Consider the following 55622-nt stretch of genomic DNA (forward strand, 5'->3'; position numbering starts at 1 on the left):
TGTGGATGAGCCGATATGGAGGCGATCGAGCCGTTCGCGAATGCTATGCAGCTCCGCCTCGGTTCCAATGCTGATGCCGTATGCCAACATACGCGCTACGGAAAGAGCGTCATCGTGTTGGTTGTCTGTGGTGTCTTCGATGGGGCGGCTGTACGTAAAGTGCTCGCCATCCTCTGCTTTGGCGATCTTGCAGAGCACCGGCTCAACCCAATCGTTTTGGTAAATGGCCGCAACGCCCTTAGGCAAGCGTGCCAGCTCGACGATCTGTTGGTCGTTGAGGTTGGCAGCGCGACCGGCGAGCTCGCGGTCCGAAAGATCGGGCAGGCGATGGATGATCTTGGTATTTGTGTTGCGAATGGCTGCCATATCGAGAAGGCCGGGCGCCTGGTCGGCGATGATGAAGCCTTCGCCGTATGTGCGCATCTCGGCGATGGCATTTGAGATCATCTCGACGCTCTTGCCTGTCAGGTCGCCGCTCTCCGAGCCTTGGTTGCTCGACGATCGCTTAAGCAGGTTGTGCGCCTCTTCAAGCACGGTCAGATGGCGAAGCGGCTGGTTCATGCCCTTTTTCTCGGCCATGCGATGTTCTTGAAGTTTGAGTACAAGAAGACCCATGAGTAGGGATTTTGTTTCGGCGGAGCCAATGCGCGATAGATCGATGACTGTGTTGGCGTCAAAAAGCACGCTAGCATCGACTTCGTTCGACGAAAGCATCATGCCGTTGAGCCCGTTGGTGAGCGAGTTGAGACGCGTGAGCAGCGACCCCTTGTAGGCGCCTTTATTTTCGGCATCGTACTCGCTGGAGTCGAGAATCTCGCGGACGTTGCGGGCAACATCTGCAAAGCAGGGAAAGAGATCGGCTCCATACGGGTTATCAGAAGCGGCAAGATCCCATCCGCAGTCTTCGTATGACCTGGCGACAGCGTCTTTAAGGACGGCGGGCATGGCGGCGTACATGGGCCAGCAAACATTAAAGATCTCAACGAGTCGGTCGAGGTGCTCCAGCACATGGATGCCGGACGGGAAGCTAAAAGGATTGATGCGCAGGAGCGGTGTGAATTCTGGATTGGTTCCAAAGACGTTTACGTCTTCGCGGCCCCCGTACACGTCCTTGTATTCGCCCTTGGCAGGTTCAATGACAAGAAAGTTGACCTGCTGATCGAGCGCCTGATCGAGGATGCGGCAGACGGTATTGGTCTTTCCTGCGCCGGTGCTGCCCGTAACAAAGGTGTGCGAGGCAAGTGAGTCTTTTGACAGGAACGTCCTAATGCGCTCCTCGCGATGCATATGGAAAACCTTGCCTATGCAAAGGCCTTGTTGGGGCTGCGTGCCATCGAACGTTGAGACATTGCGTCCAAAAGAGGCACACTCGATAACGGGCAGCCCTGGGACGGATTTCTTGGGAAAGTTGAGCGAGTAGGCAAGCTCTTTGCCCGAAAGGGCGGTCGTTGCATCGACTGTTGCTGGGTAAACCGAAAAACTTGGATGTTGATCGAGCAGGGCGGGGGAGAGGGCAAAAGCAGGGTGGCGCAAATCGCGAAGGTAGGAACAGACTGCCACAGCGTCGGCGCTTTGCTCACCGAGGTCTCCGCGCCAGAGGTTTACCGCAGCCTGAGACATATAGGACTCTTTGCCCTGGGTGAGGGCGAGGTAGGTGTGGGCAACGTTATTCGCGACGTTGTGGTCTTCTGACAGCACGTAGGCGCAAAAGTCCCACATGCCGAGTGCCGAGGCGAGGTCGTAGCGTTTCATTTGCAACTCGAGGATTTCGAGCGCGTGTTGGATGGAGTAATTCTTGAACGTCTGTGTGATGCCTTCGTCGGCGCCGATGGTCGCGGTGACCGTGCTTGAGCGCGCGAATGATCCGCCAAAGTTGGCGCCAAGATTTACGGCCTGCGAAACGCCGGAAGTTACGGACGCTCCCTTAGAGACAGCCTTGCCAACGCCGCTGGTAACGGCTTTGCCGAGCGAGTTTGATATGGCTTTGCCGGTAGATGAACTTGTGCCTTTAGACGTAGATGTAGAGTGTGACGAGCCCTCGGTATGGCTTGCGGATACGCCGAGATTGCCGCCGCTGTATACGCCTGCGGATGCGCCGAGATTGCCGCCGCCGTATACGCCTGCGGATGCGCCTGCGCCTACACCTAGGCTTACGCTCCCGCTCGAGGATTCATTTCTGCCGTCGGTGACCGTATCCGTGATGCTTTCGGTCGATGTGGACGAGTCGGTTACGCTCTCGTTGCTCGATTCAGAGGTCGACTCGTTTGTCGAGTCCGTTTCGTTGTAGTTTTGAGCAACAGCCTGATTGCTCCCCACCTGCCTGCCGGCACTCACGCCTGCATTGATGCCAACCGTCGCGGACGATCCGATGGAGTCGTTTTGGTGGTAGGTATAGTTGGTCGTCCATGAGGCATAGGGCGTCAGCAGTGAGTGAAGTTCGGCGAGACGGAGTTTGCGCGATTCGATATCATGGATCGGGGTTGCGAGCAGCACGATAGTGTAGTCTTCGCTCGGCCTGCCAGGCACAATGCCGTCAAGAACTTTTTCAATGGTTTGCGTGACGAACTTCTCGTTCTTTTCGGCCGGAATATTCGAAACGGCGGCAACCGAAGACGAGCGTCGATTGTCTAGACACGGAATGGGGCCTCGGTTGGCGGGTCCCACTTCGGAACCGGGGAAGTTGCCCCTCAAGGCATCCGACATGCGCCGGGAAAAATTATCGGCGTCGATGTTGTCGCGGGCATTGTCGCTGTTGACGACTGCAAGGAATACCTCGGTACTTGCGCTGGTTCGATTAAAAACCAGCGCAATGTTGCAATCTTCGTCAGAGAGAACGTCGTACACATTTACGAGCTTCTCGAGACTGTCCTCGTTGGGGTCGACGACCCACTTCGTGATATTCATGAAGCGGATGTTGTTGTCGGCGTTAAAGCCCGTGGGGTATTCAATAGAGGGGTCAATCGGCGCGTATACATTTCGTAGCTGCGGCAGATAGGCGTTGTGAAGCTCAACGGCGGCAGTTGCCAAGAGCCGATTGGTGAGCTCGATAGCTTGCTCGTCTGCCGGATTCGGCTTTTCTGACAAGTATGCTGTTCGCTTTTTGTCGACCTCATCGAGTTGGGAGCTGCTGAGTACCGAGACGGTTGCGACCGCGTTGCCGGCTTTATCGGCAGCGCGCATAATCGCGTTTTTGATGCCCATGCGATCAGCCTATTCCTTCCAATTAATGACGCGCGCAATGTACTCTTTTCGATTATTGAGCGCCTCGAGTTTTGCCTCGAGAGCGTTGATCTCCGCGGTTTGCCTGTTGATGTCTTCGACATGGCCATGGAGCACCGGGTTGTAGTCGGTGATATTGCTCGTAATTTGGCCGAGCAGCTCGTTGAGCCATTCGGTAAAGCCGTAGGTATGCTCGCGCTCTGTTTCGGCGCGTGCTTCGCAGAAACACCGTGAGATTTCGCGGTTGAATTTGTCTTCGACTTTCCTAAGCAAAAGCTTGTCAGATTTAAAGATGACACGGTCCATGAGCTTCAGTTCGGTAAAGTCTGCCTTGCTGAAAATGGGACCCTTTGTCTTATTGAGCGCGAGGCCACGATATTTAAGAATGATATCGCCGACCTCTCGGCGCTTCTCTTCGGAAAGAGGATTGTCGCTGCTGGTAGCGATGCGATAGAGGGCATCGCGGCTATGCTCCGCACAATCCTTCCAATAGCTTTGCGACAGCTCATCGATGGTCCGAGCTATTTGCTCGGCACATTCGTCATAGTGATTGATGACCTCGTTAAAGAGCTGGTCGGCGGCATCTTTGTCGGCTGTTCTTTCGGCAGCCTTTGCGTCGGATCTTTTTTGGAGCGCATCGGTGATGTCATCACAAAGGCCTTTGCCAACCTCCGCTAACCCAAATGTTGGGTGAGAGCCGACGTCCTTTTGTGTGTTTGCCGGGCTTCCTTTTATCGAATCGCCGAGCCTATTGAAAAAGTTAGGGGCGATTGAGTCAAACGCTTGCGCGGCTGCGTTCGATCGTTTTGAGTATTCGAGGCGCTCTCGCTTGTCTTCGGTAATGGCGCCTTGACGTGCTTGAAGCGTGTCAAGGTTGGTTTTCCACTGCTCGGCGGAAACGTTCCTGTCGATGGCGTCGGCATAGCTGGCCGAGGAGTCCAGCCTTGCATGCTCTCTGCAGTCTTCGAGCTGGTTGATGAGATTGCGCTTATCCTCTTCGAGCTCGGCTTCTCGCTGTGCTTTCTTTTGTTCGAGGTCGGTTTTCTTATTGGCAATCTCTTCTTCGGTTATGCTGACAATATCTTGTAGGAGCGATTCCGATCTGCTGCATTTGTTATATGCGGAGTACCGCTCGGCAAACAGGCGTATCTCGTTTTCGATACAAAAGAGTCCGCTGTTGGCAAGAAGGAGGTCCTTGCAAGCCTCGGATTCGCGGTTGGTTCTGCGCGAGATCTGTCCTGGAAGGATGTCGTAGCGGTAGAGCGTTTTGTAGAAGCGGCTTGTCGGATCGGTGTATTTACGCTGCTGGTCTTCGAATTTTTCGGCATAGTTGTCGCTTATAAACTCGCTGGAGTTCTTTGAGCCTAGGCCGAGGATGGAAGAAACAAAGTAGATACCTTGCCCGTAAAGGCTGGCCGGAATGGACCAACGCATGATTTGCGAGACGGCTTCATCGTCGAATCCGCCTTTGGGAAGGTCGGCGGAATCTGCTTTGTTGACTACGATCATGGCAAAGCGTTCATCGATTGCGGGGATCTCCTTTATTTCGTTGGAGAGGTTCTCGTTGTCTTTCGTGTCGAGTGTGGTGTACTCGGCAACGAAAATGGGAAGACCGTTCGAGAGGCCTTCCATGGCTTGTTTGAGCACTCGGGCGTGATCGACGTTGGAGGCAGAGTTTGACCCCGGGGTGTCAAAGATGACAAACTCCCTGTCGTGAGGCCATGGATCGGTATCGCTAAAGGGCACTTCGATTCTGATCAGATCGGAGATGGTCCGGTCGTCTTCATCGGCATGGTATGAGTTAAGAACCTTGAGGACGCTGTTCATATGAGAGGCCATGCCGGGCATGGAGTCGGCGACTTTGGCCGCGATCTTGTCGTATAGGGGCTCCCCCACAAGCTCTTTGTTTTCCATGAGGCCATCAAGATCAAAGCGCAGCAAGAACCGCCTGTTGCCACAGGAGAATTGAACCATCGCGCGATCTCGGTCTTTTGAACGTTTGATTTGAAATATGCGGGCCGTTACAGGCTCGTCGCCGCTGGGAAGGATCTCCATGCCAATGAGGGCGTTGATGAGCGTCGATTTGCCTGCACTATAGTTGCCGAGCACACACAGCGGGATGATGTCGCTCGAGACATCGGTGAACTTCCTAATTTGCTCAGAGACTTTTGTTCGCTCGGAGACTGCTTCGTCTACAAGCCCCTGGATTTCTCTGAAGACTTCGACAATTTCCGGCAAGACGTCACGGGCGTTTGATAGATAGCGCTCGTCTCGTATGACCTCGTATGTGTTGGCACGTGGCCCTTCGGTGCAGATGGCGAGCAATTCCTGCCATTCGTCATCGGCGCCTTCGAAATGCAATTCAATTTTGTCGCCACCACCAAACTCTTTGGCGAGGATGTCGATGATCTCTTCGGCCTTAAAGGGGAAGAATCCGTTAACGATCTTCGTACTATGGAGTGCGCTGTTGGGGTTTGAGGAGGTCGTTATTTCTTGCCAGCCGTTATCCCATCGGTAGAACCGAACATTTTTTTGATATGGATTGCTGACGATCTTGATTTTAATGTCTGCCATCGTTCAACTACCTTTGTAGGTCAGGTGTGGGAATATGCTGCCTTCATCATAGGATAGCCACCCATGCGGACGCCTCTCTATTCGCTCAGCGGCATCTCAGCGGTGCCATTTATTTGGCAAGATCCTCGCCATCGCCGTGCTGTTTCCAGCCATCCGCCGCGCAAAGCCCGTCGCCTAATCACAACCTAGGAGAGGGTCGGGGTAGCTAAAACAGCCCCGTCCCAAATTAGCTATCCCGCCGGGCATACAATGGATGTCGTTGTGTTGAGCTTACCGGGAGGTTGCTATGTGGGCATACGAGACGACGTTCTATCAAATCTATCCGCTGGGCTTTTGTGGAGCTCCGCGCGAAAACGCCGCGCCCGTTGCCGAGGATGAGCTTGCCCAGGCTGCCAACGACGCGCCCAACCCCGATGCCCCCATCATGAAAATCGCCCAATGGGCCGACTACCTGCAAAAACTCGGTATTGGCGCTGTGCTCATCAACCCACCGCTCGAGTCCGATAGCCATGGCTACGACACGCGCAGCCTGCGCCACATCGACCGTCGCCTGGGTGGGGACGCCGACTTTGCCGCCGTGTGCGAGACACTGCATGCCCACGGCATCCGCGTGGTGCTCGACGCCGTCTTCAACCACGTCGGTCGCGGCTTTTGGGCCTTCCGCGATGTGCAGGAGCGCAAGTGGGACTCGCCCTACAAGGACTGGTTCCACATCAGCTTTGACGGCGACTCGTGCTACGGCGACGGCTTTTGGTACGAGGGCTGGGAAGGCCATTTTGAGCTCGTGAAGCTTAACCTGCAAAACCCCGCCGTGGTCGATTACCTGCTCGAGTCCGTGCGCCGCTGGGCCGATGTCTTTGGCGTCGACGGTCTGCGCCTGGACGTCGCCTATATGCTCGACCGCGACTTTATGCGCCGCCTGCACGCCTTTGCCCGTGAGCTCAAGCCCGACTTTGTGCTGATCGGCGAGACGCTCCACGGCGACTACAACCAGATCGTCAACGACGAGATGCTCGACTCCTGCACCAACTACGAGTGTTACAAGGGACTGTACTCCAGCTTTAACTCGATCAACATGTTCGAGATCGCCCACTCGCTGCACCGTCAGTTTGGCGGCGACCCGTGGTGCATCTACCGCGGCAAGCACCTGCTGTCGTTTGTCGACAACCACGACGTGCCGCGCCTGGCGAGCATCCTTACCGACAAGTCGTGCCTGCGTCCCGCCTATGGCATGCTCTTTGGCATGCCGGGCATCCCGTGCATCTACTATGGCAGCGAGTGGGGAATTGCTGGCGAAAAGGGCGTCCCCGATGGCGACTGGGCGCTGCGCCCTGCGCTCGATGAGCCTGCGCCCAACGAGCTGACGGCCTTCATCACACAGCTTGCGCACCTGCGCTCGGCCGACGACGCGGCGGCACGCGCCCTCAACTACGGTGCCTATCGCAACGTGGTGATCCAGAACAAGCAGCTGCTGTTCGAGCGCGCCTGCGACGACGCGACGGTGCTCGTGGCGGTCAATGCCGTGAACGAGCCTTATACCTTTGGAGCCGGCGAACTCAACGGCTCCTTCGTCGACCTACTTGCCGACGATGCACCCACGGTCGAGCTGACGGGTGCGCTTGAACTTGCGCCCTACGAGGTGCGCTATCTGTTGGGGGCCTAGGTCATGGCGGCGTCAGACGAGGGCTATCAACATATTGAGCATGGGTTTGAGCCCGTGTTTGACCAGCACTCGCGCGTTTTGGTGCTCGGGTCGTTTCCCTCGGTGCTTTCGCGCGCCAATGCCTTTTATTACGGCAACCCTCAGAATCGCTTTTGGCGCGTGATGGCCGCGTGCCTTGGTGTGCCTGTACCACCCAACGAGGGCGACCCTTTGGTGGGCGGCGAGCCCGCGACGCTCGACGCCTCTATTGCCGCCAAGCGATCCATGCTGTTGAACGGTGGTGTGGCCCTGTGGGATGTGGTCGAGAGCTGCGACATTAAGGGGTCGAGCGACGCGAGCATCAAAAACGTTGTGCCGGCATATATCGAACGCATCACTGGAGCTGCGCCCATCGAGCGGGTGGTATGCAACGGAGGTACGGCGGGGCGCCTCTATAAGCGCTATCTACAGGAGCGGACGGGTCTGTCCGCTGTCGTGTTGCCGTCAACTAGTCCCGCTAACGCGGCCTGGCGCCTGGAGCGGCTTGTCGAGCGCTGGCGCGAGGCAGTTGACTGGACCGCACGGTAATCTAGATCCTTGATTGAGCATGGGTGCCGAGGCGTTTGATGATGGCATGCCAGATTGGTGCGGGCACGGCGGGCTTGACGCGCACCATGCCGTCGACATCGACACTATCGGCATCGCCGCCGCCAAGCAGCTGCGCATGCTCTATGGAGCAGCCCATGCGCACGGCGCCTACAAGCTTATCCATCGCTTCGGAAAATGGCCGGCGTAAGAGGCCCATACGCGGGGAGTGGCGAAGCGCCGCAATACCGCTGCCGGCGCAGATGACAACGCCACCGCACCATGGCAGGTCGCGTAGAATACATGCCCGGTACAGGTGGTCGAGGACTTCGTCCGCCTGCTTGTTGTTTTTTGACAGGGCCTGGACGACGACATAGACGCGTGTCTCTGTATCCCCGAAGCGATCGAGTATCTGCTCGACAGCGATTATCGCCTCATCATCAAATGCATCATCAACAGCGAACACCATGCCATCGACTACACCGGCATCATCCGCCTCCAAATCGACCGAACGGGGGAGCGCGGTGCCGGAAAGCTGAGCATAGGCGGCGATGGCATCCTGCAGGTCCCAGAGTAAAAACTCAAGATCGGCGCTCTCGGGAATACTGGCATACGCAATGGTTTGCAGCGTTTTTGGTACATCGCTGCGTGCAGTCGTCTCCATGCCGCCTCCTTTCCGGTTGGTTTCCGTTTAGGTTACACCGTCTGGTGGCGCGCGGGCGCGCTATCCTAGTGCAACCCTTACGAAAGGAACGCCATGCGTCTACCCATGAATACCTCGCTTGCCACGCTCAAGCCCTCCGGCATTCGCCGGATCAACGCGCTCGCCGCCCAGCACCCGGGGTGCATTGCGCTCGCGCTTGGCGAGCCCGATTTTCCCACGCCCGATGTGATTAGCGCCAAGGTGACTGCATCGCTCGACCGCGGTGACACGCACTATCCGCCCAACAACGGCCGTCCCGCCCTGCGCGAGGCGCTGTCTACCTACATGGGAGACGCGGGCCTTACGTTTTCGGCCGATGAGATCATCCTAACCGACGGCGCGACCGAGGCCCTGTCGGCAACATTTATGGCCATGCTCAACCCCGGCGACGAGGTTATTATCCCCACGCCGGCCTTTGGCCTGTACGAGAGCATCGTCGTGGCCAATCACGCCAAAGCGGTCTTTTTGGATACGGAGCCCACGCAATTTCAGATTGACGAGGACGCGCTTCGCGCCTGCGTGACGCCGGCGACTAAGGCCATCGTCATCTGCACGCCCAACAATCCTACGGGCTGTATCCTCGACGCGGCATCGCTCGACGCCGTGGCACACGTGGCAGAGCAAGCGGGCATCTACGTAATCTGCGACGACGTATATAACCGCCTGGTCTATGTGGATGGCTATGAGCGCTTTGCCCAGCGCCACCCGGAGCTACGCGAGCAGACGGTGGTCATCGAGAGCTTCTCCAAGCCATGGGCTATGACCGGCTGGCGCTTGGGCTGGCTCGCAGCTGCAGCCCCCGTCATCGCCGAGATCGCAAAGGCCCACCAATACTTAGTATCGAGCGCCGTCTCCTTTGAGATGGACGCCGCAGCCCGAGCCCTGACCGTCGACCCAACCCCCATGCTCAAAGTCTACCGAGCCCGCCGCGAACGCGTGCTCGCAGCCTTAGACGCCATGGGCCTCGACGTAGTGGAACCAGCCGGCGCCTTCTACGCTTTCCCCAGCATCAAACAATTCGGCCTAACAAGCGAAGACTTCTGCATCAAAGCCATCAAAGAAGCCAACGTAGCCCTAGTCCCCGGAGACTGCTTCGGCACCGAAGGCCACATCCGCTTAAGCTACTGCGTCTCCGACCAAGATCTGGACGAAGGCCTCCGCCGCCTGTCCACCTTCATTTCGACTTTGTAGCCCTCAGGGATGCAACACATCAGCCCACCGACATAAGGATTGTGAGTGGGGCGCGTCGCTCAACGGGCACGAGGATTCGCAGCAAAGTTACCGCAGCTCCGGTCCGAGGGGGCCGGGTTGAGATTTTCGTAGATTCCGCACGAGCCGAAGGCCACTTAATGTGGCCTTCGTGCGAGCCAGGACTTGACCGAGCGAAAATCTCAACCCGGCCCCCTCGGACCGGAGCGTATGCAGGGTTTGTGTACGAATCCTCGCGCCCGTTGACCGACGCCGGGGTCCCCGCCATAATACTTTCGGTTCACGCACGAATCCGCTGCCAGAGACAGCCGGTGCAAACGGGCATTGCCCGCGAGCTCAATGGGATATCCCGCCAGCCGAGGTGGTCGAGTAGATATGTCTTCTCGCCCCCGTCGCTCATGCAGCGCGGGGGCTTTCTTTTTGGACATGCCCCCGTCACGTCCTTGTGGCGGACCGTGCCCGGAAAGAATTCGAGGAGGTGTAATTCATGCCCCAGCAGTACAAAATCGACAAGGTTGCAGAGATCGAGTCCCGTATCGCCGAGAATGCCGGTCTGTTCGTCGTCAACTACAACGGTCTGACGGTTAAGCAGGCTCAGGAGCTGCGTCATCAGCTTCGCGAGTGCGGCGCCGAGATGAAGGTCTACAAGAACAACCTGGTCAAGATCGCTCTCAAGAACCAGGAGCAGCCCGAGCTCGACGAGATCCTCGCCGGCCCCGTCGCTTATGTGTTCTACGAGACCGAGCCGGTCGAGGCCGCTAAGACCCTTAAGGACTTCTCCGCTAAGTCCAAGGGCGTCCTTGAGATCAAGGGCGGTATCTCCGACGGCAAGGCCGTTTCCGCTGATGATGTTAAGGCTATCGCCGAGCTGCCCACCAAGGACCAGCTTCTCGGCCAGATCGCCGGTCTCATCTCCGGTTTCGCTCGCGACATCGCTGTCTGCGTCAACGGCGTTTCCTCTGGTCTCGCTCGTTCGATCCAGCAGGTCTCCGAGCAGAAGGCAGCCTAGTCGCTGTTTTCACCCGCGGCGGCAACGCCGCACCCTTGGCGCATTCGCGCCGTGTTTTAACTGATCTCCGTGCACAGACACGGAAACCGAAAGGACTTAGAAATGGCTAAGCTTACCACCGATGAGATCATCGATGCTCTTAAGGAAATGACCCTTCTCGAGGCTTCCGAGCTCGTTAAGGCTATCGAGGACACCTTCGGCGTTTCCGCCGCTGCTCCTGCCGCTGTTGTCGCCGCTCCCGCTGCTGGCGCTGCTGAGGCCGAGGAGAAGACCGAGTTTGACGTCGTGCTCGAGGGCTTCGGCGACAACAAGATCCAGGTCATCAAGGCCGTCCGTGAGCTCACCAACCTTGGCCTGAAGGAGGCCAAGGAGGTCGTCGAGAGCGCTCCCAAGGCTGTTCTCGAGGGTGCCAAGAAGGAGGACGCCGAGGCTGCCAAGGAGAAGCTCGAGGCTGCTGGCGCTGCTGTCACCCTCAAGTAATCAGGCTTTCTCGCCAGATTTCTTTGCAGACGGGGTTCGCATTGCGAGCCCCGTCTTTTTTGTTTTGCCCCCTCATTCCCATTGCTCGGCACGCAGAACACCGCTGTCTTTGCCGTGCCAATCCCGTTACCGCTGGGGTATAAAATTGCACCATTCGAGCAATAATTTGCGTTGACCTGCTGAAGAATTGCGTTTGCCTTACGGCGACGTATGTCTCCGGCGGTAAGATAATTCCGTATCGCAATTTGGTCTGCGGCCGCCGTGTCGCACGCTTGGGGCGCTTTGCGCCTGCGAAAGGATCCTTGAATAATATGAAGGCAATCATCCCCGCCGCCGGTCTAGGCACGCGTTTTCTGCCTGGCACTAAGTGCACGCCCAAAGAGATGCTGCCGGTTCTCGACAAGCCGGTTATCCAGTATGTCGTTGAGGAGGCGCTCGCTCCCGAGGAGGTCGATGATGCTATCATCGTCACCTCTCCTGGCAAGCCCGAGCTGTTGAACTACTTCCAGCCCGATCGTTCGCTCGAGAACCTGCTGCGCGAGCGCGGCAAAGATGCATATGCCGATGCCGTTGCCCACGCAGGCGGCATGCCGGTCGACTTCCGTTATCAGTACGAGCCCAAGGGCCTCGGCCATGCCATTCGCTCGGCGGCCGATGCTGTGGCGGGGGAGAACTTCCTGGTTCTTCTGGGCGACTATGTTGTGCCCAACCATGACATTTGCGACAAGATGCTTGCCGTCTCCAAGGAGCATGGCGGCGCTTCGGTTATCGCTGTTGCCGCGTGTGCTCCCGAGGAGGTCAGCCGCTATGGCGTTATCGCCGGCGAGCGCGTGGGCTCCCTCGAGGGCGCCGAGGGCGTTGGCGATGCCGAGCCTGGCGCCGTGTGGCGTATCGGCGGCTTGGTGGAGAAGCCCGCTCCCGAGGCTGCGCCTTCTAACCTTTACATCGTCGGACGCTATCTGCTGAGCCCGCTGGTCATGGAGCTGCTTGCCGACCAGCAGGCCGGCAAGGGCGGCGAGATCCAGCTGACCGACGCCATGGCCCGTTCGCTCGACCGCGAGGCCATGTACGCCGTCGTCATTGACCCTCTGTCGGGCTACGACACCGGCACGCCTTCTGGCTGGATGGCCACCAACGCCCTTATGGCCGCAAGCGATCCTCGCTTTGCCGATGCCTTCTGGGATGCCATCGACGAGCGCGGCGGCTTGATGCGCAAGTAAGCCTTCGGGCATCGACATGTACGGGTGCGGACTTCGGTCTGCACCCGTTTTTATGCGCGCCGCGGCTTGGCTCCGGAAAGTGCGTCCCACAATTTGACTGAATTATGGGATGCGCTTTCCGGCTGAGGACCCTAGCGGAAAGCGCATCCCAGAATATCGACTCAGGACGGGATACAGTTTCCCAAACAGGGCTCAATCGGAAACTACGACCCAGTTTGAGGCCTCAAAACGGGACGCAGTCTCCGCCCGATCAGCCTTCGCCGCCATTCCGCCATTCAGCAACGCGCATCAGTAACTCTGTTCACAGAAAATATATGAACATATGTTCGATATAAGCACATCTACCTGCGTATTTTCTGTCGAAAAACTTTGCTACTCCAAAAACTCAATCGCGTCAAGGCTTTTCTTGCCCAACGGTCGGTACCTGATAAACTATTAGGTTGCGATAACTGGCGAAGCTATGCCTCGCCAACCCACCGAGCATTTCCGTGAAGGAGGAAAAACCTGGTGACCTACGCATACACTGCCACTGAGCGCAAGCGCGTCAGCTTCGGGAAAATCCCGGAGGCCATGGAGCTCCCCAACCTTATCTCTGTTCAAAGGGAATCCTTTGAGCGTTTTAAGGACGAGGGCCTTCGTGAGGCGTTTAAGGAATCCAGCCCCATCCAGAGCCAGAACCATGTTCTCGAGGTTACCTTCGGCGAGCATCAGTTTGGCGACCCCGCGCATACCGTCGAGGAGTGCCGCGAGAAGGATATGACCTATCAGGCTCCGCTTCTGACCGACGTCCGTCTCACCAACAAGGAGACTGGCGAGATCAAGGAGCAGCTCGTCTTTATGGGCGACTTCCCCATGATGACCGATCAGGGCACCTTCATCATCAACGGTACCGAGCGTATCGTCGTCTCGCAGCTCGTCCGTTCCCCGGGCGTGTACTTCAGCTCCGAGATGGATTCGGGCAAGCAGATCTACAAGGCTCAGATCATCCCGTCCCGCGGTGCTTGGCTTGAGTTTGAGGTCGATAAGCGCGACCAGCTCATGGTCTCCATCGACCGTAAGCGCAAGCAGAGCGCCACGATGTTCCTGCGCGCCCTTGGCATCGCCGTCACCAACGACGACATCATCGAGCTGCTCGGCAACTCCGATGTGATCAAGCGCACCCTCGAGCGCGATACCGCCCTTACCCGCGAGGATGCTCTTATCGAGATCTACCGTCGCCTGCGCCCGGGCGAGCCTCCCACCGTGGATGCTTCCCGCAGCCTGCTCGAGGGCCTGCTCTTCAACCCGCAGCGCTACGACCTGGCCCGCGTCGGTCGCTACAAGGTCAACAAGAAGCTCAACCTCACCACCGAGGAAGAGGTCACGGTGCTCACCGACGAGGATATCGTCGCTACGCTGCGCTACCTCCTGTCCCTCGCTGCCGGCGAGCAGGGCTTCAAGGTTGACGACATCGACCACTTTGGCAACCGCCGTATCCGCACCGTCGGCGAGCTCGTCGCCAACCAGTTCCGTATCGGCATGAGCCGTATGGAGCGCGTCGTCCGTGAGCGCATGAGCTCCCAGGACATCGACGAGATTACCCCGCAGTCGCTCATCAACATCCGCCCGATCGTGGCCTCCATCAAGGAGTTCTTCGGTTCCTCGCAGCTCTCGCAGTTCATGGACCAGGCGAACCCTCTGACCGGTCTGACCCACAAGCGCCGTCTGTCCGCACTCGGCCCTGGCGGTCTTGCCGGGCACAAGTCGGGCTCCAGCCGCCGCACCAACGTGCCGACGGCCGTCCGCGACGTTCACAACTCGCACTACAGCCGCATGTGCCCGATCGAGACCCCCGAAGGCCCCAACATCGGCCTGATCGGCTCGCTTGCCCTCTACGCCCGCGTCAACGAGTATGGCTTCATCGAGGCCCCGTTCCGCCGCGTCGAGAACGGCGTTGCCACCGACCAGATCGACTGGATGACCGCTGACGAGGAAGAGAAGCACGTTATCGCGCCGGCCAACACGCCGCTCGATCCCAAGACCAACGAGTTCATCACGACCGATGCCGAGGGCAAGATCGTCCGTCCGCATTCCGTGATCGCCCGTACCCGCGACTTCGACGGCTCCTTCGGCGCTCCCGCCGACGTGCCCGTCGAGGACGTCGACTACATGGACGTCTCGCCGCGCCAGATGCTCTCCGTCGCAGCCACGCTGATCCCGTTCCTCGAGCACGACGACGCTAAGCGTACGCTCATGGGCGCCAACATGCAGCGTCAGGCCGTGCCGCTGGTTCACCCCGCCGCTCCCTATGTCGGTACCGGCATGGAGCGTCGCGCCGCCCTGGACTCTGGCGAGGTCACCCTGGCCAAGAACGCCGGCGAGGTCATCTTTGCCGACGCCTCCAAGATTATCGTCAAGCATGCCGGCGGCATGGACGAGTATCACCTGGCCAAGTACCAGCGCTCCAACCAGTCCACCTGCATCAACCACCGCCCGCTCGTGCGCGTCGGCGACACCGTTGAGCAGGGTGAGCCTCTGGCCGACGGTCCTTCGACCGATCACGGCGAGCTCGCACTGGGCCAGAACCTCACCGTGGCCTACATGCCGTGGGAAGGCTTCAACTACGAGGACGGTATCGTCGTGTCCGAGCGCCTGGTGGCCGAGGACCTGCTGACGACCATCAACATCACCCGTCACGAGATCGACGCCCGCGATACCAAGCTCGGCCCCGAGGAGATCACTCGCGAGATCCCGAACCTCTCCGAGGACATGCTTGCCAACCTCGACGAGGACGGCATCATCCGCATCGGCGCTGAGGTCGGCCCTGGCGACATCCTGGTCGGCAAGGTTACCCCTAAGGGCGAGAGCGCTCTGACTGCCGAGGAGCGCCTGCTGCGCGCCATCTTCGGTGCCAAGGCTCATGACGTTCGCGACACTTCCCTTAAGATGCCTCACGGCGCTTACGGCCGCGTCATCGACGTCGTCCGCTTTAGCCGCGAGAACGGCGACGACCTGGCCCCCGGCGTCAACGAGCAGGTGCGCGTCTACGTCGCCCAGCGTCGTAAGATCCAGCAGGGCGATAAGATTGCCGGCCGCCACGGCAACAAGGGTGTTATCTGTAACGTTCTGCCGGTCGAGGACATGCCCTACATGGCTGACGGTACCCCGATCGACGTTATCCTCAACCCGCTGGGCGTTCCTTCGCGTATGAACGTCGGCCAGCTGCTCGAGTGCCACCTTGGCTGGGCTGCTGCCTGCGGTTGGGATACCGAGGATGCCGATTCCGACAAGTACGTCCCCGGTCCGTTCTTTACCGCGACGCCCGTCTTCGACGGCGCCAAGGAGGACGAGATCGCCGAGGTCATCCGTCGTGCCAACAAGAATATGCTCAACAAGGCCACCGCTGCCTTTGGCGATCACATGCGCCCCGAGTTTGTCACCCAGCTTGACGAGCGCGGAAAGACCCGCCTGTTTGACGGCCGCACCGGCGAGGAGTTCCGCGAGCCCATTACCGTGGGCACGTCCTACATCCTCAAGCTCGGTCACATGGTCGACGACAAGATCCACGCCCGTTCGACTGGCCCTTACAGCCTGGTTACCCAGCAGCCGCTGGGCGGCAAGGCCCAGTTCGGCGGCCAGCGCTTCGGCGAGATGGAAGTTTGGGCACTGTACGCATACGGTGCTTCCAACGTCCTGCAGGAGATCCTGACCGTCAAGTCCGACGATACCGTGGGCCGCGTCAAGACCTACGAGTCCATCGTCAAGGGCGAGAACGTCCCGGTTCCGGGTATCCCCGAGTCCTTCAAGGTTCTCGTCAAGGAGATCCGTTCCCTCGCACTGGACATCGAGCCCATGCACGATGCCGACGAGGACGCCTCCGCCCCCGTGACCGCCGAGGAGACCTCTGCCCTCGATGACCTGGCTGCGCTCGCCGGCGTTGACGCCGACGTCGAGGCCCAGGACGCCGAGACCGCCGAGGCACCCGAGGCTGTCGCCGCCACGACCACTGATAAGGAGTAGTTGACTGTGGCAGATTTCGAAGCTACTGAATTTGACTCGGTAAAGATCTCCCTTGCCTCCGCCGACCAGATCCGTTCCTGGTCGCACGGTGAGGTCAAGAAGCCGGAGACCATCAATTACCGTACCCTCAAGCCCGAGAAGGACGGCCTGTTCTGCGAGAAGATCTTCGGTCCCGCCAAGGACTGGGAGTGCTCCTGCGGCAAGTACAAGGGCATCCGCTTTAAGGGCATCGTCTGCGAGCGCTGCGGCGTCGAGGTCACCTCGGCCAAGGTGCGTCGCGACCGCATGGGCCATATCGAGCTCGCCGCTCCCGTGTCCCACATCTGGTACTTCAAGAGCCCCACGAGCTTCCCGATGAGCCGTATGCTCGACATCAAGTCCAAGGACCTCGAGAAGGTTCTGTACTTTGCCAGCTACATCATCACCGAGGTCGACTACGAGGCTCGCGAGGCCGACGCTGACGACCTGCGCGAGGAGCTCGCCGCCGATCTGGAAGAGATCGATGCCGAGTGCGCCCGCCAGATCGAGTCCCTCAAGGAGCAGGGCAACCCCGAGAACTTTGACGAGTTCTCCGACGAGGAGCCGCTGACCCCCGAGGAGATCGCCTCCGGCATCGTCGACATCGAGGAAGAGTGCAAGGACGAGAAGCAGCTCCGCACGGACGCCTTCAACGCCTTCATGAAGCTCACCGAGCGCGACCTCATCTCCGATGAGCCGCTGTTCCGCGAGATGACCCGTTACTACTCCATGTACTTCAAGGGTGGCATGGGTGCCGAGGCCGTCCGCGACCTGCTCGCTGCCATCGACCTCCCCTCCGAGGCCGAGAAGCTCAAGGCCATCATCGCCGACGAGGACTCTCAGAAGCAGAAGCGCGAGAAGGCCGTCAAGCGCCTCGAGGTCGTTGACGCCTTCCTGAAGGGCGGCAACAGCCCCGCGAACATGATTCTGGATGTCATCCCGGTCATTCCGCCCGATCTGCGCCCGATGGTCCAGCTCGACGGCGGCCGCTTCGCCGCGTCCGACCTCAACGACCTGTATCGTCGCGTGATCAACCGTAACAACCGACTCAAGCGCCTGCTCGACCTGGACGCCCCTGCAATCATCGTGAACAACGAGAAGCGCATGCTCCAGGAGTCCGTGGACGCCCTGTTCGACAACGGCCGCCGTGGGCGCCCGGTCTCTGGCCGTGGTGGTCGCCCGCTCAAGTCGCTCGCCGAGGCCCTCAAGGGCAAGCAGGGCCGTTTCCGCCAGAACCTGCTGGGCAAGCGTGTCGACTACTCTGGCCGTTCGGTTATCGTTACCGACCCCAAGCTGCTGCTGCACCAGTGCGGTCTGCCCAAGACCATGGCGCTGGAGCTCTTCAAGCCCTTCGTCATGAAGCGCCTGGTCGAGCTTGGCAAGGTCGAGAACATCAAGGGTGCCAAGCGCGCTATCGACCGCGGTGCCACCTTTGTGTGGGACATCCTCGAAGAGGTCATCGACGGCCGTGTCGTGCTGCTCAACCGTGCACCGACCCTGCACCGTCTGTCCATCCAGGCCTTTGAGCCGGTGCTGGTCGAGGGTAAGGCTATCCACCTGCACCCGCTGGTCTGCGCGCCCTTCAACGCCGACTTCGACGGCGACCAGATGTCTGTCCACGTGCCGCTGTCCAGCCAGGCTCAGGCCGAGGCCCGCGTGCTCATGCTCTCTGCGAACAACCTGCGCTCGCCGGCATCCGGCAAGCCGGTCAACATCCCCTCGCAGGACATGATCATTGGTGTGTACTACCTGACCCAGGTCCGCGACGGTCTGCCGGGCGAGAACCACGTGTTCTCGAGCTTCGACGACGCGCTGCACGCCTATGACTGCCGCTCCGAGGTCGACATGCAGGCCAAGATTCAGGTCCGCGTGTCCGCCGAGAACGCCAACGTCATCAACGAGGACGGCACCCGTATCTTCCGCGTCAAGAACGGCAAGAACGAGTTCGTCGACTACGATGTCACCGGTAACAAGACCGCACGCTTCGAGACGTCTATCGGCCGCATCATCTTCAACCGCCAGTGCCTGCCCGAAGACTACGAGTTCATGAACTACAAGATGGTCAAGGGCGATGTGGCCAAGCTGGTTGCCGACTGCTGCGATCGTTACCCCGAGGCCAAGGTCGGCCCGATCCTCGACTCTATCAAGTACTCCGGCTTCCACTACGCTACCCGCGCCGGCCTCACCATCTCGGTGTGGGACGCTCTCATCCCTGCCGAGAAGCAGGAGCTGCTCGACCGCGCCCAGGCCAACGTCGACCAGATCAACGAGTACTTCGAGGAGGGCTTCATCAACGAGACGGAGCGCCACATCGAAGTCGTTAACGAGTGGACCGCTTGTACCGATAAGGTCGCAGCGCTCATGCTCGACATGTTCGACGAGGAGAACCCGCTGTACATGATGGCCGACTCCGGCGCCCGTGGTTCTAAGACCCAGCTGCGTCAGCTCGGCGGCATGCGTGGCCTGATGGCAGATATGTCCGGCGAGACGATCGACCTTCCCATTAAGGCGAACTTCCGCGAGGGCCTGCTGCCGCTCGAGTACTTCATTTCGACCTACGGCGCCCGTAAGGGCCTGGTCGATACCGCATCCCACACCTCGGACTCTGGCTACCTGACCCGTCGTCTGGTCGACGTGGCCCAGGACGTCATCGTCCGCGAGGAGGACTGCGGTACGCACGAGGGCGTCACCTACAACCTCATCATCCCCGGCACCACCGACCTCAACACCGATCTTGTCGGCCGTTGCTTTATTGAGGACGTCGTGGCTCCCGATGGCACCGTGCTCTTTGAGCAGGACGGCTATATCGAGAAGGTCGCCGACATCCAGAAGATGGTCGATGCGGGCCTTAAGAAGGTCAAGCTTCGCGCGCTGCTCACCTGCCGCTCCAAGTACGGCGTGTGCCAGAAGTGCTACGGCTGGGATCTTTCCACCCGTCGTCCGGTCGCCATCGGTACCGCAGTCGGTATTATTGCCGCCCAGTCCATCGGCGAGCCCGGTACGCAGCTTACGATGCGTACCATTCACTCCGGCGGCGTCGCTGGCGTCGACGATATTACGCAGGGTCTGCCTACGGTCAGCCGTATGTTCGATATCGTCGGCAACGTCAACGAGAAGATCCTGGGTCGCGAGGCCGAGCTGGCTCCGTACTCCGGCCACCTCTCGATTAAGCCCGAGAAGTCCGAGTACGTGCTGACGCTCACCGACTCCGAGGATCACACCCGTGTCCTCGACGAGCGTCGCGTCCCCGCTTCGGTGCGCTTTATGCCCGAGATCGAGGACGGCTGCGAGGTTCGCGCCGGCGACCAGATCACCAAGGGCTTCGTCAACTTCCGCAACCTGCGCAAGCTGACCGACATCGAGTCGACGATGCACACCTTCGTCGAGAGCGTCAAGGACGTCTACACCAGCCAGGGCGTCGACCTGAACGACAAGCACATCGAGGTGCTCGCACGTCAGATGCTGCGTCGCGTTCAGATCACCAACCCCGGCGACTCCAAGTACCTGCTTGGTCAGTACGTCGACCGCTACGAGTTCGCCGACGAGGTCGAGCGCGTTGCCCGTCTGGGCGGTCAGGCTCCCGTGGCTGAGCCCGTCATCTTGGGTACGCTCAAGGTTGCGTCCAACATCGACTCCTGGCTGTCGAGCGCTTCGTTCATCCGCACCGCCGGCGTCCTTACCGAGGCCGCTATTGAGGGCAAGGTCGACCACCTGCTCGACCTTAAGTCCAACGTCATCGTCGGTAAGAAGATCCCGGCTGGTACCGGCCTCAAGCCGTACGCTAACGCCAAGCTGACGTATCGCACGGCCGACGGCTACGTGGACATCGATGGTCCGGCTTCGCCCAACGCCAAGTCGCTGCCCGAGTGGGCTCCCGTGGAGCTCAAGGACCTGGACGAGCGGCTCCCACAGCAGCTCGACTGGGCCGGCTACGACGAGTTTGGCGGTGCTGACGGTTCGTTCACCCGCAACGGCCACACCATCTCCGCCGAGAAGGCTCGCCTGTACCTGTTCGACGACCTGGGTGTGTCGCAGCGCTGGACCAACAAGTTCAGCGAGGTCGGCATCGAGACGGTCGGCGACCTGGTTGGCAAGTCCGAGGAGGATCTGCTGCGCATCGATGGCATCGGTGCCAAGGCGATCGAGGAGCTCCGTGACGGCCTCGAGGCCCACGACCTGCTCTACATCCTCGAGAACAACGACGACGTTGCCGACGAGGAAGACCTTTCGCAGCTGCTGCAGATGGTCTTTAGCCCCGACGGTCCGGACGACATCCTGCTGGGCACCTCCGCTCCGACGCATCACGCCGATGCCGACGAGGAGCTCCTGGGCGCCCCGATCGACGACAAGAAGGCTTCCGCCAACGGTGCCATCAACGAGGACATGGCTTCCCTCGACGAGCTGCTCAACCAGCTCGTGGACACCGACGATGCCGAAGAGGCCAAGGACAACGACGGGGAGTAATTTCCTAGTACGTTAACCGCCCTTCCAAAGACCCGCTCCCCAACAGGGGAGCGGGTCTTTTTTGTCGAGGAACGTTGCCCTGACGAGCACGTAGGATTCCCGGTCCGGGCGGCCCCCGGGGTTAAGTTTGTCGCGAGTTCCGCACGAGCCGGAGGCCACTTAATGTGGCCTCCGTGCGAGTCAGGACTGTAGAGCAGCAAACTTAACCCCTGGGCCGCCCGTCCCGGAAATCCGCCCTCGCGCACAGGAGGGGATTCCTTTTGTGTAGGCTTTGCGGAAATGTGGCTATTTTAGGATACGCCCGGCGGCGTGGTCTGTTGACGACACAGCTAACGGCACGTATCCTATCGAACTGCGTGTTTCGTAGGGGGATGCTGACCCCTCGATTCAAGCCGTTGCACTTTACAGAAAGCTGGAATCATTCGAGAAGGAGTACGCTTTGCCTACTATTAACCAGCTGGTTCGCCAGGGCCGTCGTTCCGCGCCCAAGAAGTCCAAGAACGCTGCTCTGCAGCACAACTCCCAGAAGCGCGGCGTGTGCACCCGCGTCTTCACCACGAGCCCCAAGAAGCCGAACTCGGCTCTTCGTAAGGTTGCCCGTGTTCGCCTCGTCAACGGCATCGAAGTTACTGCTTACATTCCGGGTGAGGGCCACAACCTGCAGGAGCACTCCATCGTGCTCGTCCGCGGCGGTCGTGTTCGTGACCTCCCTGGTGTCCGTTATCACGTCATCCGTGGCGCCTACGATGCTGCTCCGGTCCAGAACCGTATGCAGGCCCGTTCCAAGTACGGTGCTAAGCGCCCCAAGGCCAAATAAGCCAGATAACGTTTTGATACTTTCGCCGTGTGCCGCCTAAGCGCCGCACGGTAGACACTTAAGGAGATTTCACATGCCGCGTCGTGCAGCAGCTAATCGTCGTGAGGTTCAGCCTGACGCCGTTTACAACAACCGCCTGGTGACTCAGCTCATCAACAAGGTCCTTCTTGACGGCAAGAAGGCCACCGCTGAGCGCATCGTTTACACCGCTTTCGAGATCGTTGCCGAGAAGTCCGAGGGTGGCGACGCTCTCGCTACCTTCAAGAAGGCTATGGACAACGTCAAGCCCACGCTCGAGGTTAAGCCCAAGCGTGTCGGTGGCGCTACCTATCAGGTCCCGATGGAGGTCAACTCCCGTCGTTCCACTGCTCTGGGCATCCGCTGGATCGTCAACTTCTCCCGCGCTCGCAAGGAGAAGACCATGGCTGAGCGTCTCGCAAACGAGATTCTGGACGCTTCCAACGGCCTGGGCGCTTCCGTCAAGAAGCGTGAGGACGTCTTCAAGATGGCCGAGGCCAACCGCGCGTTCTCTCACTATCGTTGGTAAGTTAAGGTAAGGAACTAACATGGCTAAGGCTAAGCACAAGCTTTCCGATACCCGTAACATCGGCATCATGGCCCACATCGATGCCGGTAAGACCACCACGACCGAGCGTATTCTTTACTACACCGGTAAGACCCACAAGATCGGTGAGGTCCATGAGGGCGCTGCCACCATGGACTGGATGGTTCAGGAGCAGGAGCGCGGCGTAACCATTACCTCCGCTGCTACCACGTGCTTCTGGAACAAGGACGGTAAGGACTACCGCATCCAGATCATCGACACCCCGGGCCACGTTGACTTCACCGCCGAGGTCGAGCGCTGCCTGCGCGTCCTCGATGGCGCTGTCGCCGTCTTCGACGCCGTTGCCGGCGTCCAGCCCCAGTCTGAGACCGTTTGGCGTCAGGCTTCTACCTTCAACGTTCCCCGCATCGCCTTCATCAACAAGTATGACCGCGTGGGCGCTGACTTCTTCAACGCTATCGAGACCATGAAGGATCGTCTCGACGCTAACGCCGTGGCCGCTCAGGTCCCGATGGGCGCCGAGGACAACTTCTGGGGCGTCATCGACCTGGTCACCATGACTGCATGGGACTTCAAGGCCGACGAGAAGGGCATGACCTACCCCGAGCCGATGGATGAGATCCCGGCTGAGTTCGCCGACATCGCTGCCACCAAGCGCGAGGAGCTCCTCGACGCCGCTGCCAGCTTTGACGACGAGCTCATGGAGAAGATCCTCATGGAGGAGGACTTCACCGTCGAGGAGCTCAAGGCTGCTCTGCGCAAGGGCGTTCTGGCCAACGAGCTCAACCTCGTCTTTGTGGGCTCCGCCTACAAGAACAAGGGCGTTCAGGAGCTGCTCGACGCTGTCGTCGACTACCTGCCCAGCCCCCTCGACGTTGAGGCCGTCACCGGTACCGATCCGGAAACCGGCGAGGAGATCGTGCGTCATCCCTCCTTCGACGAGCCCTTCTCCGGCCTAGTCTTCAAGATCATGACCGACCCGTTCGTCGGTAAGCTCACCTACGTCCGCGTTTATTCCGGTCGCGCCGAGTCCGGCTCCTACGTGGTCAACGCCTCCAACGGTCAGCGCGAGCGCCTCGGCCGCATCCTCGAGATGAACGCCGCCGAGCGTATCGACCGTGACGACGCTTGCGCCGGTGACATCGTCGCCTGCGTCGGCTTCAAGAACTCCACCACCGGTGACACCCTGTGCGCCGAGGGCAAGGAGATCGTCCTCGAGAAGATCGAGTTCGCTAAGCCCGTTATCGACGTTGCCATCGAGCCCAAGACCAAGGCCGAGCAGGACAAGATGTCCCTGGCTCTGACCAAGCTCGCCGAGGAGGATCCGACCTTCACGGTGTCCACCAACCACGAGACCGGCCAGACCATCATCGCCGGCATGGGCGAGCTGCACCTCGAGATCATCGTTGACCGTCTGCTCCGTGAGTTCAAGGTTGACGCTAACGTCGGTAAGCCCCAGGTTGCCTACCGCGAGACCGCTGGTCACGACGTCGAGAGGGCTGAGGGCAAGTTCGTCCGTCAGTCCGGCGGTCGCGGTCAGTACGGCCACGCCGTCATCAAGCTCGAGAAGATGGAGGAGGGCTTCGGCTACGAGTTCGTCAACGCTATCGTCGGCGGCGTCGTGCCCAAGGAGTACATCCCGTCCATCGACAAGGGCATCCAGGAGGCCCTGAACACCGGTGTTATCGCCGGCTTCCCGGTCCTCGACGTTAAGGTCACCCTGTTCGACGGTTCTTACCACGAGGTCGACTCCTCCGAGGCCGCCTTCAAGATCGCCGGTTCCATGGCTATCAAGGACGCCCTCAAGAAGTCCGATCCGCAGCTGCTCGAGCCGATCATGGCTGTCGAGGTCGAGACCCCCGAGCAGTACATGGGCGACGTTATGGGCAACCTCTCCGGTCGCCGCGGCAAGATCGAGGGCATGGAGGATCGCAAGAACACCAAGCTCATCCGTGCCAAGGTGCCGCTGGGCGAGATGTTCGGTTACGCTACCGACCTTCGCTCCCAGACCCAGGGCCGTGCATCCTACACGATGCAGTTCGACTCTTATGAGCCTGCGCCCAAGTCCATCGTGGACGAGGTCATGAGCAAGAACGCCTAAGTTCGAGCTCCCTGTTACGTAATCCGCGAGAACATCTCTCGCACTCTTTGGAGGTTTAAGTTGGCTACCCAGAAGATCCGCATTCGCCTCAAGGGCTATGATCACGAGGTCGTCGATCAGTCCGCGAAGCTCATCGTCGAGACCGCTCAGAAGACCGGCGCTCGCGTTTCCGGTCCTGTCCCCCTGCCCACCGAGCGCAACCTGTACACGGTTATCCGCTCGCCGCACAAGGACAAGGACTCCCGCGAGCAGTTCGAGATGCGCACCCACAAGCGCCTCATCGACATCCTCGACCCCACCTCGGGCACCGTTGATTCGCTCATGCGTCTCGACCTCCCCGCTGGCGTCGACATCGACATCAAGCTCTAAGCTTTTTGCTCGATAGTGCGATTTGTAAGGCCGCAGCCCTAAGGGTTGCGGCCTTTTTTGTATCGATGGGGTAAAGGGTCTACACTACTGAGCTATTCGACAAACGGGTGTATGAGTAAAACTGTTGGGGGCAGATATAGATGGTCGAGTGGATCGTTCGTCGTGCGCAGGGCGACCGTGCGCGCGTGGGCACGTTGACGGGCGTGGTGTGTATTCTCGCCAATGTGGCACTATGCGCTGCGAAGGGTGCAATTGGCGTGCTGTCGGGATCGGTTTCGATTGTGGCGGACGCCATGAACAACCTGTCCGATGCCAGCTCAAACATCGTGAGCGTGCTTGGCTTTAAGCTGGCGGGCAAGCCGGCAGACCCCGAGCACCCTTACGGCCATGGCCGCTACGAGTATCTCTCGGGTCTGGTCGTGGCGGCGCTCGTGCTGTTCATCGGTCTCGAACTTGTGAAGTCCTCGTTTGAGCGCATCGTCCACCCCGAACCCGTCGAGTTCTCGCTTGCCCTGGTGGCAGTCTTGGCGCTTTCGATGGCTGTTAAACTGTGGATGGCGGCTCTCAACCAAAAGCTCGGTGACCGTATTGAGTCTGAGACGCTGCATGCGACCGCGCAGGATTCCAAGAACGATGTCCTTGCCACAGGCGCCGTGTTAGCGTGCGCAATTGTTTCGCAGGTGACGCATATCAATCTTGATGCTTGGGTCGGCCTTGCCGTTGGCGCCTATATTGGCTGGAGCGGTTTTGAGCTCATCCAGGATACGGTGAGCCCGCTTTTGGGTCAGGCGCCCGATCCCAAGCTGGTCGAACATATTCGCGGCAAGATCATGAGCTACCCTGGCGTTTTGGGCGTTCATGACCTAATGGTTCACGACTACGGCCCGGGCAGGAAGTTCGCAAGCGCTCACGCCGAGATGGCGGCCGAGGCCAGCCCGCTGGAAAGTCATGACACGCTCGATAACATTGAACAGGCATTTAGGGACGAAGACGACATGATTGTCACGCTTCACTACGATCCCATCGTGACCGATGATCCCAAGGTGGCGAGCATGCGCTTGCGCATTCACGCCATGGCCCAACAGATCGATAGCCGCCTTTCGATTCATGACCTGCGCTGTGTGCCGGGTCCTACGCACACCAACGTGATCTTTGACTGCGTGCGTCCCTCGGATTTGGGCATGGGGTCCGATGAGCTCAAGCACGCGTTGGCCCAGAGGGTCGAATCGGAATATCCCAAGTCGATTGCCAAGATTACGATCGACGATGACTACGTAGGGCATACCCACGAGTAGGTCTGCGCCGGCAAAGCACGTTATACAGAAGGGGAGAATATGAAGAGGCTGTATCTGCTCCGCCACGGCCAGACGGAATTCAACGTAAAAAAGCTCGTCCAGGGTCGCTGTGATTCACCGCTTACCGATTTGGGCCGTCAACAGGCCCAAGCGGCAGCCGAATGGCTCAAAGCCCACGGCGTCGTCCCCGACAAAGTGGTCTCATCGCCTTTAGGCCGAGCCATGGACACGGCAAGTCTCGTCGCATGCGAGATCCTCGGTCCGGATGCTACTGTCGAGCCCTGCGAAGGCATCATCGAGCGCGGCTATGGGACCTTCGAGGAAGGCCCGCACGACGCATTGCCTACCGACGTTTGGGATCCGGGCGAGGATTTGGTCCCCTTTGGAGGAGAAGGAAGCAAAGCGCTGCAAGAACGCATGGTAGACACCCTCACCAATCTCATGGGCGCCGAGGGCATCGAAACCCTCCTAGCAGTAAGCCACGGCAGCGCCAGCCGCCAATTCATCAAGGCTGCAGCCCCAGAGGGTTTCGAGCTCCCAGCAAAACTCCCCAACTGCGCCATTATGATCGTCGATTTCGACGATGCGCGAGAAGAGGACGATACGCCCCAATGCAAGTTCACCTTGCAGCAAATTGTGGATCCCCAACAAAGTCATTAGCTGAGCGAGCAGAGTTAAGCAGACATCAACGTGGCGTTCCCAGTGTGCGGCGGAGGGGGCGGGCCTGAGACTTATTAAGGTTGTCGCGAGTTCCGCACGAACAGGAGAGCACTTAATGTGCTCTCCGTCGTGAGCAGGACTGTAGAGCAGCAACCTTAATAAGTCTCAGGCCCGCCCCCTCCGCCGCACACTGGGAACGTGCCACGCACTTTACCTGCGTAAACAATGTGAGTGAAATATGAATCTCGATGGATACGCCCGCAGCCGTGTATACTAAACAGCTGTGTGAAACCAGGGGAGTATTCTGGCTGGACAAAATGCCTGCTTAATAGGGTTGTCAGGTAGTCCGGACGCAATACAAGGCTGGGGAGCACGTCGTGTAAGTAGTGGTCCTCTAGGGGCGTACGCTCGGTGGTGTACGCATTGTCCCAAGACCACGCGAGAGTTGGGATCATATCTTGATCAGCATGATTCTCGGCCGCAAGATTGGCATGACCCAGGTTTGGGACGAGAATGACAACGTCGTTCCCGTCACGGTCATCCAGGCTGGCCCCTGCGCTGTCTCGCAGGTTAAAACTCAGGCAACCGACGGCTATGACGCCGTCCAGATCGGTTTCGGCGACATCAAGGCCAAGAACGTGAACAAGCCCATGGCTGGTCACTTCGCCAAGGCCGGCGTCGAGCCTGTCCGCTTCCTTCGTGAGGTCCGCGTCGAGAACGGCGAGGAGCACAAGGTCGGCGAGGTCGTCACCGTCGCTGATTTCGCTGATGTCGAGAAGGTCGACGTCATCGGTACCTCCAAGGGTAAGGGCTTCCAGGGTCGCATCAAGCGCTGGGGTCAGCGCCGCGGTCCTATGACGCATGGTTCTCACTTCCAGCGTCACCCCGGTTCTATCGGTCAGTGCGCCTATCCTGCGCGCGTCCTCAAGGGCGTCAAGATGGCCGGCCACATGGGTAACGAGCGCGTTACCGTCAAGAACCTTTCCGTTGTCCGCATCGATGCCGAGCAGAACCTCATCTTGGTCAAGGGCGCTGTCCCGGGTGCCAAGAATGGTCTCGTCGCCATCCGTATGGCCTAAGGGCCCAGCCCATTTAGCCCAGCGTCATACCAAGGAGAACACTTAAATGGCAAAGTTTGAAGTAAAGAACAGCGAGGGCAAGAAGGTCGCCGAGGCCGAGCTCGCCGCTGAGGTGTACGGCATCGAGCCGAACATCCACGTTATGCACCACATCGTCAAGTGCCAGATGGCCTCTTGGCGTCAGGGCACCCAGTCCGCTAAGGGCCGCTCTGAGGTTTCCGGTGGCGGTAAGAAGCCTTGGCGTCAGAAGGGCACCGGTCGTGCCCGCCAGGGTTCCATCCGTGCTGCCCAGTGGCGTCACGGTGGCGTTGTCTTCGCCCCCAAGCCCCGTTCCTACGCTAAGCGTATGAACAACAAGGAGGTCAAGCTGGCTATGCGCTCTGCGCTGTCCGCCAAGCTGGCCGATGGCGAGCTCGTGCTCGTCGACGACTACGGCTTCGAGAAGCCTTCCACCAAGGCTGCCGTTGCCATGCTCAAGGCTCTTGGCCTTGAGGGCAAGCGTCTGACCATCATCGTTCGCGATGAGGACGTCAACGCCTACCTGTCGTTCCGCAACATTCCCAAGACGTTCATCATCACTGCCGACGAGGCCAACACCTATGATCTCGTCAACAACAACGCTGTGCTGATGCCCGCCGACATCGCCGCTCACTTCGGGGAGGTGCTTGCATAAATGACCGCCCACGAGATCATCATCCGTCCGATCGTGTCCGAGCGTTCCTTCTCCGGCATGGAGCAGAACAAGTACACGTTCGAGGTCGCCAAGGATGCTAACAAGTATCAGATCAAGGACGCTGTCGAGGAGATCTTCGGCGTCAAGGTCGTTCGCGTGAACACCCTGACGGTCAAGCCCAAGACCAAGCGCGTGCGCTATGTCGCCGGCAAGACCCGTTCTTGGAAGAAGGCCATCGTTACGCTGGCCGAGGGCGACACCATCGAGGTCTTTGGCAACCAGGCCTAAGACTCGCTGCTGTTGAGTGAGCTCATGCCTCCCAAATAGGGGAGGCGAGAGCTCAAGGTTTTGGGCGTATAAAATGGACACGCCCGGAACCGTGTATACGTCCGGTGTCATCGCACCCGAGGCAGAACCTCGAATCCCTGTCTGCGATGGCTAACGGATACCTATTGAAAGGGATTGTAATGGCTGTAAAGCACCTTAAGCCGACCTCCGCTGGTAGGCGTTGGCAGACGATCTCCGACTTCTCCGAGATCACCTGTACCAAGCCCGAGAAGTCTCTTCTCGAGCCCCTGCCCAAGAAGGCCGGTCGTAACAACAACGGCCGCATCACCACCCGCCACCAGGGCGGCGGCGTGAAGCGTCGTTACCGCGTGATCGACTTCAAGCGCAACAAGGACGGCGTGCCCGCCAAGGTTGCCACGATCGAGTACGATCCGAACCGTTCCGCTCGCATCGCTCTGCTGCACTATGCTGACGGTGAGAAGCGCTACATCCTGGCCCCCAAGGGCCTCGAGGTCGGTCAGACCGTCATGTCCGGTTCTGACGCCGACATCAAGCCGGGCAACGCTCTGCCCCTCGCCGACATCCCCGTCGGTACGCTCATCCACGCCGTCGAGTTCCAGCCGGGCAAGGGCGCCGCTATCGCCCGTTCCGCCGGTAACTCCTGCCAGCTGATGGGTAAGGAGGGCAAGTACGCCATCGTCCGTATGCCTTCCTCTGAGATGCGCCGCATCCTCGTTACCTGCCGCGCCACCGTCGGTGAGGTCGGCAACGCTGATCACGCCAACATCGTCATCGGCAAGGCCGGCCGTAAGCGTCACATGAACGTGCGCCCGACCGTCCGCGGTACCGTTATGAACCCTGTCGACCACCCGCACGGCGGTGGCGAGGGCAAGAACCACACCTCTGGTCGTCCCTCTGTTACCCCCTGGGGTAAGCCGACGAAGGGCCTTCGTACGCGCAAGAAGAAGAAGGTCTCGAACCAGCACATCATTCGTCGCCGTAAGAAGTAATTTCGGATACCGAGTTTTAGGAGAAAGCACTTATGAGCAGAAGTCTCAAAAAGGGCCCGTTCGTGGAGACTCGCCTTCTCTCGCGTATCACCGCGATGAACGAGGCTGGCAAGAAGGACGTCGTGAAGACCTGGTCCCGCGCGTCCACCATCTTCCCCGAGATGGTTGGTCACACCATCGCCGTCCACGACGGCCGCAAGCATGTGCCCGTGTATGTTACCGAGTCCATGGTTGGTCACAAGCTCGGCGAGTTTGCGCCGACTCGTACGTTCCGTGGCCACAAGGCCAAATAGGGGGTTAACCGTAAATGGCAACTAAGTCTATTGAAACTGAGGCCACCGAGGTTCGCGCCGTCGCTAAGTACGTGCGTGTTTCCCCCAGCAAGGCCCGCCTGGTGGTCGATCTGATCCGCCGCAAGCCTGTCGCTCAGGCCTTCGACATCCTCCACTTCTGCGACCGCGCCGTCGCCGTGGATGTCGAGAAGGTTCTCCGTTCCGCCGTTGCGAACGCCGAGAACAACAACGGTCTGCGTGCCGACAACCTGGTTGTCGCTGCTGCCTATGTTGACGAGGGTCCGACGCTTAAGCGCATCCGTCCCCGCGCCAAGGGTTCCGCTTCTCGCATTCTGAAGCGTACTTCCCACATCACCGTCGTCGTTGCTCCTCGAAAGGAGGCGTAAAGCTGTATGGGTCAGAAAGTCTACCCCACCGGCTTCCGTCTTGGCATCACCGAGAACTGGCGCTCCCGCTGGTTCGCAGAGAAGGATTACGCTAAGACCCTCGGTAACGATCTCGAGATCCGCAAGTACCTCGAGAAGCGTCTCTCCCGCGCAGCTGTCTCCCGCGTCGAGATCGAGCGCGCTGGCGACAAGGTGAAGGTCATCATCTTCACCGCTCGCCCCGGCGTTGTCATCGGTAAGAAGGGTGCCGAGATCGATACCCTCCGTACCGAGCTCGAGAAGGTCGCTGGCGTCTCCAAGGGCCAGCTCTCCGTCGACGTTGTCGAGATCAAGCGCCCCGAGCTCGACGCCAACCTCGTTGCTCAGTCTATCGCTGAGCAGCTCGAGGGCCGCGTTGCCTTCCGTCGCGCTATGCGCAAGGCTGTCCAGTCCGCCCGCAAGGCCGGCGCCAAGGGCATCCGTATCCAGTGCTCCGGTCGTCTCGGCGGTGCCGAGATGGGCCGTCGTGAGTGGTACCGTGAGGGTCGCGTGCCTCTGCACACCCTCCGTGCCAAGATCGACTACGGCACGGCTGTCGCCAGCACCACCATGGGCGCTTGCGGCGTGAAGGTCTGGATCTACCTGGGCGAGAAGCTCCCGGGCCAGCCTGTTCCCAACCCTGCACTCGAGGGCTCTTCCCGTCCTCGTCGTCGTAACTCCGAGAGGAGGGGTCAGTAGTGCTTGCCCCTAAGCGTATTCTTCACCGCAAGGTGCAGCGTGGCTCCATGAAGGGCCAGGCCAAGGGTAATACCGAGCTGCATTTCGGCGAGTTTGGTATCCAGGCTCTCGAGGCCCATTGGATCACCAACCGTCAGATCGAGGCCGCTCGTATTGCCATGACCCGCTACATGAAGCGTGGCGGTCGTGTCTACATCACGATCTTCCCCGATAAGCCCATCACCAAGAAGCCTGCCGAGACTCGCATGGGTTCTGGTAAGGGTAACCCCGAGGAGTGGGTGGCCGTCGTCAAGCCCGGCCGCATCATGTTCGAGGTCAAGGGTGTTCCCGAGGAGGTCGCTCGCGAGGCTCTGCGTCTTGCACAGCACAAGCTTCCCATCAAGACCAAGATTGTTGCTGCCAAGAACGCCGAGCAGCGCATCGAGAAGGAGATGGCTGAGGAGGCCGCTCTCGAGGCCAAGTGGGCTGCTGAGGACGCCGCCGCCGCCAAGGAGGAGAACTAATGAAGCCCGCAGAGATTCGTGAGCTCTCGGACGCTCAGCTCGTTGAGAAGCTGAAGGAAATGCGCGCCGAGCTCTTTAACCTTCGTTTCCAGATGGCCACCAGCCAGCTGGACAACACCGCTCGCGTCAACACCGTGAAGAAGGACATCGCTCGCGTCCTCACGGAGCAGCGCGCCCGCGAGATCGCAGCGGAGAAGTCCGCTGTCGCCGAGTAGGACCTAAGGAGAGAACATGACTGATTCGCGTAACTCGCGTAAGGTCCGTACGGGTGTCGTTACCTCCGTCTCCGGTGCCAAGACCATCGTTGTCACCATCACCGAGCGCAAGCGTCACCCCAAGTACGGCAAGATGATGACCAGCTCCAAGAAGCTGCACGCTCACGACGAGGAGTGCACGGCTGGCGTGGGCGACACCGTCCGCGTTATGGAGACCCGTCCTATGTCCAAGATGAAGCGTTGGCGCCTCATCGAGGTCGTCGAGCGCGCTAAATAAGCAGTCGCTCTTACGACTTGTACGTTTCCGAAGATGTGCGTATGCCTGGCTTGCATACCACGGGCCGCATAAAGGCTGCGCACCTCTCTTCGGTTCTTAGTTCGGAGGAACATCTACCATGATTCAGATGCAAACCATGCTGAACGTCGCCGACAACTCCGGCGCTCGCAAGATTCGCTGCATCAAGGTGCTTGGCGGTTCCAAGCGTCGTTATGCAGGCATCGGCGATGTGTTCATCGGTGCTGTCCAGGAGGCTACCCCTGGCGCCAACGTCAAGAAGAAGGACGTTGTCCGTTGCGTCGTCGTTCGCACCGTTAAGGAGATCCGCCGCAAGGATGGCTCCTACATTCGCTTTGATGATAACGCCTGCGTTGTCATCAACAACGATGGTTCGCCCGTCGGCACCCGTATCTTCGGGCCCGTCGCTCGCGAGCTTCGTGACAAGAAGTACATGAAGATCGTCTCGCTCGCTCCCGAGACCCTGTAGTTAGGGGAGATATATGTATATCAAGAAGGGCGATAAGGTCCAGGTTCTCTCTGGTAAGGATCGCGGCAAGCAGGGCGTTGTCCTGCGTGCTCTCCCTGCCGAGAACAAGGTCGTTGTCGAGGGCGTTTCGGTCGTCAAGAAGGCCGTCAAGCCCAACGCTGCCAACCAGCAGGGCGGCATCGTTTCGCAGGAGGCTCCCATCGATGCCTCCAACGTCAATCTCGTTTGCCCCGAGTGCGGTAAGGTTACCCGCGTCGGTCACGAGAAGGACGGCAAGAACAAGCTGCGCGTCTGCAAGAAGTGCGGCCACAAGTTCTAAGCTGCCCGCAACATGTAAGTTGCTAGCAAAGGCCCGGATGCCACGGCACCCGGGCCTTTTTCTATCCCTACTCATTGGGGACAGACTTAAATGAGTGGCTACTCATTGGGGATAGACATAAATGACTAGTCGTTGGGGACGTTCTTAAACGGCTAGTTGATGGGGACAGTCTTGCCACGAAAGCGTCGTACGGGGAACGCCCCCAGGTTCCGGCAGCCTGGGACAGTCCTTATGTGCCGGCAGTTAGGGATGATCTTTTGATGTCTGATGCCCCTAGGGGGCAGAGTAAGACAGCCTGCTTTGCCTTTAGGGGTTTTGGTGTTCCGCCTTTTTCTGCATCATAACGATCGATGCATGCGTATTTACGCACAGAGTCTTGCGCGATAATGCGCATAGCCGCGCAAATATCTGCTAATTATGGTTTAATAATAACCGATAAACAAATAAACACGCAAATACAAGCAAACACGCGCAAATTTGTGCGATTATAAGGTTGTTGGAAATGAAGAACTTCCGATAACTCAGGAGGCACATGATGACAGATTCCAGACAGGCTCCGCTCGACGCCGAAGCAGCCGCTAAGGCGGCGTTTGCCTCGGTCCAGGACAAGCCGTTCCCTAACGACATCTTTACGGCTCCCGAGCTTCGTTGGGCTGTGATCGGGTGCGGCGTTATCGCCAACCAGATGGCCCAGTCTCTCGCCCTTGCCGGCCGCAAGCTTGCGGGCGTCGTCAACCGTACGCTCTCCAAGGCTCAGGCTTTTGCCGAGCAGTATGGCGTCGAGAAGGTGTACGAGACGGTTGAGGACCTCTACGCCGATCCCGACATCGACGCCGTTTATATCACCACGCCGCATAACACGCATATCACCTACCTGCGCGCCGCTCTGGCAGCTGGCAAGCACGTGCTCTGCGAGAAGGCCATCACCCTCAACTCCGCCGAGCTCGACGAAGCACGTGCCATTGCCGACGAGCATAACGTGGTCCTTATGGACGCCACCACGGTGCTCCACATGCCCTTGTATCGGGAGCTGCGCCGCCGCATGGATGCCGGCGAGTTTGGCCGCATGAACCTCGCTCAGCTCAACTTTGGCAGCTACAAGGAATACGGCGACCTGACCAACCGTTTCTACAATCGCAACCTTGCTGGCGGTGCCATGCTCGATATTGGCGTGTATGCCCTGTCCGTCATGCGCCTCTTTATGGCAAGCCAGCCTGTTGAGGTCGTTTCGCTCGGCAACACCTGCGAGACCGGCGTTGACGTTGCGGGCGGCATTGTCTGCCGTAATGCCGAGCAGCAGCTGGGCGTGGTGAGCCTTACGCTCCACTCCAAGCAACCCAAGCGCTCGGTCATCAGCTTTGACAAGTGCTATATCGAGGTCAACGAGTATCCCCGCGCCGATCACGCGACCATCGTGTGGACTGCGGACGGGCACCGTGAGGAGGTCCACACCGGCACCGAGGCTTACGCCCTGTGCTACGAGATGGCCGACCTGGAGAAGGCCGTTGCCGGCGATGATTCGAAGCGCGCGCTTCTGGATTATGCTTCTGATGTTATGGAGCTTATGACCAAGCTCCGCGCCGACTGGGGAGTCGTGTACCCCGAGGAGGAGTAAGCGATGCTTGCGGAGGATAGGCTCAACGCAATCGTGTCGATGGTCCAGCAGGCTGGCTCGGTTACTGTGCAAGAGCTTGCCGATACCCTGGGCGTAACGGCGTCTACCATTCGGCGCGATCTGCAGACGCTCGATCGAGCACACCGTATCGCCAAGGTCCACGGCGGAGCGACAAGTCTTGAGCGCGCACACGTGACGCGCGACCTAACGCTCAATGAGCGCAGCGACCTCCATAACGACGATAAGGAGCGTATCTGCGCCCGCGCCGCGGCGCTGGTGGAGCCCGAGAGCTTTGTATACATCGACTCGGGCTCGACGACGCTCAAGCTCATCGAGCATCTTCCACACCTTGAAGATGTCACCTATGTGACCGATTCCGTGCTCCATGCTCAGCACCTCGCTTTGCGCGGCATGCGTACCGTGGTGCTGGGCGGCGAGCTCAAGCCCGAGACCGAAGCACTCGTTGGCCCCGATGCCTTGGCAACCTTAGACCGCTACAACTTCAACTGTGGCTTTTGGGGTTCTAACGGCATTGCCGCCGAGCAGGGCTTCACGGCGCCCGATATCGAGGAGGCACAAGTAAAGCGCATCTCGATGCGCCATACGGCCAAGCGCTTTGTAATCTCGGATGCCAGTAAATTTGGTATGGTGGCGCCCGTCAAGTTCGCGGACTTTCGCGACGCAACGATTATTACCGCGGGCGAGGTGCCCGCCAAGTATCGGGCAATGGACAACGTCATCACGGTCTAGCGACGGGACAAGGCCAAAACCATCACAAAGGTGCCTGTCCCCATTGTGGTGGTTAGTAACGAAAACCGAGTAGTTTTCTCAATAGAAAAGCGGCAACGTCCATCACAGGCGTTGCCGCTTTCGTTGTCCGCCGGTTTGTCTAAGTCTGTAACAACTGGACCGTTAAAAGTGGGTTAGATGTTACAGATTGAGATACTTCCGAACCGCGCCATCCCTTTGTCTCAATCTGTAACATCTGGGACCGATTTTGCCGAGTTATTGTTACAGATCGAGATTTTCCCTTGAGGGGGATTTGAATGTCTCGATCTGTAACAGATAGGCCGGAAAATGGGTTCTAACTGTTACAGATCGAGATGTTTTGGGGCCGCGGCTGAGCCATCGTGGCGGCTTGACGTTTGCCCAGATAAAACCTGCCAAAATAAACCTGTCCCTTTTTGGCAGGTTTTAGGGCTCCCAGGGGCAGGGGGCTTCGATGTAGATGTGCTCGCCGGTTACGGGATGGGTAAAGGATACGCTGTGGGCATGGAGCATGAGGCCACAGGGGCGCGGCGTTCCGTACAGGTCGTCGCCAACCAGGGGATGATGCTCGCTTGCCAGGTGCACGCGGATCTGGTGTTTGCGGCCCGTGAGCAGCTCAACATCGATATACGAACGGGTGGGCAGGCCTCGGCGGCTCTTAAGGCGCTTGAGCACCTTGACGCGCGTCTGCGACGGCTTGCCGTTGGCGCCGACGCGCATCTTGCGGCTATCGTGGCGATCGCGGGCGATGGGCTTGTCGATGAGCTTTTCGTTCCAGTCGATCTTGCCTTCGGCGAGCGCCAGATAGTGCTTTTCGAAGGCGTGGTCGATGACCATCTGGTCAAAGGCGGGCTGCGTCTGCTTGTCGAGCGAGAACAACACCACGCCGGTGGTGTCGCGGTCCAGACGGTTGAGCGGCTGCATGTCGGTCGCGGCAAAGCCGTCGCCCATCGCCAGCAAAAGGTCGCTGGCATAGTCGGTAAGCGTGCGCTCGCCGGTGCCGTCGCCGTGGACGATCATGCCGGCGGGCTTATCGATGGCCATGAGCCAGGCGTCGCAATAGAGGACTTGGGGTTCTTCGTTCACGTGTAAGCCTTTCGGTTAGCTAATTCCCACAAACATGCAGCCCGAAGTGGCGCCGCGCAGGCGGGCGGCGGGCTTACGGCCGGCCTGCGCGGCCTCGACGGCGCGACGGACGCGTGCGACGGCGCGGCCAATCTCATCGGCCTCGAGCAGGGTTCCGTCGACCATGAGACGGCGCACGCCGGCGTCGAGCAGCTGTGGAACCTGCGGTGTGAGGTCGATGGGGTAGGCGTCGTACAGGCGCGAGCGGCCGTGGATGTCGGTACGCACCGGCATGACCTTGCCGTCGATATTCTTGAGCGACAGCTTGCGGGCGCGCAGGCGGCAGTGGGCGCAATCGTGGATGCAGCCATTGGCCACCTGCAGGATGCAGTGCTCGCTCGTCATAACGCGCGGGCGGCCGAAAACGGTGATGCCCAGGGCCGCGGGCGCGGAGGTACCAAGCGAGATAATCTCGTCGAGCGTGATCTCGGGCGAGAGCCAAAACGCCCCGGCTCCGCGCTCGGCGAGTGCCTCCATGCAAGGCGTGTTGTGCACGGGCAGGCAAGAGCGAATCTCGGCCGTGGCACCAACCTGGGCGGCCAGGGCAAGCTCAGAGATGTTGCCAATAGCGACCGTGGCACCGGCAACGACCCACGGGTCGACGCGCGCGTGGTCGACGGCGCGGCAGACCTCATCGAGCACGGGAACAATACCCTGCTCAAACGCATCGGCGGGGGAGAGCTCGGCCGCATCGAGCGCGTCGGTGGTCATGTAGATGCGCGCGGCTCCCTCCGCGCGCGCTGCCTCGGCGGCCTCGAGCGAGGTGACGGTGGCGCAGATCTGCGGCTCATCGCGGTAGTGCTCGGGCGCGGGGCGGGAATCACTGGTGACAATCGCCGGCAGCTCGAGCGTTTTCGCGCGCTCCTCGTAAGGCGCCAGAATGGCCTCCTCGAGCGCCTTGCAAGCGGCGGCGCGCACCTTGTGCACAGCGGAGAAGCCCATGCCACAGCTCTCATCGAGCGCCACATCAAAGCTCGCGGCCTCAAAGGGAGAGGAGCCCATGCGGCCCACGTGCTCCACCAGATCGGACGCCTCAACCGCGCGGGTCTTGGCGGCCTCGACGGTAAAGCCGGTGGCGGTGGCGGTGAGCGTGGGGTCGTCGCAGCAGGTGAGCGTGACGGTAAACGGCTCGCCCAGACGCGCCGCGACGGACACGTCTACGGCGCGGCGGCGTAGCACATCGCGCTTGAGCGCGGCGCCGGCAGCGTCAATGGCGCGCTGGCTGCGAATCACACGAACGCGGCAGCCCTCGGGCATGCTGCGGGGCACGTGGCACTCGATGATGTCGCCGGCGGCGGCATCATCGGCGGCGATGGTAGTCAGGAACTGATCGAACTCGTCGTCGTGGCGAAGTTCCAACAAGTCGCCCTTGCCCACGGGCTCAAACAGCTCAATGCGGGCGATGGCGGCGCGGCGACGACGGTCGTCGGGTTTGAGCCCGCGCACGTCGCGGTTGGCCATACGGCTGCCCAGCACCGTGCCCACGATCTGGCCGCGGTTGTTGGAGCGCTCGTAGCTCATCATCTCGTCGCCCGAGGTGCCGTCCTGATAGGCGTGCGTAAAGTCGCGGTTAAAGCAGCGCTTGAGTTGGCGCTGGCGAGCGGCGTCCTCGTCCTTATCTACGATGGCCCCGGCCAGCATGTCATCGATCTGGTGACGATACACATCGACAATGGAGTACACGTAATCGGGCGCCTTCATACGGCCCTCGAGCTTGAGCGATGCGGCGCCGGCGTCATACAGGCGGCGAACAAGCTGTGAAGTGTTGGTGTCGCGCGGGCATAGCGCGCGCTCGCGACCGGCGGGGGAGAGCGTGCGGCCGTTCTCGTCGATCAGCTCGTAGGGCAGACGGCAGGGCTGAGCGCACATGCCGCGGTTGGCCGAGCGGCCCGCCATGGCAAAGCTCGAGAGCAGGCACAGGCCCGAGTAGCAAAAGCAGATGGCGCCGTGGCTAAAGACCTCCAGGTCAACGTCGGGCGCGGCGTCGTGGATGGCGGCGATCTCGTCGATGGAAAGCTCGCGCGAGAGGGTCACGCGGTCGGCGCCCTGCTCGCGGCACCAGATGGTTCCGCGGTCATCGTGGATGTTCGCCTGGGTCGAGATATGGGTTTCGATGCCGGGCATGGTGCGCCTGACCTCAAAGAACAGGCCCCAGTCCTGGATAATGAAGGCGTCGGCGCCCAGCGTGGAGCAGCGGTGGATGAGCTGCAGTGCATCGCTCATCTCGGACTGCTTGATGACGATGTTGACCGTGACGTAGACGCGCGAGCCGGCCAGGTGCGCAGCGCGGCAGGCCTGTTCAAAGGCCTCATCGGTAAAGTTGGTTGCCTTGCGGCGGGCGTTGAAGCTGCCCATGCCACAGTAGATGGCGTCTGCCCCGGCGGCGAGCGCGGCGGCAAAGGGCTCCGGGCCTCCGGCGGGGGCCAGAAGCTCGGGCCTGCGGTTGGTGGTTCGGCTGGCGGTTGCGGTCATATCCTGCCTTTCAAAATGCTCAGATACTCAAAAGTATAGTGGCGCCGTCGCGATGGGCGATGCCCGCAGCCTAAGCAGGACAAAGTCTTCAGTAGCCTGGGCTGGCTGACCCCGTGGAGAACCGTTCAGCGGTTCGGGGAAACCGTTGGGCGATAAAATATTATCGCAATCTGATAATTATCTTGCATCTGGCAAAATCATCCCCTACTATCCCAATCAAGCGCGGTGTTCAGACCGAACCGTGCCTCCCGGTGCGAACGCCGCGCTCACGCTCTCTATTTGATCGTAAGGAGAAAAACATGAGCAAGACCGTCGTGTCTTCCGATAACGCGCCCGCAGCCATCGGCCCGTATTCTCCCGGTATCCAGACCGGCAACATGGTGTTCCTGTCCGGCCAGCTGGGCATCGATCCCGCGACCGGTAAGCTGCCCGAGGGCATCGAGGCCCAGGCCAAGCAGTCCCTCGCCAACGTCGAGGCCCTGCTGACCGCTGCCGGTGCTACGTTTGCCGATGTCGTCAAGACCACGGTCTACCTGGCTGACATCGCCGACTTTGCCGCCGTGAACGAGATTTATGCCTCCAAGTTTGAGGCCCCGTTCCCCGCGCGCAGCGCTTTCCAGGTTGCCGCTCTTCCGGCTGGCGGTCTGGTCGAGATCGAGGTCGTCGCCGCTCTCTAAGGCGTTGGCAACAACTAAACATGACATGCAAAAAGACCCTGCAGCGCGTGTGAGCTGTAGGGTCTTTTGTCACGTGACGGATCGCTTGCGGAGCCACCAAGGGCAGTCTTTTTGGGACGGGGCCATTTTAGCTACCCCTATATGCAGGATTGATTTTACTTGCGGCTCATCGAAATCGTGGGCAGAGGGAGGGTAGCTAAAATAGCCCCGTCCCAAAAAGACTGCCCGCGCTCCATTTTGCTCGTTAGCCCTCCTTGCGAACTTTTTGCAGGTAGCGGTAGACGCTGGGCTCCGAGATGCCCAGCGAGGTGGCAGCGCAGGCAACAGCGCCCTTGAGCATAAATACGCCGTTGCCGTTAAGGTGGCGAATAACGTCCACGCGATCGGCCTGCCCAAGCGAGGCGACATCCTGGCCGCGGCTTTCGAGCAATTCGGAAATGCTGTGGTCGATGAGCTCCTGTGTAGACTCCGAAAGAATTTCGACCTCGATAGACGCGGGCTCCGCCTGCCTTGGCGCAGCGTCGAAGCAGGCCATGAGCTGCTGAGCCATGGCGTTGATGGAGCGTACCGTGGAAAGATCGGTGTTGACGCAGAGCATGCCGACGATCTCGTTATCCTCGCGAATAAAGTACGTTGCGGATTCCAACGTCTTGCCACCGGCACCGCGCCCCTCGTAGCCCGTAATAAATGGCAGGTCGCGATATTTGGGATCGTGCATGATCTTGAGTGCCAGATCGGTGGCGGGACCGCCGACCTTGCGGCCGCTCACGATGCCGTTGCGGATATCGACGATGGCGTGGTCGGGATCCGAGAAATCGTGCAGCACGATTTCGCTGTTTTTGCCGAGTATCTGCTCCAGGAAATCGACCATCGGCAAAAAGCGACGTACAGTCTCGTTCACGGGCAACTCCTTTGGATGAAATCGGAAGTTTTATAACAATTTTTTCTCATGGTAACACGGTGTCTATTGACTCGTATATTCGCAGGTACATTGCGTAATACAGACGAACGGTAGGATTTTGGCGGTAAGCGGTCGACCAAAAGAAAAGTTAGATGTTATTTTGACCAGACACTTTCCTGACCTGCGGAAATGCATTGTCTAAGCTGAAAAATAGTCTGATAACAAAAAATTATTATTGAGAATGAGAAAAAGCACCGACATCATTCAGGTGGCGCTCATTCTTTCGGCAATCGACACGGCCCTTCAGGCCTTCGCTCCCTTCCGCCGCATCGGCGGCGGCCTGCCCATCGTCATGGGCGTCTCGTTCGCATTCCTGCCGGCCCTGCAGGCTATGGGCGCCTCGGGCTTTAGCTTTGGTGCGCTGCTGGGCGGCGAGATTGTCGGCGGTGCCGTCGCGGTCCTCTTTGGTCTGGCCTACAGCAAGATTAAGTGGCTGTTCCCGCCCGTCGTGACCGGTACGGTCATCTTCTCCATCGGCGTCTCCCTGTATCCCACGGCCGTCAAGTATATGGCCGGCGGTATGGGCACGCCGCTGTGGGGCACCCCGCAGGCCTGGTGTGTCGCTCTTATCACCTTCGCCGTGGTCTTCGCGCTCGCCAACTTTGGCAAGGGCACGTTCAAGCTGGGATCCGTGTTCTTTGGCATGATCGTTGGCATGATCGTCTCCATCCCCTTTGGCATGATCGACTTCTCCAGCGTCGCCACCGCTCAGGTCTTCGCCCTTCCCAAGCTCATGCCCTACGCGCTCGAGTTTGATCCCGAGGTCTGCATTACCCTCGCCGTCGTGTTCCCCATGGTTGCCATCCAGGTTATCGGCGATGTCTCCGCCGCCTGCCTGGGCTCCATCGACCGCATGCCCACCGAGCGCGAGCTCTCCGGCGCTATCGTGTCTCAGGGCCTCACCTCTATGGCCGGCGGCCTGCTGGGCGGTCTTCCCACCAGCGCCCTTGGCCAGAACGTGGGCATCATCTGCTCCAATAAGGTCGTCAACAAGTGGGTCTTTGTGATCATCGCGTCCGTCTTTGCCATCGCCGGCCTGTTCCCGCAGCTTTCTGCCGTCCTTTCCGCTATCCCGCAGCCCGTCATCGGCGGCGCGACCGTCGGCGTCTTTGGCACCATCACCATGAACGGCGTGCGCATGTTCACCCGCGAGGGCCTTACGCAGCGCACCACCACCATCGTCGGCACCTCCGTCGTCTTTGGCCTGGGTATCTGGATGGCCAGCGGTTGCCTTGCCGGCGAGGGCATGCCCACCTGGGTGTCCACCGTCATCGGCTCCAATGCCGTAACCCCCACCGCCATCATGGCCATCGTGCTCAACCTGATCCTTCCGCAGACGCCGGTCGTGGCTCAGCACATCGATGCCGCCAAGGATGCCGCTGTGGATCTGGTCTTGCCCGAGAGCAAGAAGTAACCAATTCGGTGCTATTCGTCGGCGGACGTATCGCCTCGTCCGCCGACGTCATGCGGCGCCAAGCCGCACTTCAAAGGGCTTGCCCCGTGGGTAAAATAAGGCTGACGGCAGCCCAAGTGGTGAAGAGCTGGGCAGTGTCGTTGTTTAGATTAAGGGGTCGATGCCTTAACGGCGTCGACCCCTCTTTTTATGCTTCGGACGCTGCTTGAGTGCCTCGGAAAGTCCGACAAGCGCTCGCAGGGTGGATTTGCCCCGGAGCTTCCGGAACGGTCCACGTGCGGTGGCGTGCCGCCCCTTTTGCGTGCGCCGCTTGTCGAATTACGTTATAGCTAGCTATATTATCGGAAAGTATAATATAGCTAGCTATAACGTAAAGGAAGCTGAGGGACCGTCCTGTGTTGTTGGGGACGGGGCTTTGCCCGATCGCGTGGTCTTTAGCATTTTCGGTTGAGTGCTCCGTGGATGTTGAGTGGTGGCTGGAGTAGAGCGACGAGTTGAGCGAACGAAGGAGCGGGCGCCGAGGCCTCGTTACTGAAAATTCATTTGTTAAACCTGGCAACCGTGGGTAGAATGAAGTCGACGGCAGCCCAAGGGTGATAGCTGGGCAGCGCCGTTACTTAGTTCAAGGGGTCAATGCCTTAACGGCGTCGACCCCTCTTCTTTTGCTTCGTACGCTGCTTAAGTGCCTCGGTAAGTCCGATAAGCGCCGTGAGGAGCGAGACCAAAGAGGTCAGGAGCTTCACGAAATCAATCAGATCGGTCATGGGCATCACCTCCCGTCGCATGGAGGGCGCTGCCCGGCACATGGAACTGCCGTCAACAACTGCCATTCTATCAAAGCGCGGTCATAAATACGAATATATGTTCGATAATAACAGCAACGTGATTCCCTCGAATAGCAGCCTTTCGTAAGGGCGGCAGAAGACGGCGCTGGGCGATTGGGGATAGACGCGCAGATCTTCGTCACCGAAAGCCCGTTTGATTAACCAGCCCTCTGTAGGTACACTGCATATTGATGGGCCCGGGATGACCGCTGATTCAAGTCACCGGGCCTAAATCTTTTTCATGCATTTGAATAGAGCGGGCGACTCCCTTGGGGCCGCCTGCATGGCGTGTGCCTGGCGCGCGTGGCATTGCGCCCCGCTTCCATGTCCGCACGGGCGCCTATCCTTACGGCAATGTAGCCGCCTATGTAGCAAGCGGCAGGCAACGGAGAAAGGCCCTAACCGTGTCAGCTGAAAAGACGCCGGGTATCTCGGCTATCGATACGACGAATTTTGCGCGCCAGATCGTGCTGGACTTTGAGTTTGCGCCGGTGCCAAAGCAGCGCCAGCGACGTGGACTGCGCAATGAGATTATCGAGGTCGGCGCCGTCAAGCTCGATTACCACGGCAACGTTATGGGCGAGTTCTCGCAGTTTGTGCAGACGGAATTTACCGAAGGCGTTGCGTTTCCCGTCCGCGAGCTCACAGGGATATCGGCCGTGGACACCGCGATGGCCGATCCGCTCTACATAGTGATCAAAAGGCTCGGCGATTGGATCGGTCGCTACTCCGCCCAGGTGGTTTGCTGGAGCGGGACGGACCGTCGACAGCTTTTGACCGAGTGCCAGGCAAAGCACATCGATCTTTCCGCATTTCCTACGGACTGGGCCGACCTGCAGGCGTTTTACACCTCGATCATGGACGTGGGCAGCCATGGGCGCGTTTCGTTGGGCGACGCGGCGATGTGGTTTGGCATCGAGTTTGACGAGTCGACGGGTCACGCCCACAGCGCCCTTGCCGATGCGCGCGTGACCGCCAAGCTGCTCAAGCAGGTGATGGACGGGGACTATCACGTGAGTCCGCGCGCCCAGGAGATCCGCCAGCGGTGGGGGATGGGCGAGCGAGCCGAGACGTGCCTTTCTAGCAAGTGCCCCGAGCTGGGCGACCTGCTGCTGAAGCTGAAGGCAGAGGGGAGGTAGGGGCGTTGTCGGTCCTCGCAACCGAAGACCATTTGATAAATTGTCCTCATGCGAAAAAGCTATAAGTCAATGGCCCCGGGAATGACCTCTGATTCAAGTCACCGGGGCTCATTTTATATTGATATGAGATTGTAGCGATTCATATGCGTGCGATGCATTCCGTTGAGTTAGAGGGCCCTACTGATATCTAGGCATGCAAACGCACGCTTGTCGATTTAATGCCAATATCACCAGGTTTTCCGCGTAAGCTAGTAACATATTGTGCTGGCTGAGATAGATGACTGCGCGGATGGTGTCAAATGGGTTCTGATTTCAATAACTTATCGGTTGTAGATAAGGCAGAGGCCCTTTTTGGATACTTGGAAGAGTTCTCCAAGATTAGGATGAAGATCGTTCGCAACGTAAGCGATTATGCTTCGGACTGCATTGATTTGGAGAGCTTGCCAACAGATAACGGATGGATCGAGGTGCGATTTCGCGATTCCGCTAATAACGATGGTCCGATTTTGAGTGTCGCTAAACCGGAGTTCAAAACGTGCCCGCAGCCTCCGGATGAGATCGCGCCGTGGATTGCAAGCGGATGGGAAAGCTATAAGAACCAGATAGGGTTCAAGTTTCCACCCGAGGAGCTTGCGGAGGCAAATGAAGAAGCGCCTCAAGATCTATTTATGTCCGATCCCGCTAGAGCTCAACTGCTTGAGGAATGGGGCGGCGAGCGAGACAAATGGGTCACATACCAAACTAAGGCGACAGAAGCCTCTGGGGTGTATGAGCGCCTGTTTAAAATGAAAGAAAAACTCAAGAGCGACCCCGATAAACTCGAGGTTGTTGCCGCATCGATGAACGTTCGGCTTTCCGAAGACAAGAGGGTGGATCACCCAGTCTTTACGCGGAACATGAGGATTCAGCTCGATGCGGAAAAGGGAATCATTTCCGTTGAAGACGTCGATTCCGACACGTTGATTCAAAAGGACCTGCTGTCTCAGTCTCAGAATCTGACGATGAGCAAGATTAGCGAGGCGGAACAGAGGCTCGACGAGGAAGAAGTGCATCCGCTTGATCGTGATGCAATTGCCCGTGAAGCCAAACTGCTCGTGAATCAGCTATCGCCCAAGTCTCGTTATTTTGACCGCGCTGATGCTGCGCGAGACCAAGAAGCCGATATAGACGTTCGACCCGGTTTCTATTTAATCTTTAGGCAGCGTCCTGATGGAACCGCGGGCGCTATCGGCAGAATTGTAAAAACGATTGATGAGACTCAGCGCGTCCCTGCGTTCTTAAACGGCCTTCTTGGCGAGTTTACGCACGATGAAACCACCCCGGTCCTTGAGGATTTATCGGACGGGTCTATGGTTTCTCGGCGCTTGGCGGAGGCAAACGGAGAAGACGACGAGATTCTATTGGCGAAACCTGCTAACCGTGCGCAGTTAGAGATTGCCAAGCGAATCGAGCAAGATGACGCCGTTCTCGTTCAGGGCCCTCCGGGTACCGGTAAAACCCATACGATTGCAAACCTGATGGGCAGCTTTTTGGCACAAGGCAAAAGGGTGCTTGTAACGAGCTATACCTCAAAGGCTTTGACGGTTCTTGCCGACAAGATGCCTCCTGAGCTCAGAAGCCTTTGCGTGTCTTCGTTGGCATCTAACGGCAAGGACGCTCGTGATTCGGTAGAAGCGATCGTCAACCATCTCGGCGAGCATTCGATAAGTGAACTGAATAAATCCGTGCAGGAACTATCTTGTCAGCGAGAAGAGATACTGGTTGATCTTGCAAAGGCGCGCAAATCCGCCTTTGTTGAACGAGAGGCCGAGAACAAACAGTTTGATCTGGGGAATGAAACCCTCACTCCGCATGATGCCGCACAATTTGTTGCAAAGAATAAGGAAGAGCTGGGCGACATTATTCCCGGCCAGGTGAAGCTGTTGGCGCAGCTTGATATTTCGATTGTCGAGGAACTTTACCAAAGCAACGGCATTGCCTCTGAAGAAGATGAGGCAGAGGCGATCTGTCTACAGGATGTCGACTGGATGGCTTTGCTCCCTAAGCCAGACGTCTATGCACAGGAGTTTGAGAAATACAACCAAGCCAGTTCTTTGGCGGACGAGCTGATTCGTCGCCACGGTTGGGAGCTATTCGACGATGGGGGAGCGGTGGAGGTCGGATCGGCTGTTCTCCCCGTTTTGGACGATGAGTCCGAAGCATTCGGCACGGTGAAGAACCTTGTAATGCACGGAGCTCTGAGCGAGGAGTGGCAGCGAGAGGTCGCTGCGAGATCCTTGAGGGGCGAGGGCGAGAAAACGATCTGGTATCGTCTCTGCGATGAGGTTCAGTTGCTTGAACAGCAGGCTTCGTCATATCGAAGCAAGTGGTTTCCGAGGCAGGTTGCGCTTGGTGACAACAGCGATTATCAACAACTGCGCGCGCTTGTAAGCGGGTACAAAGAGTACCTAGCTAAAACGGGCCTGCGAAAGTTGCTTTCTTCGGTCAAGAGCTTGCCCGATGGTGTGGCGGTCAACGGGGCACAGGCGGCTTCGCCCGAGGACTGCGATGCCATCCTGGATTACATAGAGCTTATGGACAAGCGACACGCTTGCGCCATTCAATGGGATGCGCTTATGGGAACCGTTGGCGTGAGCTGCTTTGCAGAGTTGGATAGCAGTGAGCCCGAGCACGTGGCATTTCGATATGTTGAGGGTATTAAGGCGGCCCTTGCGTGGAAAGCCGAGTGCATTGACAAGCTGTTTGACGCATTGGACTCAAACGGTATCTCTCATGAAGCGTTCTTTGACTGCCCTTCCATGATTTCCGAAAAGGAGGTCGTGGCCAAAACCTTGCAAGCACTGGAAACGGATCTCACGGATTACCTTAAGTTGTGCGTCGCACTCAAAAAAATAAGGGCGATTAAGGCATGGGCAGAGGACGTTTTGAAGAGAATCGAAGACGCTTCGGCCAAGCACTGTGAGACCGTCGCTGCATTGAGTGACTGCATTGTGCAGCTTCGCCCTGTTGGAGATTTCGGCGAAGCGGTTGACCCCGAACTCGGCTTGGTGCAAACATACCGCGATCAGTACAATCGTCTACAGTGGCTGTGCGAAATAAGGGCGGCAGTTAAGCGCCGACATGAGCAACTGAATCAGTTGTCGCAAATTGCTCCGGGATGGGCACAAGCCGTTCGTGAGCGCGAGGGCGTTCACGGGGCTACGAGCGTTCCGCGGGATATCGAACGAGCATGGAAATACAAGCAGTGCCAGGCAATCGTTGAGTATGCCGATCGTGCAAACTCTTCCAATCCCCAGAAGGAAATTTCTGAGCTGGGCAAACGCTATCGTGACATAACGGCAAAATTGGCAGGCATGATGGCGTGGCTCAAGATTCACAAGGACCTTGAGAGCAATACAGAGCTCAAGGTCGCGCTGAACGGCTGGAAGCAGACGGTCGCGCGAATTGGCAAGGGAACGGGCAAGAATGCATCGCGGCATCGCTCGAAGGCCCGTGCTCTCATGGCGAAATGTCAGCGGGCTGTGCCGGCATGGATTATGCCGATTGGCCAAGCGCTTGACTCTTTTGACCCCGCCAACAATCTGTTTGATATCGTAATCATCGACGAGGCAAGCCAGGCCGACATGACCGCCCTGGCTATTACATATCTTGCAAAAAAGGTAATTGTTGTTGGTGATGACAAACAGGTAAGCCCTCTTTCTGTCGGTGCAAAGGAATCCACTGCCGAAGGATTGGCTGCTTCATATATCGAGGGAAAGGGAATTCCCAACGCCCATCTGTATCGAGCAAGATACTCGCTTTACGAAATTGCCCAGCAGGGCTTTTCGCCCATCATGCTTACCGAGCACTTTAGGTGCGTGCCGGATATCATCGGCTTTAGCAATGGGCTATCGTACGGTGGAAAAATCAAGGCGCTGAGAGATGCCGATGCGGGTGGATTGATGCCGGCGTTGGTTCCCTTTCGCGTCAAAAGCGGCATGCGCTCGGGCAAGGCGAAGATTAACCAGCAAGAGGCCAAAGCCGCAGTTGCGATTATCCGTGCCTGTCTTGAGCAGCCAGAATATGAGAACAAGACATTTGGCGTTTTGTCCTTGCTGGGAGAAGAGCAGGCTGACTTGATTCGAAACGAACTGCTTAAAGAGATGGATCCCGCTGAGTTTGAAAAACATGAGATTATTTGCGGCAACGCTGCGGGTTTCCAGGGCGATGAACGCGATGTCATGATTCTAAGCATGGTTGACAGCAACGAATCCGAGACTCCCTTGCGCTTTATGGGGACGGGCTCGGATGACGCATACAAGAAGCGTTACAACGTTGCTGCGAGCCGCGCGAAAGACCAGATGTGGCTTGTATATTCGCTTGATCCAGTTCGTGATTTAAAGAGTGGCGACCTGCGTAGGCAGCTAATTGAGTACATGCTCGACCCGCATACGTTTGACACTCAGATTGAGGAGGCGCAAGAAAAAGCCGAGTCTGATTTTGAGTTGCAGGTGTGCACTGAGCTTTCCAAGCGCGGTTATCAATATGAGCAGCAAAAGGAAGTCGGAAGCTACCGCATTGATATTGTCGTGCAAAGCGACCATCACAACGTTGCTATCGAATGCGACGGCGATCGTTGGCATTCAACCGAGGGGCAAATTATCGCGGACATGGAGCGACAGACGATTCTGGAACGTGTGGGATGGGATTTCATCCGTATTCGAGGTAGTGAATTCTACAGCGATCGGGATGCAACGATGGATCGAGTTGTAGCCGAACTCGCTATTTACGACATTAAGCCAGGCCAGCAGCTCCCCACGGTTGCCCGTGACACCAGCGAACTCCTCGAGCGAGTGCTCGAGGCGGTTCGTGACAATTTCGATGACGAAGTGGACGAGAACACACTCGAGTCCACGGTTGCTCGAGATTCGGCCATCGCAGCCGCTCTTCAAGAACAGGAGCCGCCGCGCGAGCCGGATATGCTATCGAAAGATGATGGCGCTAAGGAAGCGCATGCCAAGGCGGATGACTTTGCTGTTGCGGCTGGCTGCTCGGATGTGATCGAGAATGACGACGCAAGCGGCCAGTGCGAGCAGGTGGACGAACAACGTGGACAGACAATAACTGAGGATTCGCGTCAGGAGATGCTTCTGCTCGCACTCGAACGGGCAGGGCATCGGTTCTATGAAACCGAGCAGGCGGACGTCTTTTGGGTGCCTGGAGACTTATCAATGCGGGCGTCAATAAAGGACATCTGTTCTTCGTTTGATTACAGTTGCGTTTACAACTTTGGGGACACCGGCGCGAACACTGGTCTTTCCGGATGGATTTTGTACCCTAAGGGTAAGCGGGCTAGCATTGCACATGCGCTGCAATCAGAAGCGCTTACGCTGCAATCAGAAGCACTTAAATGGCATAAAGGAAACGGTTGCGGGGATGCTTTGCTTGCTGAGTTGAACTCTCTGGGCCTCACCTGTATTGATAAGCGAAGCAAACACGGTGCGCTATGGGTCATTGACGATCCGGTGTTTAAGGAAAAGCGCCTCGGCATCGAGGCAAAATATAAAGTGAGGTTCAAATACAGCAAACAAGGGTCAAGGTCGACATCGTCCCGACCTGCGTGGTACACAAAATAACGAAGCATTCACGAAGTACATGAACGGTGTCTATTAATTGCACAACAAATAATTGAGGTCGTAGAGATAACCCGCTTGCCGAAAATGTCCTGACGCTCCTCTATAGTTGGGAGACAATGGATAAAGTTTTAGCAAAGGGCCCTGCGTCCTGAACCAATAGCAATTAAACCTGGAGCGTACTTCGTGGATATGCCTGCGGATAAACTTCGGGGGGAGGCGCTCCGAAGCGGGCGTTCCCTCTCGGTCAATAACGAAATAGCTTGGCACGCCGTCTTAAGGACGGTGTGCTGATGGAGTTTCTCGATAACGTCGGACGCAATCGTCTGGGAGACGCACTCGCTAAATCCATCGATGAGGGCGCCAAGCTCTCAATCATCAGCAGTTACTTTACGGTCTTTGCTTTCTCTGAGCTCAAAGAAGAGCTGGAGAAGCTTGACTCAGTGCGTTTTCTCTTTAGCGAACCTACGTTCGTTAAGCGCATGGCCACCGATAAGGACCCACGCCAGTTTGCCATATCGCAATGCTCGCGCGAGCGTGGCGTGGGCGGTTTGGGTCTCGAGCTCACGCTGCGCAACAATCTCAATCAACGCGCTATTGCCCGCGAGTGCGCCGAATGGGTGCGCGCTAAGTGCGAGTTTCAATCTGCCAAGATGAACGGGGCAATTCAGCCCGGAGGCACCTATATAGTCGAGAACCCCAATGGCGACGACCATGCTTTCATGGGTGCCGCCGCTGACTTTACCCAGGAAGGACTTGGTTACGAGCGCCGCCCCAACACCGTAATGGGCGTAAGCCACTACGAGGGCGCGACGGAAACTTCCGGCCTAAAGGCGATGTTTGAGTCCGTCTGGGATAAGCCTGCGATGGTCGCCGATGTTACCGATGAGGTGGCGGCGCAGGTAGGCACACTCTATCGCGAGAATCCGCCCGAGTTCGTTTATTTTCTTACGCTTTATCACTTGTTCCGCGATTACCTTTCCGACGAAGATAACGATTTGAGGCCCGGCCTTAAGTTTGAGGAGTCCGTTGTCTGGAACAAGCTCTACGACTTCCAAAAGGACGCCGTGGTGGGCGCCATCCGCAAGCTCGAGAAGTACAAGGGCTGCATCATTGCGGACAGCGTTGGTCTGGGTAAGACTTACGAGGCACTCGCCGTTATTAAGTACTACCAGGAACGCAATGACCGCATTCTGGTACTGGCACCTAAACGCTTGCGCGATAACTGGACGCTGTGGACGCAAGATAACGATGACCGCAACCCGTTGGCGGACGATCGTCTTAACTACACCGTACTCAATCACACCGATCTGTCCCGTTATGCGGGCATGAGCGGCGATGTCGACCTGGAGCACCTACGCTGGGGCCACTATGACCTGCTGGTGATCGATGAGAGCCATAACTTCCGTAACAAGAGCACGGATTCCGAGAAAAAGGACCGCTACACACGCCTCATTGAGGATGTGATTAAGAGTGGACGGCGCACCAAGGTGCTGATGCTCTCGGCTACGCCTGTGAACAATCGCCTGCTGGATCTGCGCAACCAGATTGAGCTCATCACCGAGGGCGATGATGCGTATCTGGCGGATACTGATGGTATTGAGTCGATTACTCAGGTGTGCCGTACAGCACAAGCGCGCTTCAACGAGTGGAGCAAGCTCGACGATGCCGAGCGCACCACCGAGAGCTTCGTCAACGCCGTCAACGCCGATTACTTTAAGCTGCTCGACGTGCTTACCATCGCGCGCAGCCGCAAGCATATCTCTAAGTACTATGGCGCCGCTTCGGGTACGTTCCCGCAGCGTCGCAAGCCCCTCTCTATTACCACGCCAATCGATTTGGCGGGGGAGCTTCCTCCTATCGCTGAGCTCAATGACATGATCGCTCAGCTCACGTTTGCGCAGTATCAGTTGCTTTCTTATGTACGCAGCGATAAGCGTCGTAAGTACGAGGATCGTTACGGCGACACCTGGGGCAAGGACTTTGAGAGCCAGGTCCACCGTACGGGTGCTGTTGCCAACCTTATGCGCGTAAACGTGCTCAAGCGAATGGAGTCTTCGGTTAACAGTTTCCGAATCACGCTCTCGCGCATCCTGGTGGGATGCGAGGAGCTTCGCGCGCGGCTCGATGACCCTGCGGCCATGGGAGCGGGAAGCTATGATGCGGTGGGCATCGAGGATGGCATGGACGACGATGATGCCGAGGAAATCGAGCGCGGTGGCAAGGTGCGCGTCGACCTGCGCGATGTCGATGCCTTGCGTCTGGGCAGCGATCTGGACTTTGATATCACCGTGCTGCGCCGCCTACTCGACTATGCCAATGCCGTAACGCCTGAGCGCGATGCTAAGTTGGATGAGCTCTACAAGTTTATAGTCGATAAGGTCAATAACCCCTACAACCCCGGCAACCGCAAAGTGCTCGTATTCACGGCGTTTGGGGACACGGCGGACTATCTATTTGAGCAGCTATCGCCTCGTCTTAAGAACGAACTCGGCCTCGAGTGCGCCGAGGTTGCCGGCAGCGCAAACCGCACCTATTCGCTTAAGTTGCGCCGCACCACCTTCGAGAACATCCTGGCGTACTTTAGCCCGCGCTCCAAGGAGCTGCCCGAGGCGTCTCTCGCCGCTGGTGAAATCGACGTTGTCTTTGCCACGGACTGCATCTCCGAGGGCCAAAATCTTCAGGACTGCGACTGTCTCGTTAACTATGACATTCATTGGAATCCGGTGCGCATTATCCAGCGCTTTGGTCGTATCGACCGTTTGGGCTCCACCAACACGCAAATTCAGCTGGTGGACTTTTGGCCCGACATTGCGCTCGATGAGTACATTCAGCTCGAGAGTCGCGTAAAGGGTCGTATGGCCTTGCTCGACGCCTCAGCCACCGGCGAGGAGAACGTGCTGGAGTCCAAAGCGACGGGCGAGATGAACGACCTCAAGTATCGTCGCCAGCAACTTCAGCAGCTCAAGAGCGAGGTGCTGGACCTAGAGGATATTTCAGGCGGCATCTCGATCACTGACTTCGCCTTTGATGATTTTCGTGTTGAATTGCAGCGCTACGAAAAGGAGCACCCGGGTCTTTTAGAAAACTCGCCGGCTGGTATGCATGCGGTGGCGCGCATTCCCGATGAACTGCGTGGATCCGTGGCGCCGGGCGTGGTGTTCTGTTTGGCGCAAAACGATGAGAATGCGAACCCCAAGGACACGAATCCTACCTTCCCGTATTACGTGGTGTACGTATCGGCCGACGGCGATGTGTTGACCAAACATACACAGCCCAAGCATGCACTCGATATGATGCGCGCCTGTTGTGCGGGTGAATCCGAGCCAATTGCGGAGTTGTGTCGCGACTTTAACCGTGAGACGCGCGACGGCGAGCGTATGGGGGCTTATACCGAGCTTTTGGACAAAGTGGTTGCCACCATTAGCGGCGTGCAGCAGGACAAGGGCATTGAGAGCCTGTTCTCGCTGGGCGAAGTGGGAACGGGCACGAGCCTTGGCTTCGACGATTACTCGCTGATCAGTTTTGCGGTGTTGCGATGAGAGGTTTTGACTGGAACGACGTGTTCTGTTTGCCCGATGCCGCTCTGGCGGGCGATAGACGCATACCCAAGACGGTACTCACGCGCCAAGCTCAGCTTACAAAGACCGAGCAGAAAGTGCTTGATCGTGTAGCCGTGCTTACACACTTTGCCACCGTGCAAAAGTCCACGACGCGCATCGCACCCGTTCAAGATGATGAACACGATATTCAAAGCGTGCTCATCCTTCGGTGCGAGCTGTCTCGTGGGGCGGCTTATGCCGAAGTGGCAAGGCTCGTCCACAAGTGTTTCCCCAATCCGACGGTGATTCTGTTTGGCGGCGAGGACGAGGCTTGCATTTCGCTGGCAACGACGCGTAAGAGCCTTGCTGAGCAGGGTGCCATGGTGATTGATGACGTTGAGTCAACGGGGGCATTCGATCCTGGTGACACACGGTATGCACCGTTTTTGGATGCACTCGCGTTTGAGCAATTGCCACAGGTGAATCTTCTGGTCTATCTGCGCAGCATTGCCTGGGCAGTGCGACTTTCACGCGCGGTTCCGTCTCTAGGATTCTTTCCGACGTGCGCGGAACAGGATTATGAGCGTCTGGAGGGGTTGGTGGCGCGGAGAGATGCGCTTGCCTCCCAAGTAGAGGACACCAAGCGACGACGCCGCGATCGGGAATTGACCCTGAATGAATCTGCGCATCTGCGTATGGAGCTCAAAAAGCTGGAAAAGGAGCTCGGTCAGACGACCGACGAGATAAAGGAGATCTGCAATGGCTAAGATCGAGAAGATGAGTCTCGAGTCCGAAGACCTCGTGGAAGACCGCCTTGCGCGTCTTAAGGAGTTGATGCCCGAGGTATTCACTGAGAGCGGTATCGACTTTGACAAGCTGCGCTTGGAGCTTGGTGACGAGGTCGACGAGCGCCAGGAGCGCTACGCCTTTACCTGGCCTGGCAAGATGGACGCCATTCGTCAGTCGCAAACGCCGAGCACTGCCACGTTGCGCCCTTGCGTTGAGAAGAGCCGTGGCCGCGATGGCGAGGACGGCAGCTTTGACTCCGACAACATCTATATCGAAGGCGATAATCTTGAGGTGCTGAAACTGCTGCAGAGCGGCTATCACGGCAAGGTCAAGATGATCTATATCGATCCGCCGTATAACACTGGTAAGGATTTCGTCTACAAAGACAAGTTCGGCGACACGATCGAAAACTACAAGAAGCAGGCGGGGTTGGCTAACCAGTCCAATGCCGATACGAGCGGTCGCTACCACAGCGACTGGTGCTCGATGATGTATCCCAGGTTGAGACTCGCTAGAGAGCTGCTGAGTGACGACGGCGTCATCTTCATTAGCATTAGTAATATTGAACTTAACAAGTTAATGATGATGTGCAATGAGATTTTTGGGGAAAGTAATTTTATAGACCTTTTTATCTGGGAAAAGACGCAACATTTTGGACGGCAAAAACTTAATAGCTATAGCAATGCTGATTACATCGTTTGTTTTGCAAAAGAACTTGATAATGGCGGTATTAAAGAGCTTCTCGTCGAAAAGGTAAAGACGGAGCTTCAAGACGCTCCGCTCTACAACGCATCCAACAACGTCAATACCCTCATTTTCCCAGCTGGGTCTGTTAAGTTTAATATGCCGGATGGAACGTATAGTGAGACCACTTCTAAAGACTATCTTCTTCTGAATCCTGTAAATGTAGTTAATTCGCGAAACGAGAACGACTTTCGACTCAGCTTTCGATCGCGTTGGTCAAATGAAACTGTCCAGAATGAGCTGGACAAAGGAACAACCTTTTGGGTTAAAACTGATAAGTTTGCAATAAGGGCAATTTATGGCGCCGGAAAAACTGCAAACGAGTCACCAAGACAGATAATATTTACAAATAGCAGCAATCCTAAAGCAACATTCAATCGTTTTGGCGATAGGGTTGACACGTCAGAAAACGCTACCAAAGAAGTTCAAGAGCTAATCGGCGATGCCTTCTCCTACCCTAAGCCCGTTTCGCTGCTTAAATATCTAGTCAGTCTTTTGTGGTCAACTGAAGGCTACGATACAAATCCGCTTATCATGGACTTTTTCTCTGGCTCGGGCACGACGGCACACGCCGTCATGAACACGAACTTAGAAGCACCGAACAATACGGCTCGCTATTTACTTGTCCAGCTCCCCGAAAAGGTAGAAGGGAGGATCGCGTGCCGAATGTTGGTGTAAGGGGCCGCTTCCCTGGCCGTAGAAAGCAGGAAGCGGTTATCGCCTAGAATCTTAATTGCTGAAGTTAGGATTCGTGGAAAGGCAAT

At 58.3% G+C, this 55622-nt stretch carries 41 protein-coding genes and 1 pseudogene (1 of these 42 cut by a window edge); 35 read left to right on the forward strand and 7 right to left on the reverse strand.

Annotation, left to right across the window (positions count from 1 at the left end):
• A protein-coding gene (locus ACTNA2_RS05865) for an ATP-binding protein (protein ID WP_441048867.1) crosses the window boundary here: on the reverse strand, positions 1 to 3201 show its 5' portion. Its footprint begins 315 nt before the window's first position; only the first 3201 of its 3516 coding nucleotides appear in the window; it begins with the start codon at positions 3199 to 3201; its stop codon lies beyond the left edge, outside the window.
• Between the two features lie 9 nt (positions 3202 to 3210).
• Complete coding sequence (locus ACTNA2_RS05870) at positions 3211 to 5793, reverse strand: dynamin family protein (RefSeq protein WP_441048868.1); 2583 nt, start codon at positions 5791 to 5793, stop codon at positions 3211 to 3213.
• A gap of 286 nt (positions 5794 to 6079) precedes the next feature.
• Here ACTNA2_RS05870 and ACTNA2_RS05875 point away from each other — a divergent pair, with 286 nt between their 5' ends.
• Positions 6080 to 7456 (forward strand): alpha-amylase family glycosyl hydrolase, encoded by a 1377-nt coding sequence (locus tag ACTNA2_RS05875; protein ID WP_441048869.1) that lies wholly within the window; start codon positions 6080 to 6082, stop codon positions 7454 to 7456.
• 3 nt (positions 7457 to 7459) lie between these two features.
• The gene (locus ACTNA2_RS05880) at positions 7460 to 8023 is read left to right on the forward strand and encodes a uracil-DNA glycosylase family protein (RefSeq protein ID WP_427718419.1); all 564 of its coding nucleotides are present in this window, start codon (positions 7460 to 7462) and stop codon (positions 8021 to 8023) included.
• Position 8024: 1 nt separating this feature from the next.
• Here the strand turns inward: ACTNA2_RS05880 and ACTNA2_RS05885 are convergent, their stop codons facing one another.
• A complete protein-coding gene (locus ACTNA2_RS05885; RefSeq protein WP_441048870.1) occupies positions 8025 to 8684 on the reverse strand; it encodes a hypothetical protein in 660 nt (219 codons plus the stop codon).
• 93 nt (positions 8685 to 8777) lie between these two features.
• On the opposite strand from ACTNA2_RS05885, the gene ACTNA2_RS05890 reads away from it, so the two are divergent.
• From ACTNA2_RS05890 to ACTNA2_RS06015, 26 genes and pseudogenes are all read left to right on the forward strand, one after another.
• A complete protein-coding gene (locus ACTNA2_RS05890) occupies positions 8778 to 9914 on the forward strand; it encodes a pyridoxal phosphate-dependent aminotransferase (protein WP_441048871.1) in 1137 nt (378 codons plus the stop codon).
• Positions 9915 to 10419: 505 nt separating this feature from the next.
• Positions 10420 to 10941, forward strand: a complete 522-nt coding sequence (gene rplJ, locus ACTNA2_RS05895; protein ID WP_117646079.1) for a 50S ribosomal protein L10 — start codon at positions 10420 to 10422, stop codon at positions 10939 to 10941.
• Positions 10942 to 11043: 102 nt separating this feature from the next.
• Entirely contained in the window at positions 11044 to 11421 is a 378-nt protein-coding gene (gene rplL / locus ACTNA2_RS05900; RefSeq protein ID WP_154514707.1) for a 50S ribosomal protein L7/L12, read from the forward strand.
• A 311-nt stretch (positions 11422 to 11732) separates the two neighbouring features.
• A complete protein-coding gene (locus ACTNA2_RS05905; RefSeq protein WP_154514705.1) occupies positions 11733 to 12641 on the forward strand; it encodes a UTP--glucose-1-phosphate uridylyltransferase in 909 nt (302 codons plus the stop codon).
• Positions 12642 to 13211: 570 nt separating this feature from the next.
• On the forward strand, positions 13212 to 16640 hold the full coding sequence (gene rpoB, locus ACTNA2_RS05910) for a DNA-directed RNA polymerase subunit beta (RefSeq protein WP_427796029.1): 3429 nt from the start codon (positions 13212 to 13214) through the stop codon (positions 16638 to 16640).
• Between the two features lie 6 nt (positions 16641 to 16646).
• Positions 16647 to 21122, forward strand: a complete 4476-nt coding sequence (locus ACTNA2_RS05915) for a DNA-directed RNA polymerase subunit beta' (protein ID WP_370450532.1) — start codon at positions 16647 to 16649, stop codon at positions 21120 to 21122.
• A 439-nt stretch (positions 21123 to 21561) separates the two neighbouring features.
• Complete coding sequence (rpsL, locus tag ACTNA2_RS05920) at positions 21562 to 21939, forward strand: 30S ribosomal protein S12 (protein WP_154514699.1); 378 nt, start codon at positions 21562 to 21564, stop codon at positions 21937 to 21939.
• Positions 21940 to 22012: 73 nt separating this feature from the next.
• Positions 22013 to 22486 carry a 30S ribosomal protein S7 gene (rpsG, locus tag ACTNA2_RS05925; protein ID WP_006235013.1) on the forward strand — a complete coding sequence of 158 codons (474 nt, stop codon included), beginning with the start codon at positions 22013 to 22015 and terminating at the stop codon, positions 22484 to 22486.
• 19 nt (positions 22487 to 22505) lie between these two features.
• Complete coding sequence (gene fusA / locus ACTNA2_RS05930; RefSeq protein WP_154514697.1) at positions 22506 to 24605, forward strand: elongation factor G; 2100 nt, start codon at positions 22506 to 22508, stop codon at positions 24603 to 24605.
• 60 nt (positions 24606 to 24665) lie between these two features.
• Entirely contained in the window at positions 24666 to 24974 is a 309-nt protein-coding gene (rpsJ, locus tag ACTNA2_RS05935; RefSeq protein WP_427717612.1) for a 30S ribosomal protein S10, read from the forward strand.
• Between the two features lie 140 nt (positions 24975 to 25114).
• Entirely contained in the window at positions 25115 to 26269 is a 1155-nt protein-coding gene (locus ACTNA2_RS05940) for a cation diffusion facilitator family transporter (RefSeq protein ID WP_441048872.1), read from the forward strand.
• Positions 26270 to 26308: 39 nt separating this feature from the next.
• On the forward strand, positions 26309 to 26929 hold the full coding sequence (locus ACTNA2_RS05945) for a histidine phosphatase family protein (protein ID WP_441048873.1): 621 nt from the start codon (positions 26309 to 26311) through the stop codon (positions 26927 to 26929).
• Positions 26930 to 27387: 458 nt separating this feature from the next.
• Positions 27388 to 28008 carry a 50S ribosomal protein L3 gene (rplC, locus tag ACTNA2_RS05950; RefSeq protein ID WP_089572481.1) on the forward strand — a complete coding sequence of 207 codons (621 nt, stop codon included), beginning with the start codon at positions 27388 to 27390 and terminating at the stop codon, positions 28006 to 28008.
• A gap of 46 nt (positions 28009 to 28054) precedes the next feature.
• Entirely contained in the window at positions 28055 to 28681 is a 627-nt protein-coding gene (rplD, locus tag ACTNA2_RS05955; protein ID WP_006235032.1) for a 50S ribosomal protein L4, read from the forward strand.
• Complete coding sequence (rplW, locus tag ACTNA2_RS05960) at positions 28682 to 28969, forward strand: 50S ribosomal protein L23 (RefSeq protein WP_006235033.1); 288 nt, start codon at positions 28682 to 28684, stop codon at positions 28967 to 28969.
• A 179-nt stretch (positions 28970 to 29148) separates the two neighbouring features.
• Positions 29149 to 29979 carry a 50S ribosomal protein L2 gene (gene rplB / locus ACTNA2_RS05965; protein WP_117583062.1) on the forward strand — a complete coding sequence of 277 codons (831 nt, stop codon included), beginning with the start codon at positions 29149 to 29151 and terminating at the stop codon, positions 29977 to 29979.
• Positions 29980 to 30011: 32 nt separating this feature from the next.
• Positions 30012 to 30272 carry a 30S ribosomal protein S19 gene (gene rpsS / locus ACTNA2_RS05970; protein WP_006235035.1) on the forward strand — a complete coding sequence of 87 codons (261 nt, stop codon included), beginning with the start codon at positions 30012 to 30014 and terminating at the stop codon, positions 30270 to 30272.
• Positions 30273 to 30286: 14 nt separating this feature from the next.
• Positions 30287 to 30658 (forward strand): 50S ribosomal protein L22, encoded by a 372-nt coding sequence (gene rplV, locus ACTNA2_RS05975; RefSeq protein WP_006235036.1) that lies wholly within the window; start codon positions 30287 to 30289, stop codon positions 30656 to 30658.
• Positions 30659 to 30664: 6 nt separating this feature from the next.
• Entirely contained in the window at positions 30665 to 31375 is a 711-nt protein-coding gene (gene rpsC, locus ACTNA2_RS05980; protein WP_154514689.1) for a 30S ribosomal protein S3, read from the forward strand.
• A pseudogene (gene rplP, locus ACTNA2_RS05985) lies at positions 31375 to 31791 on the forward strand (50S ribosomal protein L16); the annotation flags it as partial. The gene rpsC and the pseudogene rplP, both read left to right, overlap by 1 nt.
• Before the next feature lie 86 nt (positions 31792 to 31877).
• Positions 31878 to 32093, forward strand: coding sequence for a 50S ribosomal protein L29 (gene rpmC, locus ACTNA2_RS05990; protein ID WP_006235039.1), 216 nt, complete (start codon positions 31878 to 31880; stop codon positions 32091 to 32093).
• 16 nt (positions 32094 to 32109) lie between these two features.
• Positions 32110 to 32370 (forward strand): 30S ribosomal protein S17, encoded by a 261-nt coding sequence (rpsQ, locus tag ACTNA2_RS05995; protein WP_006235040.1) that lies wholly within the window; start codon positions 32110 to 32112, stop codon positions 32368 to 32370.
• Positions 32371 to 32488: 118 nt separating this feature from the next.
• Positions 32489 to 32857, forward strand: a complete 369-nt coding sequence (rplN, locus tag ACTNA2_RS06000) for a 50S ribosomal protein L14 (protein ID WP_117734331.1) — start codon at positions 32489 to 32491, stop codon at positions 32855 to 32857.
• 13 nt (positions 32858 to 32870) lie between these two features.
• Positions 32871 to 33176, forward strand: a complete 306-nt coding sequence (rplX, locus tag ACTNA2_RS06005) for a 50S ribosomal protein L24 (RefSeq protein WP_006235043.1) — start codon at positions 32871 to 32873, stop codon at positions 33174 to 33176.
• 535 nt (positions 33177 to 33711) lie between these two features.
• Positions 33712 to 34791: a Gfo/Idh/MocA family protein gene (locus tag ACTNA2_RS06010; protein WP_441048874.1), complete on the forward strand. Its 1080-nt coding sequence runs from the start codon at positions 33712 to 33714 to the stop codon at positions 34789 to 34791.
• A 3-nt stretch (positions 34792 to 34794) separates the two neighbouring features.
• The gene (locus ACTNA2_RS06015) at positions 34795 to 35541 is read left to right on the forward strand and encodes a DeoR/GlpR family DNA-binding transcription regulator (RefSeq protein WP_427717633.1); all 747 of its coding nucleotides are present in this window, start codon (positions 34795 to 34797) and stop codon (positions 35539 to 35541) included.
• A 444-nt stretch (positions 35542 to 35985) separates the two neighbouring features.
• Here ACTNA2_RS06015 and ACTNA2_RS06020 read toward each other — a convergent pair whose 3' ends face one another.
• Entirely contained in the window at positions 35986 to 36645 is a 660-nt protein-coding gene (locus ACTNA2_RS06020; RefSeq protein ID WP_441048875.1) for an RluA family pseudouridine synthase, read from the reverse strand.
• A gap of 15 nt (positions 36646 to 36660) precedes the next feature.
• A complete protein-coding gene (locus ACTNA2_RS06025; RefSeq protein WP_441048876.1) occupies positions 36661 to 39156 on the reverse strand; it encodes a DUF3656 domain-containing U32 family peptidase in 2496 nt (831 codons plus the stop codon).
• Positions 39157 to 39455: 299 nt separating this feature from the next.
• On the opposite strand from ACTNA2_RS06025, the gene ACTNA2_RS06030 reads away from it, so the two are divergent.
• Positions 39456 to 39833, forward strand: coding sequence for a RidA family protein (locus ACTNA2_RS06030; RefSeq protein ID WP_152077077.1), 378 nt, complete (start codon positions 39456 to 39458; stop codon positions 39831 to 39833).
• A gap of 244 nt (positions 39834 to 40077) precedes the next feature.
• Here the strand turns inward: ACTNA2_RS06030 and ACTNA2_RS06035 are convergent, their stop codons facing one another.
• Complete coding sequence (locus ACTNA2_RS06035) at positions 40078 to 40734, reverse strand: helix-turn-helix transcriptional regulator (protein ID WP_441042043.1); 657 nt, start codon at positions 40732 to 40734, stop codon at positions 40078 to 40080.
• Between the two features lie 241 nt (positions 40735 to 40975).
• Here ACTNA2_RS06035 and ACTNA2_RS06040 point away from each other — a divergent pair, with 241 nt between their 5' ends.
• On the forward strand, positions 40976 to 42208 hold the full coding sequence (locus tag ACTNA2_RS06040) for a uracil-xanthine permease family protein (RefSeq protein ID WP_441048877.1): 1233 nt from the start codon (positions 40976 to 40978) through the stop codon (positions 42206 to 42208).
• Positions 42209 to 42846: 638 nt separating this feature from the next.
• Here the strand turns inward: ACTNA2_RS06040 and ACTNA2_RS06045 are convergent.
• A complete protein-coding gene (locus ACTNA2_RS06045) occupies positions 42847 to 42972 on the reverse strand; it encodes a hypothetical protein (RefSeq protein ID WP_427717649.1) in 126 nt (41 codons plus the stop codon).
• 464 nt (positions 42973 to 43436) lie between these two features.
• Here ACTNA2_RS06045 and ACTNA2_RS06050 point away from each other — a divergent pair, with 464 nt between their 5' ends.
• The 5 genes from ACTNA2_RS06050 (at position 43437) to ACTNA2_RS06070 (ending at position 55536) form a co-directional block, all read left to right on the forward strand.
• The gene (locus tag ACTNA2_RS06050) at positions 43437 to 44171 is read left to right on the forward strand and encodes an exonuclease domain-containing protein (RefSeq protein WP_441048878.1); all 735 of its coding nucleotides are present in this window, start codon (positions 43437 to 43439) and stop codon (positions 44169 to 44171) included.
• Positions 44172 to 44470: 299 nt separating this feature from the next.
• The gene (locus tag ACTNA2_RS06055) at positions 44471 to 49786 is read left to right on the forward strand and encodes an AAA domain-containing protein (protein ID WP_441048879.1); all 5316 of its coding nucleotides are present in this window, start codon (positions 44471 to 44473) and stop codon (positions 49784 to 49786) included.
• Between the two features lie 260 nt (positions 49787 to 50046).
• Positions 50047 to 53325: a helicase-related protein gene (locus tag ACTNA2_RS06060; RefSeq protein WP_441048880.1), complete on the forward strand. Its 3279-nt coding sequence runs from the start codon at positions 50047 to 50049 to the stop codon at positions 53323 to 53325.
• Positions 53322 to 54092: a DUF4391 domain-containing protein gene (locus ACTNA2_RS06065; RefSeq protein ID WP_427717659.1), complete on the forward strand. Its 771-nt coding sequence runs from the start codon at positions 53322 to 53324 to the stop codon at positions 54090 to 54092. The genes ACTNA2_RS06060 and ACTNA2_RS06065 overlap by 4 nt, the downstream gene beginning before the upstream one ends.
• Positions 54085 to 55536 carry a site-specific DNA-methyltransferase gene (locus ACTNA2_RS06070; protein WP_441048881.1) on the forward strand — a complete coding sequence of 484 codons (1452 nt, stop codon included), beginning with the start codon at positions 54085 to 54087 and terminating at the stop codon, positions 55534 to 55536. Before ACTNA2_RS06065 ends, ACTNA2_RS06070 begins: the two co-directional genes overlap by 8 nt.
• The last annotated feature ends 86 nt before the right edge of the window (positions 55537 to 55622 follow it).

The organism is Collinsella sp. HCP28S3_E9 (assembly GCF_052065455.1).
In the GTDB taxonomy this organism is placed as follows: Bacteria; Actinomycetota; Coriobacteriia; order Coriobacteriales; family Coriobacteriaceae; genus Collinsella.

Bases quoted from the DNA above. Each gene is read 5' to 3' on its own strand.
- rpoB (WP_427796029.1), top strand. From the start codon at position 13,212: ATGGAGCTCCCCAACCTTATCTCTGTTCAAAGGGAATCCTTTGAGCGT.
- ACTNA2_RS06040 (WP_441048877.1), top strand. From the start codon at position 40,976: ATGAGAAAAAGCACCGACATCATTCAGGTGGCGCTCATTCTTTCGGCA.
- ACTNA2_RS05870 (WP_441048868.1), bottom strand. From the start codon at position 5,793: ATGGCAGACATTAAAATCAAGATCGTCAGCAATCCATATCAAAAAAAT.
- rplW (WP_006235033.1), top strand. From the start codon at position 28,682: ATGACCGCCCACGAGATCATCATCCGTCCGATCGTGTCCGAGCGTTCC.
- rplJ (WP_117646079.1), top strand. From the start codon at position 10,420: ATGCCCCAGCAGTACAAAATCGACAAGGTTGCAGAGATCGAGTCCCGT.
- ACTNA2_RS06055 (WP_441048879.1), top strand. From the start codon at position 44,471: ATGGGTTCTGATTTCAATAACTTATCGGTTGTAGATAAGGCAGAGGCC.
- rplX (WP_006235043.1), top strand. From the start codon at position 32,871: ATGTATATCAAGAAGGGCGATAAGGTCCAGGTTCTCTCTGGTAAGGAT.
- rpmC (WP_006235039.1), top strand. From the start codon at position 31,878: ATGAAGCCCGCAGAGATTCGTGAGCTCTCGGACGCTCAGCTCGTTGAG.
- rplL (WP_154514707.1), top strand. From the start codon at position 11,044: ATGGCTAAGCTTACCACCGATGAGATCATCGATGCTCTTAAGGAAATG.
- ACTNA2_RS05885 (WP_441048870.1), bottom strand. From the start codon at position 8,684: ATGGAGACGACTGCACGCAGCGATGTACCAAAAACGCTGCAAACCATT.
- ACTNA2_RS05945 (WP_441048873.1), top strand. From the start codon at position 26,309: ATGAAGAGGCTGTATCTGCTCCGCCACGGCCAGACGGAATTCAACGTA.
- rplN (WP_117734331.1), top strand. From the start codon at position 32,489: ATGATTCAGATGCAAACCATGCTGAACGTCGCCGACAACTCCGGCGCT.
- ACTNA2_RS06030 (WP_152077077.1), top strand. From the start codon at position 39,456: ATGAGCAAGACCGTCGTGTCTTCCGATAACGCGCCCGCAGCCATCGGC.
- rpsG (WP_006235013.1), top strand. From the start codon at position 22,013: ATGCCGCGTCGTGCAGCAGCTAATCGTCGTGAGGTTCAGCCTGACGCC.
- ACTNA2_RS06025 (WP_441048876.1), bottom strand. From the start codon at position 39,156: ATGACCGCAACCGCCAGCCGAACCACCAACCGCAGGCCCGAGCTTCTG.
- rplB (WP_117583062.1), top strand. From the start codon at position 29,149: ATGGCTGTAAAGCACCTTAAGCCGACCTCCGCTGGTAGGCGTTGGCAG.
- ACTNA2_RS06070 (WP_441048881.1), top strand. From the start codon at position 54,085: ATGGCTAAGATCGAGAAGATGAGTCTCGAGTCCGAAGACCTCGTGGAA.
- rplD (WP_006235032.1), top strand. From the start codon at position 28,055: ATGGCAAAGTTTGAAGTAAAGAACAGCGAGGGCAAGAAGGTCGCCGAG.
- ACTNA2_RS06015 (WP_427717633.1), top strand. From the start codon at position 34,795: ATGCTTGCGGAGGATAGGCTCAACGCAATCGTGTCGATGGTCCAGCAG.
- rpsQ (WP_006235040.1), top strand. From the start codon at position 32,110: ATGACTGATTCGCGTAACTCGCGTAAGGTCCGTACGGGTGTCGTTACC.
- ACTNA2_RS05880 (WP_427718419.1), top strand. From the start codon at position 7,460: ATGGCGGCGTCAGACGAGGGCTATCAACATATTGAGCATGGGTTTGAG.
- rpsC (WP_154514689.1), top strand. From the start codon at position 30,665: ATGGGTCAGAAAGTCTACCCCACCGGCTTCCGTCTTGGCATCACCGAG.
- rplV (WP_006235036.1), top strand. From the start codon at position 30,287: ATGGCAACTAAGTCTATTGAAACTGAGGCCACCGAGGTTCGCGCCGTC.
- ACTNA2_RS06065 (WP_427717659.1), top strand. From the start codon at position 53,322: ATGAGAGGTTTTGACTGGAACGACGTGTTCTGTTTGCCCGATGCCGCT.
- ACTNA2_RS05905 (WP_154514705.1), top strand. From the start codon at position 11,733: ATGAAGGCAATCATCCCCGCCGCCGGTCTAGGCACGCGTTTTCTGCCT.
- rpsS (WP_006235035.1), top strand. From the start codon at position 30,012: ATGAGCAGAAGTCTCAAAAAGGGCCCGTTCGTGGAGACTCGCCTTCTC.
- ACTNA2_RS05940 (WP_441048872.1), top strand. From the start codon at position 25,115: ATGGTCGAGTGGATCGTTCGTCGTGCGCAGGGCGACCGTGCGCGCGTG.
- ACTNA2_RS06045 (WP_427717649.1), bottom strand. From the start codon at position 42,972: ATGACCGATCTGATTGATTTCGTGAAGCTCCTGACCTCTTTGGTCTCG.
- ACTNA2_RS05890 (WP_441048871.1), top strand. From the start codon at position 8,778: ATGCGTCTACCCATGAATACCTCGCTTGCCACGCTCAAGCCCTCCGGC.
- ACTNA2_RS05875 (WP_441048869.1), top strand. From the start codon at position 6,080: ATGTGGGCATACGAGACGACGTTCTATCAAATCTATCCGCTGGGCTTT.
- ACTNA2_RS06010 (WP_441048874.1), top strand. From the start codon at position 33,712: ATGACAGATTCCAGACAGGCTCCGCTCGACGCCGAAGCAGCCGCTAAG.
- fusA (WP_154514697.1), top strand. From the start codon at position 22,506: ATGGCTAAGGCTAAGCACAAGCTTTCCGATACCCGTAACATCGGCATC.